Source organism: Oceanobacillus sp. FSL W7-1293, assembly GCF_037969815.1.
GTDB classification, from domain to species: Bacteria; Bacillota; Bacilli; order Bacillales; family Amphibacillaceae; genus Oceanobacillus; species Oceanobacillus oncorhynchi.
The window spans coordinates 4,544,756-4,602,426 of the sequence record NZ_CP150212.1 but is presented as its reverse complement, the minus strand read 5'-3'; the positions used below and the strand labels follow the sequence as shown (position 1 = coordinate 4,602,426).

The window sequence follows — 57,671 nt, the reverse complement described above, 5'->3', positions numbered from 1 at the left end:
TAAAGGTATTGTGTTGGTCGGCACAGAAATACAAAAACGTGTTTTATTGGAAAAACTTTTCACTTCTATTTCTGTAAAGAAGGAGGTCTACAAAGACTTTTTAACACAGAACTTCTGTGATTGGGTTCATGAAGATGTTATAGAACGTGTTTTAAACTTAGTAGAAGAAATTAATATAAAATTTGATTTAAACTTAGAGTTTTTGATGTATAAAAAGATCTCCGTTCAATTGATTATTATGATTTCACGAATAGAACGCAGCAACCATGCTGCTATTGAATTAAGTGAGGAAACAGAGTTTAAAGAATTCAAAGAATTTGAAGTGGCAAGAGCTTTTTGTAACGGTATTCTCAAATATGCCATCACTTCAGAAAATGAATGCATTTATTTAACAAATTATTTAATGTCGCTACACTTAGACTTGGAAGAGCCTAGGATAGAGAACAAAGACCTGCATACTGTAAAAAAGATTGAAAAGATATTATTCAATATAGAGCAGGTTTACCAAGTACCAACCTATTCTCAAAAGAAATTTAAAACTAATATTTTGAATCATATTTACCGAATTATTTATCCGGTATCACATAACCTGCTTATCTATAATCCGTTTGTGAAGGAAACAAAATCAGAGTATTTTTTCTCATTTAGCATCGCTTCGAATATTGCATTGGAGATTGAAAAAGAATTCAATGTTGAAATTCATGATAGTGAAATAGCCTATTTAGCTTATCATATTCAAAATATTTTCGAATCTCAAGATAAGAAAAGAATAAAGACAATTATTTTATACAACAGAAATTACGAGCGTACAAAACTTCTTTCATCAAAAATAGCAACTTATTTTAACGAATTGGAAATCTATAAAATAGAGAAATGTACTCAAGACTATGCTTTTAATGAGAACTGTTTGTATATCGGCATCGATTTAGCGTTTACTCCAAAAACTGAAAAGGAAGTTATTATGGTTCAAAACGGGCTTCAAAATGGGGAGATAAAAAAGATTCGATTTTTTCTTGAATCTCAAAATTCTATTATAGAACGTGCCAATATATATTGGATAGACGAAAATAATCTAGATCAAGTGATTCAAAAACTGCTTAAAAGCAATCAGCGAGAAGATTTTATTGAAGCTGTTATGAAAAGAGAAAAAATGTCTTATACCTCTATGGGTAATTTAGTAGCTATTCCGCATCCTTATTTTGAGATACAGGAATATAAAGAGGAGGTAATCATTGGTATAAATCAGAAAGCAATTGAATGGGGAAACGAATTTGTTCAGTTAATTATTATTTATTTACCTTCTAATGATGTAGAAAGAAATGAATATATATTTACGGAGTTCTTTCAGAAAACGAAAAACATAACTGATGTTAAGAAGCTTGTTCAAATGAAGACAAAAGAGGAATTCGTAAATTGTTGGAATCAAATTTAAAAAACTTGGAGTGATGAAAATGTTATTAAATATGAAAGATTTATTAAAAACAGCTTATGAAAATCAATTTGCAGTAGGGTCTTATAATGTAGCTAATAGTGAGTTTGTAAGAGTAGTGATAGAAGCAGCTGAGGAAAAAAAGGCACCTGCTATCATACAAATTCATCCTAACGAAATAGAATTGCTAGGAGATGAATTTACTGCTTATGTTAGGGAGATTTGTCAGCGCACCTCTATACCGATAGCTATTCATTTAGATCACGGCGCTTCCGTTCAAGATGTGATGCGAGCTATTAGAAATGGTTTTACCTCTGTAATGATAGACGCTTCTCATGCTTCTTTTGAGGATAATATAGCGATTACAAAAGAAGTGGTGCAGCTGGCACATGCTGTGGATGTATCCGTGGAGGCTGAATTAGGAACAATTGGATCGAATGATAATAGTTCAGAGGGTGGAGCAGATGAAATCTTGTATACCGATCCTCAGGATGCAAAAACATTTGTCGAGGAAACAGGAGTTGACACGTTAGCTGTGGCTATTGGAACTTCTCATGGGCAATATAAACATGCTGGAAAACCAGCATTAAAATTAGAATTGCTAGAAGAAATTTATCAGCAAGTAGCAATTCCTTTGGTTCTTCATGGGGGAAGTGACAATAAAGATGAAGAAATCTCTCAGACGTATTTACATGGGGTTTCAAAAATCAATCTTTCAACAGATATGAAAAATGCTTTTTTCCAAGAAGTGCGCAACTTCTTAACTAGTAATCAAGGTGCTTATGAACCAGATGTGATTATGCCGGGCGCTCGTAGCGCAGCAAAAGAAGTTGTAAAGAAAAAAATGGATTTATTTAATTCTACAAATCATGCGAACCTTTATTATAAATAAATAGTAGAGCGAGGGAGAGTAATGAAATTTATTGATATTCTCACGAAAGATAATATCATTTTAAATATAAATGGGAAAAATCAAAATGAAGTAATTGATGAATTGGTAGGAAGATTGGCTGACAATAACCTTACTAGTAATCCAGAAGAATTTAAACAGGCAATCTATAAAAGAGAAGGAGAAATATCTACAGCTGTTGGATACAGTGTCGCAATTCCTCATGCTAAAAGCAAAACAATTTCAAAGCCTGCTATTATATTTGGTAGAACGCTAGAAGGGATAGATTACGGAGGTCAGCATACGAATCTTATATTTATGATTGCTGCACCTGAAAATGCTTCTGATGATCATCTTGAATTGTTATCAAGGCTATCCACTTTCTTGATGGATGAAACCTTTCGGGCGAAGTTGCTGGTTGCAATATCTACAGAGGAAATCATTCAAGTTATAACAGAATATGAACAACAGAAAAAGAGTGAAAATATAGACAAAAATGATAGCGATAAATATTTAATCGGGATTACGGGATGTATGACGGGCATTGCACATACGTATATGGCAGCAGAAGCATTAAAAGAAGCAGCCCGAAAACGAGGAATGAAAGCGAAAATACAGACGAATGGCGCCAATGGACCTGAAAATAGATTAACTTTGAAGGATGTTCAAGATGCAGATGCTATTGTATTGGCGCATGATGTGAATGTGGATACTTCTATATTTAAAGAAAAGAAGTATGTAGATACGACTGTAAAAAAAGCTATTAACCGTGCAGATGAGTTAATTGATCAAGCTCTGTCATATAATATAAAAGAAATGCGTGAAAATGATGCAGAAGTTGTACAAGAAAAGGCAGAAGATTCTGATGATAAGGGTGGATTACAATTTTATAAGCATATTATGAGCGGCGTTTCCTACATGATTCCATTCGTTGTTGTTGGCGGAATATTTATAGCTATATCCTTTATGTTTGGAATTTATGCCGCAGATCCGGATAGTGAACAGTATAATGTTATTGCACATTTCTTTAGCCAAGTTGGAGGAGACGCAGCCTTTGCATTAATGGTTCCAATTTTAGCGGGATTTATAGGCTATAGTATTGCTGGTAAGCTGGGATTAGCACCTGCAATGATTGGTGGAATGATGGCAAATATAGGGGAGGCAGGATTCCTTGGAGGAATGATTGCCGGTTTTGTAGGAGGTTTCGCTGCAAAATTAATTGCTAAGTCTATGAGGAAAATACCAAAGTCATTTCAAGGGTTAATATCTATATTAGTTGTGCCTTTATTAAGTACATTAATTGTCGGAGCTTTTATGTTTTTCGTTTTAAATACACCGATGTCAGCATTAAATGAATTTTTAGAGGGTTGGTTAAGAGGATTGACTGGAGTTAATGCTGCAATTTTAGGAGCTTTATTAGCAGGAATGATGGCTTCCGACATGGGAGGACCTATCAATAAAACAGCATCAGCATTTGGTTTGGCAATGTTTGCAGCAAATATTTTTGAGCCTTCAGCTGCATTAATGGTTGGTGGAATGGTTCCTCCAATTGGAATTGCCCTGGCAACTTCAATTTTTAAGAATAGATTTACTGGTCAAGAGATAGAAGCTGGAAAAGCTAGTTATGTACTTGGAGCCAGCTTTATAACTGAAGGAGCAATACCATTTGCTGCAGCAGACCCTCTAAGAGTTATACCAGCAAATATCATTGGAGCTGCTATAGGTGGGGGGCTTTGTATGGCATTGGATATCTCTTTAAGAGCACCGCATGGAGGGATTTTTGTAATCCCGATAGCCAGTAATAAACCTCTATTATATATTGGATGTATTCTGTTAGGTTCAATTATTACCTGTTTTATTTTAGGTTTCTTGAAAAAACCTTTATCGGATGAAGACAGGAAAAAAGGGAAAGAAATGAGTTCCATTTTTTAATAGTAAATAGATGAAAAGCTAAGTAACGTTAAATCTAAATGTTACTTAGCTTTTTTAATTTTAAAAATTTCCTTCCATGTTGCAGAGGAGAAATTTGAAAAAGATATTATAAAAAATAAACAGAATTAATAAGTAGAGCACAAGGTTACTTCTTAAGTTTTAATTAATCTTTTTGAAGAAAATAGTCACCCTATCAAAATAGCAAAAGCGCTATACACAAGCAATAAGCCCATAACTATGTTAAAGACCTTCTGATAGCGGTCTAAGAAATTGTGAAGAACAGAACCAAACAGGCTCCAGGTAATAGAGCTGCAAATACCGACAATCCCTAAGAAAAGACAGAATAGGATATAACTGAAATAGGATTGGTAATAGGGCAGCAGAAATGTAGACACAACGGCAATGCCATAGAGAATCGCTTTGGGATTTATAAACTGCATCAGCGTACCAATGATAAACAGGTTTTTCTCTGCTTTGGCTGAAGATTCCTGCTTGCTTCCGGAACTGGTAAATGTTTTATAAGCTAAATAGAGCATGTAGATAACACCTGCAAATTTTAACGGTGTTTCAATAACAGGCAGGACTTCAATAAGTGCCCGATTGAAAAAGCTGCAAAGTAAAGCGATAAGAAAGAAGCCTGCTCCTACCCCTATACAAAAGGATATGGTATTTCTAAATCCGTAGCGGTTTGCGAAAGAAATGGCCATAAAATTATTTGGACCAGGGGTAAAGCTGCTGACAAAAACAAATGTAAGAAAAGGTAAAACGGGCATAGACAGAAACTCCTTTGTAAATGATTCAGAATAAAACTTATTATACATAATTAAAATCAAAAGATACAGGTTTTCTTTGCATATTTTGGCAAGGATCGTCTATGGGATGTTTCTTGAATAAACATAATCAGAGCACAGCTTCTCTTTGAAAATAATAAAAAATAAACAGCCTATTTCTCTGTTTTTCGACCATTCCTTTTTGAACTATGTTATAATGCATAACAACGCATATTTTTGCATGAAAATACATTTGTGATATAATGTTTTTTTCAGTATGAGGAGGTTTATCAGCAAATGTCATTAGAGAAAAACTATGAAGCTATCCAAGAAGAGCTGATTCAAATCAGCAATCAATTATATGAGAATCCAGAGCTGGGAGATCAAGAATTTGAATCAATGAAGTTACTGGTTAATTATTTAAAGTCTTATGATTTTGAAGTAGAGACAGGCATTGTTGACCGGCCGACTGCTTTTCGCGCGGAGTATACAAGCAGTAAGCCGGGGCCGACCATTGCTTACTTGGCAGAATATGATGCGCTTCCTGGCATCGGACATGGCTGCGGGCATAATTTAATTGCTGCGTTTGCTGTCGGAGCTGGTGTCATACTACGTCAGCATATCGAAGAAATTGGCGGGAAGGTTGTTGTCTTAGGTACACCGGCAGAGGAAACAAGCGGTGCAAAAGTGCCGATGAGCGAGCAGGGGACGTTTGATGATATTGATGTTGCGATGATGGTGCATGGCGCCGATGTATCTTCTGAAAGCGGTCCGATGCTGGCTATGGACGCCCTTCAATTTGATTTCACAGGAAAAGCAGCTCATGCAGCAGCATCCCCGGAGCAGGGAATCAATGCTCTTGATGCTGTGATTCAATTATTTAATGGGATAAACGCACTTCGTGAGCATGTGCCGGATGATGTGCGAATCCATGGCATTATCACGAAAGGCGGAGAAGCAGCAGGAATTGTACCTGCAGAAGCTACAGCACAATTTTATATTCGTGCCAATGAGCGGAAGCTGGTGGATGAGCTTGGAGAGAAGGTAAGAAATATTGCGGAAGGAGCTTGCTTGATGACAGGCGCTTCGGTAGAGATTTCCAACTATGAGCTAAGCTACGATAATATGATTACAAACCAAGCGCTGTCAGACACATTTACGAAGCATATGAAGTCGTATAGTGTGAATCCAGTGTATCCGGCTGTTCCGGCAACAGGGTCAGCAGATATGGGAAATGTCAGTCAGGTTGTTCCATCCATTCATCCATTTGCCGGTTTAAATGAGCCGGGGCTTGTTTTCCATACGAAGGAATTTGCAGAAAAAACAATCACGCCAGACGGGGAAGCAGCGATTCATGATGCAGTCCTGGCTTTGGCGCATACAGGCTACGATATTATAGTTAACAAAGATTTACTACATGCGATTAAACAAGAATTTGAAAATCGGTAAGTATAGAATGGAATAATATTTCATTGTAACAGGTAGTTTATTTCTTTATAAAAGTAGTAAACTGCCTGTTTTCTATTTAGCAACTAAGAAAAAGGAGCGCTTGTCATGAGTGAAAATGTAAATACGACAGAAGGAAACGCGCAGAATCAGAAGAAAAAATGGGAATTTCCGCATGTTTTTGCTCTCATGTTTGGGCTGATTATTATTACAGCAGTAATGACATACTTTATTCCGGCTGGAGAGTACGAACGGGAAACAACTGTCGTCAATGGGACCGAAAGAACGGTTGTTATTAATGACACATATCATGAAGCAGAAGGGAGTCCGACTGGATTCTTTGAAGTCTTCCAAACGGTACATAAAGGAATGACGCAAAGCGCAGATATTATTTTCTTTATTTTTATTGTGGGCGGTGCTTTTGGTATTTTAAATGCAACGAAAGCAATCGAAACAGGGCTTGCCAATTTATCAATGAAGATGGCGGATAAAGAAATATATCTGATTCCTGTTATCATGACGCTATTTGCTTTAGGCGGCGGGACGTTTGGGATGTCAGAGGAGACGATTCCATTTATTATGATCCTGGTGCCGTTAGCAATGAAATTAGGCTTTGATTCTTTAACCGGAGCGGCTATGGTTATTATCGGCTCTGGCGCAGGTTTTACAGCATCCTTTATGAACCCATTTACGGTTGGGGTAGCACAAGGGATTGCCGAGCTGCCGACATTCTCTGGAATGGGGATCCGTTTTGTCATGTGGATTATCTTTGTTACATTTAGTATAGCTTTTGTTATGATTTATGCGAAAAAGGTAAAGAAAAATCCAGAGAAAAGCTTAATGTACAAGATTGATAAACAAAGAAATTTGGATGTTTCTTTAGATGGGCAATATACTAAACTGACTGGCAGACAAGCTGTCATTATTGGATTATTAGTAGCGACGATTATTATTTTGGCTATTGGAGTAATTTATTTTGACTGGTTTATTCTGGAGATCGCTTCGCTGTTCTTAATTATGGGAGTGATTGCCGGTTTTGTCGGCAAGCTGCGTGTGAATCAAATTGCCGAATCCTTTATCAGCGGCTGTAAAGAGCTGATTGTCGGAGCATTAGTTGTCGGCTTTGCTTACGGGATTCTAGTTGTTTTAGAGGAAAGTAATACGATTGATACGATTCTATTTGCAGCATCTAATCTGGTAAGCCAGCTTCCTACTGCTTTTTCTGCGATAGGGATGTACGTATTCCAGAGTCTTCTAAACTTCTTAGTACCTTCTGGAAGTGGACAGGCTGCTTTAACCATGCCAATTATGACACCATTATCTGATCTTACCGGGGTAAGCAGACAGACTGCGGTAATGGCTTTCCAATTGGGAGATGGGATATCCAATTCGATTACGCCAACATCGGGAGTATTGATGGCTTCCTTGGCGATTGCTAAAATTCCATGGACCACTTGGTTCCGCTGGATTATTCCGTGGATTCTCCTGTCTTACCTTGTCGGTGGGATTATTCTTACAATCGTGCATATGTTTATTTGGACCATTTAATAAAAAAGGTTATGAGCAGAAGCATAGAATGTCTGCTCATAACCTTTTGTGATTTCTTAAGAAATAGAAGCCTCATAGATAGAATCAACCGCTTTTTTCAGAGCTGCATCAAATTCTTCCTGTGATTGATTAGCGTTTAGATCCTGACTTAAAGCTCTGGAGAAGCTGGCAATAAGCCCTTTATTGTCTTTTAGCTTCGCATTTGCATCATCTGTAGAGTAACCGCCAGATAAGGCAACGACCCGGACAACATTCGGGTGATCAATTAATTCTCTATATAAATTATTCTGTGTTGGAATGGATAACTTCAGCATAACCAATTGATCTGAATCAAGCTGATTTAAATGCTCTAAAATCTCTGCTTTCAAAATTTCTTCACTGTCTTCTTTAGAAGGACTATGAATGTCTACTTCCGGTTCAATAATCGGTACCAGTCCGGCAGCAATAATTTGTTTTCCAATTTCAAATTGCTGGTCGACCACTTTTTTAATACCTTCCCGGTTATCCTCTTTAATCACAGAGCGCATTTTTGTACCAAAAATATGACGATCGTTGGCCCGCTCTAATGTTTCTTGTAAATTATCGATTGGCTTCATCAGCTGAACGCCGTCTGCTTCGTCTGCAAGTCCTTTGTCGACTTTTAAGAATGGGACAATCCCTTTTTCCTCAGCGAGATAATCGCCGGTGTACTTTCCTTCGATTTTACGATCCATCGTTTGTTCAAAAAGAATCGCACCAATAATTTGATCGGCATTAAAAGAAGGTGATGTAATAATTCTTGTCCGCATTTCATGGACTAAGTCAAACATTTCACCCTCGCCTTGATAAGCATTTTCCGGGATTCCATAGGCAGCCAAAGCCTTTGGTGTACTTCCTCCACTTTGATCCAGTGCTGCTATAAATCCTTTGTCATTTTTCATTCTTTCTAATTGATTTTGCTGCATCACTTTCACTCCTTTTTTAGTTGAGCCAATAATCGGCTATTAAAAAATAGTCTGAAGTAACTCTCAACTTCTATTGTAGCACTAATTAATGATAGATTATAGTATTTTGCGTGAAGAGAAAGGCGTAAGAAGAGAGCTTTACGCTATCAAAAATAACATATGTTTTTTCTTGGAGGCCAGCAATGGAGTTAAAAATAGACACCTTCCAAGTCATTTAATAGGATAAAAAGAAAAGAGGTGGTAAGATGCAGGCTATCACGAAAAAAAGGTTAAAAGCTTATCTGATTGATTTAACCGTATCCACAACAGTTACTTTGGCAACAGAGAGTCTATTAAAAAAGAAAATCAAGAGCCCGGTATTCTTTAATTTAGTCAACCCGACGCTGATTATGTGGTCATTGGAATACGCACAGTTAAAATGCGGCGGGCAGACGCTGGGCCACAGGACAGCCGGGGTAAAGCTGGAGCGTATAGACGGCGGGGATTTAACTGGAAGTCAGATTATCAAACGGATGGCGTATCGTGATACGGTGGGCACATTCGGATATTGGAAGAATCGTGAACAATTTGAAGGAAAGGATGGCAGTCAATTTCCTTATGACCATTCGGCTGGAGTCAAGATGAAGGAAGTATAATTATTTGGTCCGAGTAACAAAAAAATATAGAGTGAAAGCCCGATAATAAAGCTTGAAATAAGCGGATATTATTGGGTTTTTATTTGAAAAAATACACGTTATCAGCCGATAAGCATATCTTTACTTCTCTTCTCGCATAATATACAATTTATAGTAAATAAAAAGATGAAATTTAAACAATTTTTACATATTTTGAATCGTTACCAATCAGGTTAGCAATAGAGTCATTCTGTGAAATAGCTACCTTGAAAACGGAAGGTGAATCTATGAACATTACCTATCTGCTCTTCTTTCTCTGCATTGTTATTTGCACCCTGATTATTACCTATTGGGCGGCAAGGCAAAGCAAGACGACCAATCAGTTCTATATCGCTGCCGGCAGTTTAACAGGGACGCAAAACGGGATGGCGATTGCAGGAGATTATATCAGTGCTGCTTCCTTTTTGGGCATTGTCGGAACCATAGCAATTAATGGCTTTGATGGCTTTTTGTATGCGATTGGTTTTTTAGTTTCCTATTTAATTGTTTTATTTTTTATTGCGGAGCCGGTACATCGTTTGGGGAAGTATTCATTAGGTGATGTTATTTGCGCACGTTTTCCAAGCTATAAAATGCGGGGGATTATGGCTGTTGGAGCTTTAATTATTTCCATCTTTTATATGATTCCGCAATTAGTGGCTGCCGGGCTGTTAATTCGATTATTGTTAGATATTAATTATTCTGCTTCTGTTCTGATCATCGGAATATTAATGACGATTTATGTTGTTTTCGGTGGAATGTTCGCTACGTCCTGGGTACAAATTGTTAAAACGGTGTTGCTTTTGTCCGGTACATTTTTGTTGGCGCTGATTGTATTTTCGCGGTTTAACTGGAGTATCCCCAACCTTTTAGAGCAGGTTACACTTGGATCGCCCTTAGGAGATCAATTTTCATTACCGGGGCATTTATTTAACAATCCGTTGGAAACGCTTTCTCTTCATCTCGCATTAATCTTAGGTACTGCCGGGCTTCCGCATATTTTAATCCGCTTATTTACTGTCAGAAATACCGTAGAAGTGCGGAAATCTCTTTTGACGGCAAGCTGGATTATTGGTGCATTTTATTTAATTGCGCTCATTTTGGGTCTTGGGGCTGTTGCTTTGGTTGGGTTTGAAGAATTAGTGCTGCTGGATCCATATGGGAATTTAGCTGCGCCATTATTAGCGGAGAGCTTAGGCGGAGATTTTTTAATGGCATTTATCGCAGCCATTGCGTTTACTACAATTGTTGCTGTGGTAGCTGGTTTGGTTATCTCTGCGACGACCGCGTTCTCTCATGATATTTATTTCCATATCTTAAAAAGAGGAAACACTTCGGAAAAGAAACGTCTCCGTGCTGCGCGCTGGACGGCATTTTTTATCGGTCTGCTGTCTACCCTCCTTGCACTTGGATTGCGGAATATGAATGTAACGTTTTTGGTTTCGTTAACATTTATCGTAGCAGCTTCCAGCAATTTGCCCGTCCTTTTATTCACGATTTACTGGCGGCGCTTCAATCAAACAGGAGCAATCTCGGGGATGCTCTCAGGGCTGACAGTGTCCCTGATACTCTTATTTTTAGGTCCGCATGTGATGAATCCAGATGGCGGATGGATAGCTGCTGAGGCTGTCGTCCCCCTTTATAACCCAGGGATTATTGCGATTCCTGCCGGGTTTTTAGGGGCATATTTGGGAGCCGTGTTATCACGGAATAAGGAAAATACCGTTCCATTTGCGTCCTTCTACCTGCAGGCTCAAACCGGGATAGAAGGAAGGAGAAATCGTTCATGATGGATTTGACAATTGTTTTGTTCGAACGCTTAGGTCTATTGTTGGTCATTGCCTTTGTTCTTACACGAATTCCGGGCTTCCGGTCGCTGCTTTACCGCGAATTCAGTTTTAAAATGGCAGGAATTCATGCATGTGTGTTTGGCCTGTTTGGAATTGCCGGAACATTAACAGGTGTCGTTATCGGCAGTGACTTTACGGTAACGCATGCTTTTGTCTGGGAAGTGGAAGCAGACCAAATGGTGGTAAGCTCCAGCTTAGTTGCCATTGTCATGGCGGGGCTGCTGGGGGGCCCGGCAGTTGGTCTGGGAGCAGGGATCATTGCCGGTACACATTTGTTTTTCCTGGGTGGGATTGGTGTTATGGCTAATAGTCTTGTAAATCCGCTGACTGGTCTGCTTGCTGGTTTTACCGCACGGTTTTTCTCGCAGGAGCGTGTTATATCGCCGATAAAAGCATTATTTATCGGAATATTTCCTCCTATTTTATTGATGCATTTATTGCTTATCTTTGATTCGCAGGATCGAACCATGGTAGAGCTGATCAACACGATTGGTTTACCGGTGGTTTTGTCCAACAGTATTGCCATTGCAATCTTTACTGCGATGATTGCAATTGTCCTCAGAGAGCAGGAAAATGAAGCAGCCTTTGCAACGAGGCAGGCATTAACGATTGCGGAGGAGGCGTTGCCTTTTTTAAAAGAAGAATCCTTTCAGAAGAAGGCAGAAGGGATTGCTGATTTGTTTTATGCGCGTTTGAAATTAGCTGCTGTTACAGTAACAAATGATAAGGAAGTAATGGCGCATAAAGGGCGTGGAGGCGATCATCATCAAATTGGAAATCCGTTAATCACTCAAATTTCACATCAAGCCTTAGAATCCAAAGATATATTAGTCGCTTATTCCCAAGCAGAAATTCAATGTACGCATAAAAAATGTCCATTAGAGGCTGTGATTATTATTCCAATCTGGGAAGCGCAGCAAACGATTGGGCTGATTAAATTATATTTTCGCAAACCCCAGCATATCCGCCCGGTCGAGCTGATGCTGGCAGAGGGTCTCGGTCAATTAATCGCTAACCAATTAAAAACGATTAAAGCAGAACGGCTTGAACTGCATACGCGTGATGCAGAGCTAAGCAATCTGCAAGCACAAATCAATCCGCATTTTCTTTTTAACACCCTGCATATGATAGCTGCCTTATTTCGCAAGGACCCTGAAAAAGCACGGCATATTACAGTGCAATTAGCGCACTTTATGCGATTTAACTTAAAGCTTGTATCAACACAGCTTGTCCCATTGGAAAAGGAAACAGAGCATGTAAAAGCGTATATCGAGATTATCCAGACCCGATTTACAGGGAGGATGCAAATCCATTTTATACAGCCGGAGGAAATGTCACATCTGCTGATTCCGCCGTCATCAATCCAGCCGCTTGTTGAAAATAGTGTCAGACACGGATTAGAACATGTTTCTGAGGGAGGAAGAGTGGATGTGAAGATGGAGCAGGTCGGAGAGCGGGTAAAAATAAGTGTCCGGGATAATGGCCAAGGGTTTCCGGATTCGATTTTACTGCAGGCAGGAGAGAAAGTGCTGACAGGGAAGCCGCATGGCGGGACAGGTCTATATAATGTGAATCAGCGTTTAATCAATCTGCTCGGGGAAGAATCGAGGCTGCATGTGCGGAATTTATCTAAGGGCGGGAGTGAGGTCCATTTTACCCTTCCAGCTGTGAACACTAGAAAGGAAGATGATTTATGATGAAAATTCATACGATGATTGCGGAAGATGAGCAATTGGCACGGGAAGAATTGATTTATTTATTGGAAAAGGAAAAAGACGTGAAGCTTCTGCCGAGTGCCGAGACAGGAAAACAGCTGGTTGAATTGTATAAAGAGTATGAACCGGATGTTATTTTTCTGGATGTGCATATGCCGGGAATGCGCGGTGTAGCTGCAGCCAAGAAAATAATGGAGCTTGCCTACATCAGAGCGCCGTTATTTATTTTTACTACGGCATACGAGGATTATGCTGTGGAAGCATTTGAAATAGAGGCAGTAGATTATATGCTGAAGCCATATGATACAGAAAGATTTCAAAAGGCGATGAACCGTCTCCGCAAGCGCATGCAGCAATTGGAAAGCAAAGAGGAAGGAGCGTTCAATCAAGGAATGACTTCCTCAGCAAAGCTTTTGATTGACAATGATGACCGGACGATTGTCTTATCTCCGGATGCGATTTATTATGCTATGCCGCACAATCGGGTGTTGGAAATTCATACCGAGGACAAGGTGATTTACAGCAGAATGTCATTGCAGGAGCTGGAAAAGAAACTGCAAGGTCATGCTTTTTTCAGAACACACCGCAGTTATCTGGTTAATTTAAATCATATTCAGGAGATTACACCATGGTTTAATGGCGCGAGCAATATCACATTACGTGATAAAAAGCAGACAACGATTCCTGTCAGCCGGACTGCAAGAAAGCATCTGTTTGAATTATTTGGCAGCTAGGAAAGGAAAGACTTTCCTGGCTGTATAAGTGTAACTAAGGTTTTCTTTGAAATGAACCATTCAACACAAAATTCCAACCATTCAATCATTTATTTAAACCGTTGAAGCAAATATACATACGCACATAGGAATCTTCCTTTATAATTTAGAAAGCGTTTACAAAAGGGATTAAAAAGGGCTGAAGGAGGAATGCCTGTCCAGGGAGACAATTGCAGCCGCTGAAGGAATACGAAGAAAAAGGCAGAGAAGCGGTAATTGATTCAGACAGAAAGAAGCTGGTTAACGACGACTTAAAGGAGATAAAAGGTTTCTTGGCAGTTAAGAAAGTTTATACTTCCTTCCTGCATAAGTGCAACTAAGGTTGTCACCTAATGGCTTGGTGACAACCAAGTTTTCTTTAGCAGAGAGACAGCGGTCAGAAGGCCTTTTGTTCCGATTTTTGAGGAGGATGCAGATGGGTGCAGAAAAAGAATATAAGCAGAACCCTGCAAAAGAGATTGACTATGTGCAAGTAACAGAAAGCAAGTCTTTTAAAAAGCTGATGCACGATCGAAAAAAATTTATTGTGCCACTAACAATCTTTTTCCTGGTATTTTATTTCCTACTTCCAGTTTTGACTTCGTATACAACATTTTTAAATACGCCGGCGATTGGCGATATTTCTTGGGTGTGGCTGTTTGCATTAGCCCAATTTATCATGACATGGGTATTATGTACGGTTTACGTCAAAAAAGCAGCTGCTTTTGATAAACAGGCAGATGAAATTATAAAAGAAATGGAAGAAGGAGGGGAAGAACGATGAGTGCAACGGTTGTTATCCTCTTCTTGGCGATTGTTATATTAACACTTGTTATTACGTTCTTTGCTGCCAGAAAGACGCAGACAGCAGGTGATTTTTATACTGCCGGCGGAGGACTTACAGGAATGCAGAACGGGCTGGCGATTGCCGGTGATTATTTATCAGCAGCCTCTTTTTTAGGGATTGCAGGTGCTATTGCTTTATATGGATTTGATGGATTTTTCTACAGCATCGGGTTTTTGATTGCATATTTAGTGGTCCTCTTTCTTGTAGCCGAACCGCTGCGTAATCTAGGTAAGTTTACACTGGCTGATATGATTAATTCCCGTTTTGACGCCAGTAAGGTTCGGGGAGCAGCAGCGCTGAATACGATAACAATCAGCACCTTTTATATGATAGCCCAGCTTGTAGGAGCCGGCGCTTTGATTCAGCTATTATTTGGTATTCCATATTGGGCAGCAGTTCTGATTGTTGGTGTGATGATGACAATTTACGTTTTATTCGGCGGGATGATTGCAACAAGCTGGGTACAAATTGTCAAAGCAGTTCTTCTGATGGCCGGGATGGTCGTTATGGCTTTTCTCGTCCTGTTAAAGTTTAATTTTAATATTGGCCAAATGTTTACGGATGTGAAGTCTGTGACAGCGCATGGAGAAGCATATTTAATGCCGGGATTGCAATATACCGAACCGCTCAGTACGATATCGCTTATGCTGGCGTTAGTGCTTGGAACTGCGGGGCTGCCTCATATTTTAATGCGGTTCTTTACGGTCCGGGATGCACCGACGGCTAGAAGCTCTGTTGTTATCGCTACATGGGTCATCGGCGTCTTCTATGTATTGACGCTATTCTTAGGCTTCGGAGCAGCAGCGTTTGTTGGATACGAAAACATATTAGCTGCGAATCCGGGAGGAAATATGGCTGCTCCATTACTTGCTCAAGTGATTGGAGGGGACATCCTGTTTGCCTTTATCTCAGCGGTTGCGTTTGCAACGATTTTAGCGGTAGTAGCAGGCCTTGTTCTTTCAGGAGCTTCTGCATTTGCACATGATTTATACGGACAGATTATTAAAAAGGGAAAGGCAACAGAAAGGGAGCAGGTGAGAGCAGCCCGATACGCATCCTTGGCTGTATCTGTTCTGTCTATTGTCTTAGCCTTATTTGCTCAATATTTAAATGTGGCTTTTCTTGTCTCGCTTGCCTTTTGTATTGCGGCAAGTGCCAATCTGCCGGTTATTCTGTACACCATCTATTGGAAACGATTCAATACGGCAGGAGCAGTGACGGCCATGCTGACGGGGTTATTCTCTGCATTGATCCTTGTGTCCATCAGTCCCAGCGTATTTTCACCGGTGGAAGGTGCAGCATTATTTGTAGGAGAGCCTATCTTTCCGTTGACGAATCCGGCACTTGTTTCGGTTCCGCTTGGCTTCCTGGGTGGATATCTAGGTACGATTCTGTCGAAGGAGACGGATATGAAGCGTTATGCTGAAGTGAAAGTGAAAGCAAATACGGGATATAAGCGCAGCGGTGTGAGTCACTAAAGAGTGTATTAAAAATGCCTGCAGAAATTTTTCTGCAGGCATTATTTGTGGGTTGAAAAAAAAGTAACCCATAAGTTGATTTATCGCTTTGATAGTTAACAATAACTCCATTGAACTGCTCTATGATAAAGCTATTGCATCCGAATCTTAAACATTGTCCCTTTCCCAACTTCACTCTCCATTTCCACCTTACCGCCATGCGCCTGAATGATATCTCTTGAAATAGCCAGCCCCAGACCGGTTCCGCGTGAAGTCGTATTTGTACCTCGGTAATAACGATCAAAAATTTGTGCCTGTTCTTCCTTTTTGATTCCTTTCCCATTATCACGGATGATAATACCGTCTTTCTGTACTTCTACGGTTACTTTGACGTTCTCATCATTATGGATTAAGGCATTGAAAATGAAGTTCAGTATAGCTCTTTTCATTAAATGCTGATCAATATTCCAGGTTAGCTCGGGTGCATGGCTGCTAAAGCCAATTTCGCGTGTTTGGAATTGCGGGTCATTTAGTAAATCAATAATCATTTTTTTGACAAAGCCTTCTACCCGGATTTCCTGAAGATTCAATGTCATTTCCTGATTTCTTAGCCGCATCGTTAAATTAAAATCATCCAGAAGCTCTTTCATATAAAGCGATTGTCGTTCAATGACTTCAGCATATTCTAAGCGTTCTTCTGCAGAGATATCCTCATTGCTTAGCAGCTCCGCATAACCTCGGATGGATGCGAGCGGTGTTTTAATATCATGTGAAACGTTGCTGATCCATTCATTACGCATCTGCTCCAGTTTTTGCCGTTCATTTTCATGGGCCTGCAAGGTTTCAGATACATCGTTTAAGTTAGAGAAAACGCGTTTAAATACCCCTGGACGCTTCATTTTCTTCGGTTCAAACTTTCTTTCCTTCAGCTCACTGATTCGTTCTATAATGCGTGAGACGGGTTTGGTCAGCACGGTACTGAATAGAAATCCGACAATAAAGGCGATAATTAAATCGACTATAATAATCGCACCTAGGAATTGGGAAGCGTATGTCAGAAACTGTTGCGGGTCAGCCATAATAATAGTCCGTTGCTGCTTGGAATCCGGAACACCAATGATATAGCTGAAGCCCTCATATTCTCCGATAAAGTAGGTATTCAAATCATCATCCATATATTTATATTTATGAACTAAATCAATCGGTGTATAGTGTGTAGCCGCATTATCTGGTGCGAATTCATCGGATAACACATTTCCATTTTCGTCTAATATTTGCAGCCAGGCTCCAAATCGGGTCAGTGCATCCTTTCCTTCTTCGGATACAACAGGTTCGCCGTCTTCCATAGACAAATAGTAAAAGAAGGAACGGGTAAAGTTTTCTCCTGTATCATGAATGATATCTTCTGGATCCTCATTGTGCTGAGACAATATCAACGCAAGCAGAATAACGGTATTCACAATGCTGACGATAAAAACAATACTGAGAATGGAAATAAGGTAGCGAATGGTGAGTTTCCATTTCATGGTGCACTTTCTCCTTTATCAAATAAAAATCTCTTCATCATGTAAACATAGAAGCAGTTTATGGGTTAAAGCGATAGCCGAGTCCTTTTACCGTAACAATGTAGGTGGGTTCTGAAGGATTTTCTTCAATTTTCTCCCGCAGTCTGCGGATATGCACCATCAATGTATTATCTGCTCCGTAAAAGTCTTCGCCCCATACGGTTTCGAATAAGGTTTCCTTACTTAGAATATGCTTTGGATTGCGCAGAAAGCATGCCATTAAGCCGACTTCCTTCGCTGTCAGCTCTAAAACCTCGCCATCCTTGCTTATCTCCGTTTCATCTCCATTGATTGTAAATTCGCCAATATTTTTATCCGCTTGCGCTGGAGCATGCGAGCTGGCAGCTTCCATGGAATAGATACCTGCCCGGCGCAGCTGAGCTTTCACACGGTAAGCCATTTCTTTAGGACTGAATGGCTTTGTAATATAATCATCTCCGCCAATAGCAAGTCCGAGTATTTTATCGATTTCATCTGATTTCGCGGACAAAAATAGAATCGGAATCCGTGATATTTCACGGATTTTCCGGCATAAATCATAGCCTTCGCCGTCCGGAAGCATCACATCCAATATCGCTAAATCGGGCTCGAATTTAACAAATTGCTGCCATCCTTCCCGGATAGAGCCGGCTGTTGCAATTTCGGTCATCCCCTCTTTTTGCAGAGCTGTTTTCATTAATTGACATAAGTCCTGTTCGTCATCCACGATTAAAATTTTTGGCTTTTCCATGCTGTGTTCCCGCCTTTCTTATTTATATATAAAGTGAGCTTTTCTTTTATCATTTACTAAAAAGTTGAATTATTACTATCTTAACAGGAATTCGTCAACTATGAGTGAGATTTAAACATTTTGTAAGGTTAGATTGATGGCTGTTTAAGGATGGAGGTCTATAGTAAAAATATAGAACGTTCACAGGAAATATAAAAGAGGTGTAAAAATAATGGAGCATTTATTAAAAGTAAATGGAGTTGAAAAAATATATGGAAAAGGCGCTAATACATTTCAAGCGCTGAAAGACATTTCCTTTACCATCGATCATGGTGAATTTGTTGGGGTGATGGGACCGTCTGGAGCAGGAAAATCAACGCTTCTTAATGTACTGGCCACGATTGATGCCCCGACAAAAGGGGATATTTACGTAGAGGCAGACAATATTGCCAAGATGAAAGAGGATAAATTGGCAGATTTTCGCCGGGATCATCTAGGTTTTATTTTTCAGGATTATAATTTATTAGATTCCTTAACGGTGAGGGAAAATATTCTGCTGCCGTTAGCGATTGCTAAACAGCCGGCGAAGGAAATTGAAGAGAAGGTAAATGCCATTTCCCGTTCGTTTGGCATCGAGGATTTATTGGATAAATATCCATACCAAATTTCCGGGGGACAAAAGCAGCGTACTGCTTCCTGCCGTGCACTCGTATCGAACCCGAAGCTTATTTTTGCGGATGAACCGACAGGAGCACTTGATTCTAAGTCAGCTACTGATTTGCTGGAGAGCTTAAGTAATTTGAATGAAGCGCATGAAACAACGGTGATGATGGTAACACATGATGCTTATGCAGCAAGCTTTTGCAGACGTATTCTGTTTATAAGAGATGGAGGTCTGTCGCAGGAGCTTATTCGCGGCACGCATACACGAAAGGAATTCTTCCAGATGATTTTAGATGAATTGGCAGAAGCAGGCGGTGACGGGAATGACCTTGTTTGATTTAGCATTAAAAAATATTCGCAGAAACATGAAGAGCTATGGATTATATATTGGTTCCACGATTTTCTCGATTATTATTTACTTTACCTTTGCCATGCTGAAGCATAGCGATGATATCAGCGGATTGGCAGAGACTTCGAAACAAATGCAGGCGGTGATGAGCGCTTCCGCATTTGTGCTGATGATTTTTGTAGCGATTTTTATTCTGTATTCCAATTCCTTTTTTATGAAAAAAAGGAAAAAGGAAGTTGCCCTTTATTCCTTATTAGGCGTACGTAAACGATCGATTGGTTTTTTACTATTCTTTGAAAATATCGTGATTGGACTGATTGCATTAGTTATTGGGGTGGGCTTAGGCTTCTTATTGTCGCAAGCCTTACTAGCTCTATTATTAAAATTAATGGGCTTATCATTATCTGTCGGTTTTGCTTTCTCCATGCAGGCAGTGATTGAGACAGTAGTGGTCTTCTTCCTGATCTTTTTAGTTACTTCTCTACTGGGCTATCGGGTGATTTATAAATTTAAGCTCATTGATTTATTCCATGCCGAGAAAAAAGGGGAAGCACAGCCAAAAGCACGCATCCTTTCTGCGCTGATTGGCGTACTCGCTTTAGCAGGAGCCTATTGGCTGGCGCTTCAGGATTTAATGACCTCTTCCGCCTGGCGGATTTTCGGCTTAGCGATGCCGCTTATAATCATCGGTTTAACGATTTTAGGGTCCTATCTTTTATTTAACAGTGTGCTCGTTTATGTTTTAAATCTATTGAAAAAGAGTAAGAAGTGGGCTTGGAAAGGACTTAATCTGATGACCTCCTCCCAGCTTCTTTACCGGATTCGCGGGAATGCGAAAACATTAACGATTATTGCGACGTTGAGTGCGACAACGATTACGGCAGGCGGAGCAATATTCGGGACGTATTATAATACCGAAAAAAACGTAGAGCAATTTACACCTTTCTCCTTTATGTGGGAGGGAGGCGAACAGGACATCGATTCGGGCATAGTAGAAGATGCGGTCAGCTTTGAGGCGAAGGACATTACCGTAGAAGGGGAAGTATATGATCAGTCCTATTATGTCATTGACGAAGAAACGTTTATGAAGCTGACAGAGGCCCTTGGCTGGGATGCAGAAAATGTTGATTTAGCAAAAGATGAAGTCATCATGGCTGATCCCTTTTATGATGAACGGTTGGAAGAGAAAGCAGAAACGGTAGAAGTAGGCAATGACGTGAAAGCTGTGGATCAGTTTTTTGAACAACCGCTGTTTAATATTCAAACCCTGCCAGGAATAACTTTAGTGATGGATGATGCGTCGTTTCAAGAGCTGGACGGCGAGGAAGGCACTTATCATGCCGTACAAACGACTGATTATAAGGACCATTTAGAGCTTTCCAAAGAGCTGGAAGCAAAAACAGAGCATTTCTCCAGCGCTGTCCAAAGTTATCAGGATTCCATCGAATCATCGGGAGCGATGTTATTTGTCGGCAGCTTTTTGGGACTGGTATTTTTAGTGGCTACAGGCAGCATTATCTTCTTTAAAATGATGACGGAGGCGGAAGAAGATAAGGATAAATATACCGTTCTATATAAGATTGGTGTCTCTAAAAAAGAAATGAAAAAAACCGTCCGTTATCAAGTCGGTCTTATTTTCTTAGCACCGCTGGTATTAGGTCTGATGCATGGAGCTGTTGCTTTAATGGCGTTTTCTAATTTATTAGATATGAACTTATGGGAGCCGGTTATTATATGGATGGCTGCCTACACATTGATTTATATTTTATATTACGTGGTTACGGTTCGGGGATTTAATAAAACAATCACCCAGACCGCCGCACAGGAGGGGTAAAATGAAAAAAATAATGGCTTTGGTAATTGGTGTTGTAGTCTTATTTGTTGCTGCGGTTGTAGTGTTGATGACGGTAGACTTTAATCGGACAGGGAAGGATAATGCTTACGTTCAAATCGACGAATCAGCATATACGGAAGAAGATAAGCTGGATAATGGCGAAGTAATGAAGACGTATTGGTATGAGCAGCCGGCTTATACAGAGGATGGGGAAGAAATTCAGGTTGAATTTTCCGCCCAAAAGGAATTGCGTCAGGGAGCATATCTGATGCTCTACGTAAATAAGGATAATGAAGTTTCGTCGTATGATGAAGTAAGTGAAGCGGAATTGCCGGATGAGGTGAAGGAAGCATTGTAGTTTAGCAGCTAGCAGCCTGATAATTTATATCTTATCAGGCTGTTTTTGTGCAGTTTAACACCCATTCTTTACGTTGAGACAGAAAGACTATATGATTAAGAATAGATAAATGAAAGCGGGCCAAAAGGAGAAGATTTTTATGAAACCTAAGATTCAGGATGTCGCGAAGGTTGCTGGAGTATCTCCAACAACAGTTTCTCGTGTACTGAACGATAGAGGATACATCAGCAGCAAAACGAAAGAAAAAGTGTATGCAGCGATGAAGGAAATCAATTATATACCGAATGACCTTGCACGTTCACTGTATAATAAGCGTACCTATTTGATTGGTGTTATCGTACCTTCTACCAACCATCCTTTTTTTGGTGAGCTAGTGGATAGTATTGAAAGAATATGTAATGACAAAGGATATAAAGTTTTGTTATGCAACAGTTTGCAAGAGGCAGAAAAAGAAAAAAAATATTGGGACATGCTGCAGCGTAATCAAGTAGATGGGGTAATTGTTGTCACGTATAATCGCGGATTAGTGGATAAGGAGCAGCAATTTCCTGCAGTTGTGATTGATCATTATCTATCGGAAAATATTCATGTTGTCAGCTCAGATAACTTTCAAGGCGGAGAAATGGCAACGAAAGAGTTGATAGAAGCCGGATGTGAAAATATCATTCATATTAATGGAGATGTGAACTTGGAAACACCAGCAAATGAAAGACAATACGCTTATGAAAAAGTGATGCATGATGCAGGAAGAATACCTTTAACGTATCATGTACCGAATGTTGCTTATTTAGAAAGCAATATTGATATTATAAAACAGCTTTTTAAGGAAAATCCAGATGTGGATGGTATATTTGCCAGTGATGATTTATTAGCTATTCGTACTTTACAGTATGCTGAAAGTTTGGGTTATAAAATACCTGAGGATTTAAAAATTATTGGTTATGATGGAACAGGTCTGATTCGTTCGATTTATCCTGATTTATCGACGATTATTCAGCCTACATATCAAATTGCAGAAAATGCAGTGGAAACATTGATTCAGGAGATTGATGGAAAGCCCCATGATTTGAAAGAAAAAACATTCCCGGTTTCCCTGTGGAAAGGGAAAACAACAGGTCATGTAACATGAAGAACAATATGTTTATTCCTATTTAGACGGAGAAAAAAGGATGAAATAATATCCCAATGAGAAAAATCTGCTATAATAATCAAACAATAAGAGTGATAGATAAGGAGTGTTTTCAAAATGATAGGAGCAATTGAAGCAGGTGGAACAAAGTTTGTATGTGCAGTAGGTAATCCGGACGGAACCATTTTAGATCGAACTGCTTTTCCGACAACAACACCTGAAGAAACATTAGCACGGGTGGAAGAATTTTTTTCTAAGTATTCGATTGAAAAAATGGGAGTAGGAGCTTTTGGACCAATCAATTTACGGGCTGACAGTGAAAACTATGGCGCGATTGAAAACACCCCGAAAGTTCCTTGGCGTTATTATCCTCTTTTGGAAGAATTAGAAAAACGTTTTAATATACCAGTAGCTATTAATACAGATGTTATTGCATCGAGTATGGGAGAGTATGAATACGGTATTGGAAAAGATGCCTCCAGCTGTCTTTACATAACAGTAGGTACAGGTATTGGGGCTGGACTTGTTCAAGATGGCAAACCGTTTCAAGGAAGAAACCATTCGGAAATGGGCCACGTTTTATTAAAAAAACATCCAGAAGATGATTTTGAAGGAGCATGTCCAAGCCATGGAGCCTGCTTAGAAGGATTAGCTGCGGGACCGGCAATCGAAGCGCGTTATGGGCGCAAGGGAGCGGAATTAGCTGATGAGGATCATGTTTGGGAAATAGAAGCATATTACCTTGCACAGGCCATATTGGATTATTTTGTTATCCTTTCTCCAGAAAAAATTATTCTTGGCGGAGGAGTAATGAAGCAGGAAAAGCTTTATCCGATGATTCGTGAAAAATTTATGGAATTGTTGAACGGCTATATAGAAGTAGATAATGTAGATGATTTGATTGTAGCCCCGGGATTAGATGACGATCAAGGGGTAAAAGGCTGTATTGCATTAGCGATGAAAAAATAGATGAAAAAAAGAGATGAATCGGAGGCGGTGATTAACCTGCCTGGATTCATCTTTTTTTGCTATTATAGATAAATTTAAGCGTAAGAGACTTCCCTTTAATAAGACATTAACAATATGCCATAAGCTTGTAAAATTTTAAAGATTATATGACAACCGGTTGACATATGAAACCGGTTGTCATATAATCTTTTGTAAGCAGTTACAATAAACTGAAAATGAAAAGGGGATTAGTGATGAAAAAGTTATCTGTACTTGTCGGTGTCGTGTGTGCAGTTTTGTTCTTAGCAGCTTGTGGCAGTGGAGGAAGCTCTGAAGCAAATGATAATGAGATAGTTGTTTGGTTTCATACTTCATTAGAAACGCCTGAAGGAGAAGCAATGCAAAATACAATTGACCGTTTCAATGAAGAATATGAAGGAGAATATACAGCAACAGCAGAATTTGTTCCCCGCAGCGGAAGTGGTGGAGGATATGAAGATAAAGTTAATGCAGCATTAACAACAGATACTTTACCCGATGTCTTAACATTAGATGGTCCGAATACAGCAGCATATGCAGAATCTGGAATTATTGCTCCAGTCGATGAATATCTCACCAACAAAGATGATTTACTGCCGAGCATTATTGAACAAGGCACGTACGATGACCAGATGTATGGAGTCGGCTTTTCAGAATCTGGAGTAGGTATTTTCTATAATAAGCAAATGTTTGAACAAGCAGGAATAGACTTGGAAACGTTGCCGACAGTGGACGAGCCGTGGGATTGGGATCAATTCATAGAACTGAATGAAACATTGCATAATGAATTTGACAAGCCAGTTATTGATATGGGATTCGACGATAAGAGCGAATGGTTAATGTACGCATTTACTCCTTTCTTATGGTCGCAAGGTGGAGATGTCGTTTCTGAAGACGGCACAACAGCTGAAGGCGTTTTAAATGACGAGAACGGCGTCAAAGCGTTCACATTTATCCAGGATATGGTGAAAAATGGTTACAGTACGATTACACCGGTGGAAAAAGGGTTCCATACTGGAGAATACGCAATGAAGCTTGGCGGCTCATGGACAATTGCAGAGCTTGAAGAATATCCAGATATTGAATACGGTGTGATGCCATATCCAACGTCTCCAGATACAGGTGAACTTGTATCACCATCAGGAAGCTGGCAATATGCAATGTCTGCTTCTTCTGAAAAACAGGAAGCAGCAGGAGCATTAATTGATTTTATGGTATCTACGGAATCATTATCAGAAATGTCATTAGCAAATAGTGTTCTGCCGGCATCTTACTCGGCAATTGATGAAATTACAGATGAGGTAAGTGACGAAATGAATGTTTTAATTGAACAGAACGCAGCGTCTGCACAAGCTCGTCCGCTTCTGCCTAATTACCCGCAAGTAAGCCGTATTTTTCAGGATACAATAAGTGACACAACTTATTACGAAGAAAATAGTGACATTCAAGCGTTGCTTGATGACAAGGCAGCACAAATTCAGAGTGCATTAGATTAATCTAGAAAATTACAGGAAGAACGTTAGACCGAATTATATTAAGAATATTTCAGCTTAGTATTTTACTAAGCTGAAATATTTAAAAGGGGTTTAGGAAATGAATATTAAAAAGAAGGAGAATTTAGCAGCTTATATTTTTTTAGCGCCAGCATTAATATTACTTGGGTTATTTCTAGTTTATCCATCGTTATTAGCAATCTATTATTCATTTACAGATTACTATTTATTAACACCAAATGATATTAATTTTGTTTGGCTTGAAAATTTTATAGCAATCTTTAAAGATCCTGTTTTCATACAAAGTTTAAAGAACATTGCCTTATTTGTAGTACTTGTTATTCCAATTCAAGTTGGGGCAGCACTTGGCCTGGCTTTATTGATTAACAAACAGCGTAAAGGAAATATCTTCTTTAAAGTTGCTTTCTTCTCGCCAGTTGTTTTGTCGCTCGTTGTTATTTCTGTCCTTTGGTTATATTTATTAAATCCTTCAGAAGGTTTGATTAATAATATACTTCTTAATGTAGGAATAGATCCGCAACCATTTTTAAGCAGTCCGACCCAAGCTATGGTTACTATTGTATTCGTATCTGCTTGGCAGGGGGCTGGTTATCAAATGCTTATTTTTTTAGCGGGGCTTCAGAATATTCCTGGAGAGGTATATGAAGCAGGAAAAATAGATGGAGTGAATAAATGGCAGAAATTCTACTACATTACATTGCCTTTATTAAAGCCTACATCTATATTGATTATGATTACGACATTAATATCTGCCTTTAAGCTGATTATACAGCCGATGGTCATGACACAAGGCGGACCAATGAATGCAACTATGACACCTGTTTACTATATCTATCAATCTGGTTTCTCTGATCGGATGATAGGTTACGCCAGTGCGATGACTGTTATCTTTGGGATTGTAATCGGAATTGTTACTCTTATCCAAAGCAGAGTTTCAAGGGAGGACGATAACTAATGAAAAAACCAATTAGAAGAATTATCGAATATACAGTACTTATATTAATCGCATGTATCTTTGTATTTCCTTTAATTTGGATGATTGTCTCCTCATTGAAGCCTGAAGCCAGTATCTATACAGATATGAACGGAATTAAAGCATTGCTCCCGTCGCTTAATCCATCTGATTGGCTGCAGTCTTATAAAGAACTATTTAACCGATTCGATATTGTACAATATATTTTTAACAGTGTTATTTATGCAGTAGTGATTACAGGCGGATCCATTGTTGTCAATGCTATGGCTGGATATGCTTTTGCCCGGTTCCATTTCCGGGGAAAGAAAATTCTTTTTGCATTAATGCTTGCACTGTTGATTGTACCAGTGGAAACGATTATTATTACACAGTTTACCGTAGCTCATAGTTTAGGAATTTTAAATACACGGTTAGCAGTAATCTTGCCGTTAATTGCAAATATTTTCTTTATCTACTTATTTAGGAATTTCTTTAAGGCGGTGCCTGAAGAGGTTATTGAATCGGTTAAAATTGATGGGGGAAACAACTGGACCATTTTTTGGAGAATTGTGCTTCCTATGTCCAAACCAGCTATTGCAACCGTTGGTACACTTTCTTTTATCGCCAGCTGGAATGACTATTTATGGCCATTGATGGTCTTGACGGATACGTCGAAATTCCCGTTACAAGTAGCGATAACAAATATTAATACAACCGAACCGGTTTTTACGAATCAGGTTATGTCGATTTTAACGATTTCTACAATTCCGCTAATCATTGTATATATTCTGGCGCAAAAATATATTCTACAGGGTCTTGGCGGGTCTGGAACTGGAATTAAATAATAGAAATAAATCGATTAAACGTTTGCTAATGAATCCATTCAAGCTATGTGAAATCTATTTTTTATAACTGGATTTCACATAGTTATGCCGGTTAAATTGTTCTTTTTTTAGAGATATTATACATTATAAGTTTTAAAACAAAGATATTTATGAATATAATGTCAACCGGTTGACATTATATTCAAAGTATAAGTTAATACTACATAGAACAATAAATATTATTTCAACAGTTTCATAAGAATAACATTTCTAAAGAGAGGGAGATTTACATGCTATATCAAGAAAAACATCGTCCGCAATTACATTTCACACCAAAGGAAAATTGGATGAATGACCCGAACGGCCTTGTTTATTACGAAGGAGAATATCATTTATTTTATCAGTACAATCCACATGGTAATGATCACGCAAATATGAACTGGGGACATGCAACAAGTACAGACCTGTATCATTGGGAAGAGCATGGGGTTGCGTTAGCACCAGATGAATTGGGAACGATTTTCTCAGGCTCTGCAGTCGTAGATAAAAATAATACGAGTGGTTTGTTTGAAAGCGATGCCGGCGGATTAGTCGCCATCTTCACACATGATGGTGCAAGTCAGCAGCAAAGTATCGCTTACAGTGAGGACAAGGGAAGAACGTGGATAAAGTATGAAGGGAACCCAGTTATTCCAAACACAGAAATAAAAGATTTTCGTGATCCAAAGGTTTCCTGGCATGAAGAAAGCAAGCAATGGGTCATGGTATTGGCTTGTGGGGACCATATCCAGTTTTATGGCTCGCCAAATCTAATTGATTGGACCTATCTATCTTCATTTGGAAAAGAATATCCTTCCTATATCGGTGTCTGGGAGTGTCCGGACCTGCTTTATTTACCAGTAGAGAACAGTTCTAAAAAAGAATGGATACTTATTGTAAGCATCAATGCAGACGGGCCTAACGGCGGTTCCGCAGTGTATTATTTTACTGGAAGTTTTGATGGGAAAGAATTTCACCCGAATGAAACACCGCAAGATGAACTGAAATGGGCAGATGCAGGAAAAGATTTTTATGCAGCTGTCAGCTGGGACAATACAGAGGATACTTACTGGGTCGGCTGGATGAATAACTGGCAGTATGCGGGAGTTGTCCCGGTCTCGCCATGGCGCAGTGCAATGAGTTTGGCGCGGAAGCTTTCCTTATTTGAAAAAGATGGAAGTCTCTTATTAAAGCAAGAGGCCATCACCGCAGATAATAGCAGGGAAGAGGTTTCTTATAAAGATGAAACCGTTCATCCTGGTAAGCCGGAAAGCTACGAAATTAGTGATACTGCTCAAGTAGATTTGCAGGTGTCAACAGCATCAGCCAGTACGAAGTGGAGCGTGCAATTAGTTACAGATCAAGATGAAGCGTTCCGATTAGAATTAGACTATAAAGAAGATGCTTATACATTCTATCGTACGGATGGGCTGGTTGACTTTTCAGCAGATTTTCCGAAAGAAATAAAAGGCAGTTTACATGGAATGGATGTTCAGAATCTGAAAGTAATTATTGACAGATCATCTGCAGAAGTCTTTTTAAATGATGGTTTAACTGTATCAACAAACTTGATTTATCCAGAAGGGACAGTAACAAAGCTGGAAATTTCTACAGTAAATGAAACGCTGCAATTAGACACTGTCACATGGACAAAGCTGCATTCTATTTGGAAATAAACATAACTGAATGGAGGAGTAAGAAAAGCTCCTCCTTGCTTTACAAAGAAAGGATTTAATAAATATGGATTTTTTAAAAAATAGTAAATATTGGTTCTCATCTGGCTATCTATTTTTCTTCTTTATCACATGGTCTATCTGGTGGTCTTTCTATGCGATTTGGTTGAATAACAGTCTTGGACTAACAGGAGCGCAAGTCGGAACAATCTACTCGTTTAACTCATTCTTTTCTTTATTCTTCATGATTCTTTATGGATATATGCAGGATAAACTGGGGACGAAGAAAAATCTCGTCTGGATACAAAGTGTGGTACTTGTTCTTATTGCACCATTTGTTATTTATGTCTATGAGCCATTGCTTTTAAATAATTTTTACTTAGGAGCGGCTTTGGGTGCTATCTATCTAGGCGCAGGGTTTATAGCCGGGGCAGGATTTTTGGAATCCTTTACAGAAAAACTCAGCCGTAAATACGATTTTGAATTTGGTAAAGCGCGGATGTGGGGTTCATTAGGCTACGCTGTTTCTGCTATTGGCGCAGGGGCATTAATGAGTATTAATCCACATATTAATTTCTGGATTGCATCGGGAACAGGAATTATCTTTCTTTTGATTAATGTATTTTTTAAAGTGGAGGTAACGAAAACAGAAGAAAAAAGTGTCTCCAATATATCAATGAAAGATATTCGCTTTTTAGTTTCAAATAAAGTATTTTGGTTTTTAATTATTTATCTGTTTGGAACCGTATGTATTTATACGGTATATGATCAGCAGCTTTTCCCAGTTTACTTTGTAAGCCTATTCTCCGGGGCAGGTACGGACGGGAACACCGTTTACGGAATTCTGAACTCTATACAAGTATTTGTCGAAGCGATTTTCTTATTCCTGGCACCATTTATTGTGAACAAAGTCGGAATTAAGCGCTCGCTTGTATTGGCAGGAAGTATCATGGCTTTTCGTATCATTGGTTCCGCCATGGTAACAGGCGGATTTGGTATTTCATTCATGAAAATGCTTCACGCAGTGGAATTACCGATTTTATTGATTGCGGTATTTAAATATATTGCTGCGAACTTCGATGTGCGGCTGTCTGCAACCGTTTATCTCATCGGCTTTAAGGTCTCCAGTGAAATTGGGGTTATCATTTTCTCTGCATTAGTCGGCTGGATTTATGATTTGACCAACTACGAAACGACCTTCTATATATTAGGCTCCATTGTTGTACTATTTGTTATCTTCTCGATTTTTGCGTTGAATAACAATGATAAAGAACAGAAATTAGATGAGCATGAATTTGCGATGGCAAAGGATTAAATAAAAAAGCAATGAGCTGTGTTGAAATACATACAGTTCATTGCTTTTTATGATGCCGTAAAAAATAGATAAGAAAAATGTTGTTGAAAAAGAAGGAGTTTCCAAAAAAAAGTCGAAATTAACTACTTGAAAGGGTTTTCAAAACAATAAATTAGAATCCTGCTGTTCTCTTTAAAAGAGATTTTTTTATCAAATAATACATTATAACGTTATGATTTAAAGGGAAACAGCATAGATATGAAGGGGTGATGATAAATGGAAATTTCAATTAAAGGGGATGCAGTGAGCTTACACGCAGGAATCGTAGAATTGCAGGAGGCCTATGCATTCCGTCTTGCAGAACAGGGCGGCATTGTACTGACCGGGAGGCAGGATGAGCGTATCAACGGGTTAATAATAGCTTTTGATGAAGGGGGAGGCACGGTTACCTACCAAGAGCCATGCCATTTTTTCAGAGCGCTTGGCTTGATTTTAGAACAGTGGAATAAGGGAAATAAACAAATCCATATTCAAGAGACGATGCAATTCTCCAGTGTAGGGCCTATGTTTGATTTATCGCGTAATATGACGATGAAACTGTCTACGCTAAAGGACTTCATCCGGAAATTAGCGGTGATGGGACATAATACGGCAATGCTGTACATGGAGGACACGTATGAAGTAGACGGAGAGACTTATTTTGGTTATATGCGCGGGCGTTATAGTGAACAAGAGCTGCGGGAACTGGATGATTATGCAAATCTATTTGGTATCGAGCTGATTCCTTGTATCCAGACGTTGGCGCATTTAGAGGAATTTCTGAAATGGGATGCGGCTTATACCTATAAGGATACGCGGGGTGCGCTGTTATTAGAGAGTAATGCTACGTATGATTTGCTGGACCGGATGATTGCTTCTGCAACCAGGCCCTTCCGGAGCAATCGCATTCATATTGGTATGGACGAAGCGGAAGAGGTGGGACGAGGCAGATATTTAAATATCCATGGTTTCAAGGATCGTTTTGAACTGATGAAAGCACATCTGGATAAAATCGTGGAAATAACGGATAAGTATCAGCTGCGTGTGGTAATGTGGAGCGATATGTTTTTAAAGCTGGCTTCCGAAACGGGGGACAGCTATGACAAAACCACAGATTTACCAGAGTATATCGTGAATCAGCTGCCAGATAACGTGCAGTATATGTATTGGCAGTATGCTCAAGCAGATAGGGAGCATTATCAGCGGATGCTGCAGCAATTAAAACGGTTTGGCAGTACACCGGCATTTGCAGGGGGAATGTGGGTGTGGAATACCTTTGCCCCGAATTATCAAATCTCTCTGACTGCCAGTGAGCCGGCACTTGCTGTCTGCAAGGAGGAAGGTGTAGGCGATGTATTTGTAACGCTTTGGGGAGATGATGGCTATGAGAGCAATGTGTACCATGCACTTTATGGACTGCAATTCTATGCTGAGCATGCGTATCATACCGAAATCGATATAACCCGTGTGAAGGAACGTACGTTATTTTGTACAGGCATGGATCCAGAAGCGCTTTTGGCCTTAAATAAAATGGATCAGCCGCCAGGAGTAGACGAAGGGAACACCTTACAGACGAACCCTTCTAAATTCTTGCTGTGGCAGGATGTGCTGCTTGGGTTATTTGATAAGCATGTCGAAAAAAATCAGGTTGGGGATTTCTATAAGAAGCTGGCGGAGGAAATCCAACAGTATAACCAGCAGGCGCCAGATTGCTTTTTTGATGTGCCGCAGAAGCTGTGTTGGGTCTTAGCAAAAAAAGGGGATATCGGTGTCGAACTGAAAGCAGCTTATGATGCAGGGAATCAGGAAGAGCTGCAGGAAATTGCCCGGCAGGTTATCCCGGAAGTGACAGGGCGTGTGAAGGAATTGCATGCTGCGCATCGGAAGCAGTGGCTGTCCTTGAATAAACCTTTTGGGTGGGAAGTAATAGATATTCGTTATGGAGGATTATTACAGCGTTTAGATACTGCCCGCTTACGAATCGAGGAGTATGTAAGAGGAGATTTAGAGGCAATTGATGAATTGGAGCAGGAGCGGTTATATTTCTCTCCAAATGTGGAGGAGTCCAGCGGTTTGGGCTGGTGCAGCTACTATTATCGGATGGCTTCCCCTAACGTATTCTTTCATGTATTGCCGATTTATTAAGGGGAATGCCTCATGGATAAATTGAATACAGAAGTACTTGTCGGCTGCTATGGAGAAGCGGATTCGGCATGTATTCATTGGTTGAATATACATGCTGAATCAGGTGAAGTGACACGTCTGGGAAAACAAGCTGGGATCGCTAATCCATCCTTTTTAGCGAAGCATCCGGTGAAAAACCGTGTGTATGCCATCAGTGAAGCAGCGGAAGGAGAGGTGGTTTGTTATGAACTGGACTATGAAGCCCATCGTCTAAAGGAAAGGAGGCGTTTGCCGACGCACGGCGGTCCGTGCTATGCGGAGGTGAGTGCGTGTGGGCATTATATATTTATCAGTAATTATTCGAATGCAGGTGTTGTTGTTTTTGCACTGGATGATAATGGAGATCTGCAGGAAGAAGCAGAGCATATTGCTTTCGCTTCGGAAAACAGAGAGGCTTCCCATATCCATACCGTCCGGCAAATTCCAGAAACGTCCCTTTTCCTGCTGACGGATATTGGTAAAAGCAAGATCTATCTGTATCAATGGGATGAAGAGCGGAGGAGTTTACTTCCCTTTCAAAGCTTGACAGTCCCGGAAAAAGCAGGACCAAGGCATGCGGCTTTTCATCCGGAGAAGCCGATTGTTTATGTGGTCAATGAATATCAATCCACTGTATCTGTATATCAATATGCGGTTCCATCGGACTCTTTACAGTGCATTCAAACGGTAGAAACGATACGGGAAAGAAGGAATTATGGAGCAGAAATTCAATTTTTGGATGGCAAGGTGATTACCTCTAATCGGGGATCAGATACATTGAGTCTTTTTAAAGTAACTGAAAATGGGACATTGGAAAAGGAAGGCTCTATTTCTGCAGGAGGCAAATGGCCGAGACATTTTTGTAGTAACCAAAGGGAGGATAAACAATTATTTGTTTGTCATCAGCACAGTAACAACCTGGCAATTTTTAAACAAATGAATGGTACCTTTTTCATGATGAATAATACATTTTCTATACAGTCTCCTGCTTGTATTATTGATTTGAAGCGTTTATAAACCCATTTCAAAAGAACAGATTGAATAAGGAAATAAGCCATACGACAAATAAAGACAAAAGATTTATATTAATCATTATAATGTTATGTTGACGTTTCGAAATAATAGTGGTACTATTTTGAATAAGCAAAATAATCCGTATGACATCTTAGACATTATTTGATTAAAGGGGGAAGGAGCTAAATTAAAAAAATGAAGATGGCAGCTGTCTGTTAGAAAAAGTTTGTTTTACATTTTTACCTACTTAAAAGGGGGTTCATTATGTTAAAGAAATGGTTTTTCTTCATCGCAACACTTATTTTTGTAAGCGCTTTATATGCGTGCAGCAGCGGAAATGACGGTGATAGTAAGGAAGGTGAAGCAGCGGGCGGCGATAATGTCAATGCGACAGGGTTTCCAATCGTAGAAGAGGAATTAGAGCTCACTATCTTTGCGAACAAGCCCGCACAAAATGAAGGCAATGACTGGAATGATATTTTAATTTGGAATACGTACAGAGATTTAACAAACATTAATGTGAATTGGAATTCCGTAAGCCCGGATGCTCTGGAGGAGAATAGAAACCTGGCATTGGGCAGTGGTGACCTGCCAGATGCATTCTTCCTTGCAGAGCTGTCAAATACGGATTTATTACGATACGGTTCCCAAGGGGCGTTCCTGCCATTAAATGATTTGATTGATGAATATGCACCAAATTTAAAAGCTTTAATGGAGAATGACCCAACAATTGAAAAAGCAATTACTTTCCCTGATGGTAATATCTACTCCATGCCATCGCTCATTGAAGATGATTTTCTCTCTTTACGGCTCAGTGCAAGACCTTGGGTGAATGAGGACTGGCTGAATGAGCTGGATATGGATATTCCGGAAACGACAGGAGATTTTTATGAATATTTAAAGGCAGTAAAAGAACTTGATCCAGTAGGAAATGGGGATACGATTCCTTATGGAGGTACAGACATTGCGGAGCTTGTTCAATGGCTGTCTGGATCGTTCGGCGTAATGAACCATGGTGCCTCCAACACAAACTTGGATTTAGATCCGAATGATGACTCGAAGGTGCGCTACTATGCAACCGCTGATGAATATAGAGAGATGCTGGAATACATCCATATGCTGTACGAAGAAGGATTAATTGATCAAAGCATTTTTACCATTGAATGGGGCCAGTTCCTTGCCAATGCATCGGATAATCTATATGGAAGTATGATTTTCTATGATCCAATTGAATTATTCGGGGAAGAGATTGGCTCGCAATATAATAGTTTAGCAGCTTTAGAAGGGCCAGACGGCCATCAGTCCTATAATAAACTTTCATCTTCTGTATGGACTCCGGATAACCTGGTGATTACCAGTGAAAACCCGAACCCGGCTGCAACGGTCCGCTGGATGGATCATTTCTATGGAGATGAAGGTGCAGAGCTTTACTACATGGGTGTAGAAGGAGAAACATTTGAAATAGAAGATGGAGAAGCTGTTTACAGTGACCATATCCTGAACCCAGAGGGTGATATGACATTTGAACAGGCGATTGCCCAGGATTTAACCTGGCTTGGTTCCATCAGCGGAATTATTAAAGCAGATTACTTCCAAGGAGGAGAAACCGCGCCGCAGTCGATGGAAGCAGCTGAAAAAATTGAGCCGCAAGTCATTGAGGAGGTATGGCCGAGATTTACTTTTACAGAAGAGGAAAACCGTATTCTGCAGTCAACAGGGGAGGACATTAATAAATATGTAGAAGAAATGCGCGACAAGTTTATTACAGGTGATGAAGATTTAGATAACTGGGATAGCTATATCCAAACGATCGAGCAGATGGGAATGGAAGAATTGCAGGAGGTTTACCAGGCTGCATATGACCGCTATCAATCTAATTAAAGCAGAGGTTTAAAAAGATTCATTCACATCGAGAGGGCAGTAGATCTCATGCCCTCTCTTTTTTTACAAGTGGTACATCATGAGATGGATTACATAAGAAACAAGGATGGATTTTCGCTGTTGCTGTGTTTCATTTGGCAGGGGGGATTCCATAGAAAAAAGGGGGATAACGGAAAGATGGTAAAAAATCAATCCATACAAAAGGGTAGAGGAGCCGTTATCAAAAAGAATTTTCTGCGCAACTGGCAGTTATACCTTTTCATGATGCCAGTCTTTTTGTACTTTTTTATCTTTCATTATATACCAATGTACGGTGTGCAGATTGCCTTTAAGGATTATTTTGCAACACTTGGTATTTGGGGGAGCGAATGGGTCGGGTTTGAGCATTTTGAACGTTTCTTCAGCTCCTATTATTTTTGGAGGCTGCTCAAAAATACCATTATTTTAAACCTGTATATGCTGGTCTTGTTTCCATTGCCGATTATTTTAGCGTTAGCATTTAATGAGCTCCGCAATGGTGCATTTAAAAAATGGACACAGACGCTGACCTATGCGCCGCATTTTATATCGGTTGTCGTCGTTGTCGGGATGCTGGTAGCTTTTCTCGACCCGAATACAGGCTTGATAAATCACTTATTACGTGCGCTTGGAATGGACACGATTCCGTTTTTGACCAGTCCAGACTGGTTCCGCCATATCTTTGTATGGTCCGGTCAATGGCAGACGCTGGGATGGAGCACGATTATTTACCTTGCTGCATTGGCAGGCGTGAATCCGGAATTACATGAGGCGGCTAAAGTAGATGGTGCGACACGGATGCAGCGGATTACGCGGATTAATATTCCAAGTATTATGCCGACAATCGTTATCTTGTTTATTTTGAATATCGGTAATTTCATGCAAATCGGGTTTGAAAAGGTACTCTTAATGCAGAATACGCTGAATTCAGAGACGTCGGATGTTATTCAAACCTTTGTATATGAGACGGGGATATTGGAAGGACAATACAGCTTTGCTGCCGCTGTCGGGTTATTTGAGTCAGCTATTAATATCGTGCTTTTAATTACTGTGAACCAAATTGCACGGAAAGTTAGCGAGAACAGCCTATGGTAAGGAGGGAGATGCATGATGTCCAGGTTCAGTTTGTCGGATAAAGCCTTTGACCGGCTCAATTTAATATTTGTCTTGCTTGTGACGTTAATCATTATTTATCCGCTGATATTTGTGATTAGTGCGTCCATCAGTGATCCTCATGCCGTAAACACAGGGAAGATGTGGCTCTGGCCCGTAGATGTGACGTTTGAGGGTTTCCAGCGTGTATTTCAGAATGATGCGATTTGGACAGGATACAAAAACACCATTCTATATACAGCAGTCGGCGTCATTATTCACTTGTTTGTCCTCCTGCCGGCATCGTATGCGTTATCGCGGAAAGAATTAATGGGCAAAAAAGCGTGGCTTTGGTTTATCTTATTTACGATGCTATTCAATGGCGGATTGATTCCTACGTATTTGGTCGTCCGCAACCTGCAGATGCTGGATACGATGTGGGCGATTGTGATTCCCGGAGTAGTCGGCGCCTGGTCGATTCTCGTAGCGCGGACCTTTTTTCAGCAGACGATTCCCGATCAGCTGGTGGAAGCAGCTAAAATCGATGGAGCCAGTGATATTTATTTATTTTTTAAAGTCGTCTTGCCGTTATCGATGCCAATCATTGCTGTTATGGCATTATTTCACGGCGTTGCGTTATGGAATCAATATTTCAATGCGCTGATTTATTTGCGGAGTGAAGATAAATTTCCGCTCCAGCTCATCTTACGGCAAATTCTCATCCTGAATGAAGTCAGTGCAGACAGTGCATCCAGCGCTGCCGGAAGTGCGCAGTCCTTTGCAGATCAAATAAAGACAGCTTCCCTTGTGAAATATGCGGTAATTATCGTATCTGCACTGCCGCTGCTGATTGTTTACCCGTTCCTGCAGCGTTTCTTTGTAAAAGGGGTATTGATAGGATCTGTGAAGGAATAGCAGTACACATACACAAAGGAAAGGAGAGGTAATGATGGCAGAGGTAGCTCGCGGATATTATAGCGTTGCGATTTGGATAACACGTTTTGCTTATCTGAATATATTATGGATTCTATTTACGATGGCAGGTCTTCTTTTCTTTGGAGTTATGCCTGCAACGGTCGCGATGTTCGCTGTTGTCCGCAAGTGGCAGCGGGGCGAGGAGGAAGTTCGGATGTTTGCAGTATTCTGGGAAATCTACCGGCAGGAATTTTGGAAAGCGAACGGTCTTGGTATTATATTGTTCGCGCTTGGCTACTTGTTTTCGGTACAATTTCAAATACTTGGTGCACAAAGCGCCTTAGTCTATCAAATGGCCCAATTTTCCGTTGTAATCGCCTTTGCGCTGCTGGCTGTATTCTTGGTTTATTTATTTCCGGTCTATGTCCATTTTAAGCTGCGAACCATACAGTACTTAAAATGGCCGCTAATTATTGCGATTGTTCATCCGATACTCACGGTATTTTTACTGGTTTGTATTGGTGCAGGCGGTTATTTAATATTTCAAGCATTTCCGGCAGTGCTTTTCTTTTTTGGAGGCAGCCTTTCCGCTTACTTGATTACGTGGGGGGCGTCTAAAACATTTGCCAAGTATGAAGCGGCAGTCTAGAAATAATAAAATAGATAAAACGAAGCGTCATGAAGCGGGAGTTTTACAGGCGGTTTTCCGTGATAAAAGAAAAGCATGGACAGAGGGGGACGGGCGATGGTACAGGTGATTAAAAATGCATTACTTACGAATGGGCAAAAGGCAGATATTTTAATTGAGAATGGGCGAATCAAGGATGTCGTCGCAGATGCAGGCAGCTTTTATCCAGTTCTGGCAGATGCAGAAGGGATGTATGTTTCGCCCGGGTGGATTGATCTACATACACATGCTTTTCCAAAATATAAGCCTTATAGCGCTGTCCCTGATAAAATTGGTTATCAAACAGGAGTAACCACTGTAGTCGATGCGGGAAGCAGCGGTGCAGATACGATAGAGGAATTCCACCAGATTGCAAAAGCGGCAAAAACCAGAGTGCTTGCTTTTCTGAATATCTCAAGGACTGGTTTAAAACAAATGGATGAATTAGCAGATATCAATAATATTTCCTGGAACGCAATACAAAATACGGCCGCTGATTATCCTTTTTTCATTATTGGGTTAAAAGCAAGGATGAGTGCCAGCGTGGTGGGGGATAATGGATTAAAACCGCTGCAATTGGCAGTTAAGTACAGCAAAGCGCTCAGGAAGCCGCTTATGGTCCATGTAGGCAGTGCCCCGCCCATGCTGGAGGAGATACTCCCTTTGTTAAATAAAGGGGATATTCTCACACACTGTTATCATGGAAAATACCCTAATCATATTCTAAAGCCGGCAGGGGAAGTTGCCCCGGCTTTGGCGGAGACTGTCCAAAGAGGTATCTACCTTGATGTAGGGCATGGGAAATCAAGCTTTTCCTTTCCTATAGCCAAAAAAGCAAAAGAAGCGGGAATACTTTTTGATACAATCAGTACGGATATTTATGAGGAGAATCAAATAAATGGCCCTGTGTACAGCATGGCAGCAACATTGACAAAATTCCTGGCATTGGGTTATTCATTGGAAGCGGTTATCCGTGCGGTAACAGAAACCCCGGCACAGGTTTTAAAGCAGCCGAGGCTGGGTAATTTTCGCCGCGGCTCTTATGCAGAATTTACATTTTTTACTGTCGAGCATCAACCCCAAACGCTGACTGATTCGATGGGAAATGAAATTATCACGAACCAAGTGATTAAACCGCAGGCTGTTTATCTCGGTAATGAATATATTGAATTGGAAAAGCATTATTCCTATGAATAGCAGGGGAAAGAACCCCCTTTCCGGTTGACTACAAATTTTAGTATGAGCAGGATTCTTGGTATAATAAGAGAGTAGAAAAAGATATATTAATAGAATAGCAGTGCAAGCATGGGCATGCGTTCATCAGGAGATAAAATGTGAAAGTCAGGGGAATGACGGGTACGCATACAGTGGATTTGGATATAGAAAGGTAGAGATGGCAATGAAGCTAAATTTAAGACAGGGATCCTTATACCTACAGGTGAAGGAGATATTGAAGGAACGAATAATCAACGGACAATATCCTAAAAACAGCTTAATTCCTTCTGAACCGGAATTAGAAAAGGAATTCGAAGTGAGTAAAATTACGATTCGCCGGGCGGTGGAACAATTAGCTCAGGAAGGATATGTGGAGAAAAAAAGCGGCATTGGGACGACAGTACTGGCGAACCAGGCTGTTTCGAAGCTTTCCAAAGGACAGCGTTTTTCCGAATATCTGATTGGGGAAGGTCATCAATTAGGTAAAAAGCTGATCGAGGTGGAAAAAGTAGACGCTATCCTGCCTGCTATCCATGATTTACCTGGAGAAGGAGCTTATTGTGTAGAACGTCTCTATACATTAGACGATAAGCCCTATATTCACTTCAGACATTATGTTCCATCGTCGATTTCCCTGCCAAATGATCCTGATGTATTTGTCAATTCATTATACGATATGCTCTATCAGGAGGGAATCCGCTTCTTCCGGTTCAAGGATGAATTCAGCGTGGCTATCCCGGAGCCGGCTGTTGCAGAGATGCTGGAAATGGAGCTGCAGCCGTTACTGCAGCGCGAACGATTTTCGTATGACGAGCGTGACAGGCTGGTAGAATATTCGGTTGCTTATTACCGTACAGACATCCATAAGTATATTGTTAATTTTAATGTATAGCGAAAAGCGTACCTGAATCAATACAAGGTACGCTTTTGCAGTTTATATAGCATTATTTTGGCAGTTTACTTTCCAGTACTTCCTTTAATACAAGGGCATGATTGTGTTCTTTATCTTTGGCAGCATACAATAAAATAAGTGTCTGCTGCTTTTGCAGTTTCTGGAGTTCAGCTAATTTCTTTAATTTTTCATCATCATTTAGCAGTTCTTTTTTATATGCTGATTTAAAATCTGCAAATTTTTCAGGGTCATGGTTAAACCATTTTCGTAATTCTGGCGTAGGTGTTACTTCTTTTGCCCAATCATCGAGCTCTGCGTCTTTTTTTGAAACACCCCGCGGCCAGACTAAGTCAACCAACACACGATACCCAGAGTCGTTCGATTTTTCATAGATACGTTGCAGTTTGATAGACATGGATTATTCCGCCTTTCCAACCAGTTGTTTTCTCTTTCAGTTTATCATTTATGCGGTTTGGTTTCTATGGATTGGTTCAGGCTGGAATAATTATATCTCAACTTTCGCACCTAAGAATAAGCATATATATCTTGCTATTCCAGGATGGACATGTTCTCCATTACTATGCTTGCATTTTGGTGAAATATCCGGCCATTTTGGAATTGATGATGGTGCATAGCTCCGCTTCGGCCAACCACTCCGCTTTCCGACGTACAAATGTTTTCGATGGGACGAGTAATCGCAGCAATGTTGTCAGGTTAACTGACCGCTACGGAAAAACACTACGCTTTCCGTGGGCTTGAGCTCAGCCTCCTCGAAAAAAGAAGTTCGCTTTTTTCTGCGGGGTCTTCACACTGCGCATTCCCACAGGAGTCTACGTGTTTTTCCTCCGCTAGATAGTCTTATTACTATCTACTTATAATTTTTATAAAATTAATTAACCTGACAACATTGGTAATCGCAACCCCAGGAGTCACGGGTTTAGCCTGCAAACCACTTAGGAGTCTGCGTGGTTGGCCTGCGCTCTGATAGGGTTCTACAGCGAATGAAAGAAATAACAATTTAATGAGCTGGACGAAATAGCAACTTTCGCCTGAATAACCAATCATGACAGCATGAATATGAACTACAGGGAATAGCTTTTATGCACAGAAAGTAATCTTGACGGAACATTTTACCATACAGCATGAAAAAGATGTTCTATCTGATTAAACATCTATTTGGTGAGTTGTTTTTTCACGCATAGAACATCTTACTAGCGGAGGCGGACCGTTTTGACTCCTGAGGGATCAGCACCATCTGAAGATCCACTTTTGCCAAGTGCTCTTCTTGGCAAAAGTTAGCTGAAGAGCGTGCCCCTAGGAAAGCAAAACGGTCCGCCGCAGCGGTGCTTTACACTTCACCTCCTATTCTTTGTCAAGGGTGTTATCGAAGGAATAATCAACTCCTGTTTCTATGAAAATGAAGTTACTTTTTTAATGTGCAAATGTTGATTAATATTTATACGGTTTGCTTGCGCCTTTTTGCTAAAAACAGCAGTAATCCGCCTGCTGCAATAAATGCGAGCCCCCAGATTCCTTTTTCTGCATAATTAGAAGCAGTATCAGGCAGCTTTTCCTTCTTATCCTTATCGCTTTCAGCTGGTGAAGCTGCTTCAATAGTTACTTCAGCTGCAGCTGTTTTTGGAGATTCCTTCACATAAGAAGTCTCCTCTGTTGCCGGAGGTTCTTTGTCCGGGCTTGTGATGACGGCCGGCGCTGTTTTCTTGTCTGCTTCTTTTTGAATTGCATTTCCAGTATCTACAATCGTATCAGCGTCAACTATTTCCCCGGAAATAATCAAGTCAGCAAGAAAGTCTCCTTGCAAGTTATAAATATTCGCCTTCAAGTCCGCATTTTCGAGCTTTGTTAAGCTGAATAGTGTCTGCAGAGTGATAGGCTCTTCTCCTTCGCCTGTAACAAGAACAAATTCTACATGGAACTGAAAGATATCAATCAATTCATGGAAAATAGATAATAACTCCGTAGCTTGTCCAGGCGTTAATTCTGTCGCTTTCTCAAAATCAGAAAAAGCCATCATGCGTTCTGCTACATTGAGCATTCTAGCAATTGTTTCATCACTGGTGATGTCTGGAATACTTCGAATATGCTCTTCCAAACGAAGCAGTTCATCCTCTGTTAAATCGAACTCCTCCATGAAAAAGCTTGAATCAAAGAAATCCTCCTCCCAAATAATTTCGCCGTCTAAATCGTTGTATAAATCATCTAAGAAAACATAGCTATGGATGTCTAGCCCGTTATCAGAGATAAGCTGCAGAACAACTTCTGTGGCCATTTCAAAATAAGGACCGACATTGCTCAAATCTTTATGGATGATTTCTCCTAAAAAGTCGGACAGCTCGTCGACCGTCTTAAAATCATTTAACTCAGATCCGTAAAGAGCTAATGCATTTTCAACATGGTCAGAAGTGACTTGAAAGCCCCGGATTGCTGATGCTTCCGCCAGATAATCTGCAAGCTTTTGGTCAAAATCAGGCTCTCTGGGTGTTAAAATGTATAAGTAATAGTCCGTGTTCATATAAAGATCATCTAAAAAAATATAATCCTCTAAGGTTTCGCCAAACTCAGCCAGGGTTGCCTGGAGGGTACTCTGGTCAATATTATATTCACTATAAATTTGTTTTAAATTGTTACCATCTTGATGAATGACCTCTCCTAAGAAGTCTTTTAAATCTGTGACTGTATCAAAGTCCTCTAGATAGAAATCATAAAGCGACAACGAAAACGCGATATCCTCTTTTGTAACTGTAAAGCCGCGTACTTCACTAATTTCCGTTAAATAATTCTCAAAATCTTTTTGGAAGCTGTTTGATTGTGCATCTGCAGCTCCAGGTAAAACGACAAACAAAAATAAGAATAATGCAAAAATTTGTGTCGATTTCCTCATTTCTTCTCCTCTTTTCGATTAAAATAACTAGCTTAATGAGAAAATTATAGCCTTGAATTCCCGTTCTGGCAATCCATTTTTTTGAAATATTTTTCAAATTTAAAAAGTATAGAGATTTCACACTGTCAAAAGAGGCTTTGCATCAGGAAACGTTTACAAAACAGAAAGGTTATGTCACTATATTAGTATACAAGTATTCATCGATTGATAAAGGAGATATGCCGCATGAAGACATTTTATCCGAAGAAGCAGCTGAGTAAGGAATCTAAGGGTGAGCAAGTGCTTGCAGAATTAAGAATGAGGATTATTTCCCGCGAAGTCAAGGCAGGAACGGTACTATCAGAAAATCAACTGGGGGCTTTATTTGATGTCAGCCGCTCTCCGGTGCGAGAAGCACTGCGTGTGCTGGCCAGTGAAAATCTTGTGCGATCCGAGCGGATGGGCGCAGTTGTTGTCGGTATCTCTGAGAAAAATATTGAAGAAATTTATGATGTCCGCTTAATGGTGGAATCCTTTACGTTTGAACGTCTATTGATGATGCAGACAGATGCACTGGTTCAAGAATTGAGGAAAACGTTAGAGATGATGGAAATTGCAATCAAATACAAAGATGTAGATCAATTTTCTTTTCTAGATCTGGAATTTCACGAAACGGTTATTAAATATATTGACCATCACCATATTATGATGCTGTGGACGAATTTAAGGCCTGTTTTGGAATGCCTGATTATTTTATCGATGCGCTACCGGATGATAACGGATGAAAAAGATTTTGAACGTGTTCTTTATAACCATGAGCTTATCGTGGAAGCCATTGATAAAAAGGAAAAGAATTTAGTGGACCTGGCTTTTGAGAGAAACTTTCATGATGTGCACAATCAAGTGGAACCTATCTGGGCAGAGGAAGAGATGATGAAGACGGTAAGAGAATATAGTGCAAAAGAATAGGCAGCAAGCTATTTTAATATAAAATAGCTTGCTGCCATTATCTTCAAATTGTTTTATCTTGGACGATTTTTCCATCTTGCATTTCAATGACATGATCGGCAAAGGTCAGCATGTCCATATCATGTGTAACCATTAAAACCGTAATATTTCGTTCCTTTGCGAGCCTTTGAATAAGCGTCATTACCTCTTTAGAGCGTTTGGAATCAAGGCTGGCAGTAGGCTCATCGGCAAAAAGCACCTTAGGGCTGTGAATAATCGCTCTTGCTACAGCGACGCGCTGCTTTTCTCCTCCAGATAAAGAGGCCGGATAAGCATCTTTTCGTTTCCACATATCGACCAGCTCTAAAATCTCTCTGATTTCCTTTTTCTGTGTTTGCTTGGAAAGAGGGGTTTCCGCAGTCTCCAGCATCAGAGACAGCTGTTCCTGGACGGTTAAAAAGGGAACCAGATGCGCAAATTGAAAAATAAACCCAAACTGTTTCGCTCGAATTTGACGGAGCTCTTCCCTTCGCATCGATGTCAGCTTTTGCTGCTCGAAGGATATCTGCCCATCAGATGCTGTCTGCAATCCTGCTGCAATGGTCAGCAGGGTACTCTTGCCTGAACCGGAAGCACCGGTTAAGGCAGTAATTTTTCCTTCTGGCAGGGTAACATCAATCCCTTTTAGTATCTCTTCTTTCACCTCTCCGTGAGTGAATGTTTTTTGCACGTTTTTCATCGTAAATAAACTCATTTTACATCTCTCCTTGCTGTATAGCCTGCATGGGCTCGACACGTTTGATTTGAATCCCGGACAACGTAGCTCCGATAAATCCAATGATGATAAAAACGAGAGAGAGAAGTATTGTTGCCTGCCATGTTAAATGAAAAGGCATCCCGCTCGGCGCCAGCACTTGGAAAGCCTGACTAATGACAATAGATAAAATCAGCGACACCACAGAAATAATAAGCATCTGTGCCCACATCATTTGAAACAGCTTTCCTGTCTTAACACCTAATGCCTTTAATATGCCGTAAATACCCAGCTTTTGCACGTTGATCATATAGAAAAAGATGGCAAACAACATCCCGCTGATAACGAGCAGGAAGATGACAATCATATTCAGTGACATCTGTTCGGCACTGTAGCTCGGGATCGTATTTAAAAATTCACTATTTGAAAAAGACTGCAGGTCTTCAAAGGCTGGTGCCTCCCCCGTGATAAATGCGAGCTGCATTGAGTCGGTATGGAAAAACGCTTGGAAATCATCCGGGTTGATAAATGCCGCCGGCGAGTGACTGTATTTTTCATGTTCTACAAATCCTGCTACCGTCAATGTCTGCCCCCACTGTTCATTCGTTATCTCATCACCGACTGCAATTCCCTCTTCTTCCAGCGATGCATCTAAAATAACATCACCAGTGTTGACCTCCGGGAAATGGGTGCTGTCCGTTGCTGCTACATAAGCAACGCTGCGCTGTTTATCGGCGGTGTCGATAAAATTCCCCATCTGAATCGAGAGAAATGTGGTCTCAGGCTGTTCTTCCGTTATTTCCTGCTGCTGCTCTTCTGACAGACTGGAGAAGCTGTAGGTTTCGTCTGCTTCCTCCTCCATATAAAATGTTCCGTCCGGCAAATTTTTAATCAGTGAAGCATTGTCCTGCGAGAGCCCATTTGCCAGGCCAGATATAATAAAAGTTAATAAGCTGATTAGAAAAACAATCGAGCCCAGGATGGTATAACGTAATTTATTTTTCTTCATTTCTTTCCATGCCATTTTCATCTTGCTCTAACCTCCTGAATGTTTCGTATATCCAGAAGTATATAGGGAGAATATGAACGCAATATGAACGGGGAATTTCAACTGAAGTGTTGCAAGTATTTTAGGAGGGAAATAAAAAGCCGATTTCTGTCACTTAAGTTTGAATGGAAAGATTCAAAATAAATGAAAGAATATCGACTATGTTTCATAATCTATGGAACTAATTCATAAGCTGCGAAACGATTTATATAAACAATCAGCTGGTCTGGCCCTGCATAAATCTAACAGGTAATTGATAAAGACTATCCAGCTCCACATCTGCATTATTTATCCGTTTCATCAGTAAATCAATCAAGAGATCAACAAATTGATCAATCGGCTGTAAGATGGTCGACAGCTGCGGGAAATAGTTTTGGACAAACTCCGTCCCGTCATAACCAATTACTTTTAAATCTCCCGGGATATCAATCCCTAATTCCTGCGCTTTGTTAAGAACCAAAATGGCTGTTAAATCATCCGTACAAAAAATACTGTCTATATCCTCTTTGGATAATATTTGGCGAATTTCCGTAGCTTTTAAAAATGGAGAATGCTCCAAGGGAAAGTGGTAAACCATTGGCTCTAGCTGACGCTCCTTTAATACAGATAAGTAGCCTTCCAGACGCTTGTTTGTCGGTGAATCGGATTCATTCGTCCCTGTGAGGATGGCAATTTTTCTGCCGCCTCTTTGATAGAGCTGCTCCGTTGCCAGACGTCCGCCTTGATAGCTGTCGCTGGAGACAATAGGAATACCTTCTGCCAGATGACGGTCAAATGAAATAATAGGCAGCCCCACATTTTCATACTCCGGAATTCCCAAATTATGCGCTCCTGCAATAATACCATCTACTTTGTTTGCAGCGAGCATTTTTAAGTAGTCCCGTTCTTTCTCCTTGTTATTGGCGCTGTCACAAAGAATCGTTTTATATCCTTTTTCAAATAGCTTTGTCTCCATTTTGGATGCTAATTCGCCAAAAAAAGGGTGAGATACAGTAGGGAAGATCAGACCAATCAATTGTGTATCTTTTCCCTGCAGCGAGCGGGCCATCGAGTTCGGCTGGTAATTTAATTCTTCCATCGCTTTGTGTACTTTATCAATGGTTTTCTGGCTTAGGTAGCCATAATGATTAATTACCCGTGAAACGGTTGTTGCTGAAACGCCTGCCCTTTTCGCTACATCTGTCAATTTAACTCCCATGATGCTCTCACCCTTTACTTATTACTCATTCATTTCGCGTAAGGTCCAGAAATCTCCCGTGTAATCTCCTTCAAACCCTTGAAGGAAGATATGCGTCTGCTGCGGGTTTTTCACAAAGACACGGCTCGTGATGACGCGATAGCCATCATTAACAAAAACCTCGCAGATAGAACGATCTGCAAAAATATGCAATGTCAGCTTATCCTGTCTTTTGAGTGCAGCAGTTCTAGTAGAACCATAGGACTCTCCAAAAGGGATACCTGCCTTACTGCGGTCCATGCTTATTGTATCACGTTTTGCATCGAAAGAAATCTTCAAACCTTCTTTATTCTGCTTATCTGCAAATAAATATAAAGAGCCGGATGTGCTTGCATTTAGTTCGAGCTTTAATTCATAAACATTGCTGTCAGGTGAGCTTAATAACGTATCGGATGCTTGTACAGAACCTTGCAATTCCTGATGATTCTGCCGTAATTCCTGCATTTCTGCAACTGGTTTTTGGTATAGATGATTTTCCTTAATGAACAATTCTTTCACGATACTGAGGCAATGCGCCCAGCCTTCTTCAAAGGTAGGATAATCAATTTCCGGGAGTCCAACCCAGCCGACGCTCAATACACGGCCGTCTGGTGCATGGAATGCTTGTGTTGCATAGACATCAAAGCCTTCATCGAGATTGACTAAATCCGACGTGTTTTCGATCGATACCGTCTCTTTATTAAACGAGGAGCCGATGACGTACATATTTGGATAGATATTTTGATAAGAGGAAATGTCCTTGTCTAAACCCTGTGGGCAGAACAGCAGCACAGGCTGACCGTCTACCAAAACGAAATTAGGGCATTCCACCATAAAGCCCATTTCTTCTGTTGTATAATCTAATTCACCAAGTAACTCCCAATCTGTCAGATTGCTGCTTTGGTAAGCTAATACCGTACCTTTTTCATTTTCTGTTTGGGCACCAATCATCATCAGGTAATGATCCTGATAACGAAATACCTGCGGGTCCCGAAATTCATGTGTATAGCCTGCCGGAGGGCTATCAATCAATGGTTCCGTTATTTTTTCTACTTCCATTTCCGCATTCATCCAAGCTCCCAGCTGATAAGAATGACGCTCCCACTCCTCGTTACGTACATTTCCTGTGTACATTAAAAAAAGCTTGTCTTCTACAGTCATTGCTGAGCCTGAATAAACCCCATGACTGTCATAAGGAGAATCGGGTAATAAAGCGTAATCATGCTGCTCCCAATCAACTAAATTGTCCGATACCATATGATACCAGGACTTCACGCCGTGCACAGGTCCAAATGGATAAGCCTGATAAAATAAATGCCACTTCCCATTGTAGAATGAGAAACCGTTCGGATCATTTAAGAGGCCGGTTTTCGGTTGAATATGAAATGCCAGCTTCCAATCTGATTTTTGAATGATTGAAGAAAGCATATCCTGATAGCTTTTCGACCATTGATGATAAGGTTTATAACGCAAAGGTGTCGTCCATTCTGTTATTAATTCCATACTTTTTCAACTCCTTATATCTATTAAACTTCTTATATAGAACATATGCAATAATCATCAATATGTCAAACGTATAACATAATATTATCTAAATCAAAAGCATTTATATGAATGATTAGTGAAATATATGATAAACGATTGACATATTGGTTTTTTGTTTGTATGATAAAAAAAACGGTTACAGGGAGGAAGAAATCATGAATCATAAGCAGGTTGCAGAAGATATCCTGAAAATGCTTGGCGAAGATAATATACAAGCTGCCGCTCATTGTGCAACTCGTTTACGTTTAGTCTTAAAAGATGATGAAAATATTGACCAGCAAGGATTAGATAATCATCCAGATATTAAAGGAACGTTTAAACAAAATGGTCAGTTCCAGATTATTATCGGTCCTGGTGATGTAAATAAAGTGTATAAAGAATTAACAGATGCAACAGGCATTCAAGAAGTATCCAAAGACGATTTGAAAGCAATATCGGAGGAAGAGAAAAAACCGAATCCAATCATGTCATTTATTAAATTACTGTCTGACATCTTCGTGCCGATTATTCCGGCCTTAGTAGCGGGCGGTTTATTGATGGCTTTAAATAATGTGCTGACATCTCCGGATTTATTCGGCCCGCAGTCGGTTGTAGAAATGTTTCCTGCCATTGAAGATGTAGCCAGTATTATTAATCTGCTTTCTTCTGCACCATTTGCCTTTTTACCAATTCTGATTGGTTACTCCGCCACGAAGCGATTTGGCGGTAATCCGTACTTAGGTGCTGCAATGGCGATGGCCATGGTTATGCCGGATTTAGTCAATGGCTATGCGGTAGCAAATGCGATTGAGGACGGAACAATGAGCTACTGGAACATTTTTGGTCTGGACGTAGCACAAGCTGGGTATCAAGGGTCTGTATTGCCAGTCTTGGCAGTGTCATGGATTTTGGCTAACATTGAGAAGTTCTTCCATAAACGGCTGGCGAATGCATTTGATTTTACCTTTACACCAATGTTTGCGGTAATTATTACTGGATTTTTAACGTTTATTTTTGTAGGACCAATGATGCGTTCCTTGTCTGACGGATTAACGGACGGTCTTGTGTGGTTATACCAGACCACAGGAGGATTTGGCTTAGGGATCTTCGGAACGTTCTATTCTGCAATTGTTATCACGGGGCTGCACCAAAGCTTCCCGACGATTGAAACGATGCTGCTTGCGGATGTAGCAAACACTGGCGGTTCCTTTATTTTCCCGGTTGCTTCCATGGCAAACGTAGCCCAGGGAGCGGCTTGTCTGGCAATCTTCTTTGTTACGAAGAATAAAAAGCAAAAAGGCCTGGCGTCTTCAGCAAGTGTATCTGCGATGCTGGGTATTACAGAACCGGCGATTTTCGGGGTGAACTTAAAACTGAAGTTTCCATTTATCTGTGGAATGATTGGGGCAGGCATTGCTTCTGCATTTATCGGCTTTTTCCATGTGCTTGCCGTAGCAATGGGGCCGGCGAGTGTGATTGGTTTCATTTCCATTGCACCTAATTCGATTTCAATGTTTCTGATTGGTATTGTCATCAGCATGGTAGTTGCTTTTACGTTAACCTTTATCTATGGAAAGCGAAAATTAGCTGCCCCAGAAAATGATAAAAGCCCGGAAGAACCGGCAAATGAAACGAATACGGAAGCCACTTCTGTTCAAGCAGATGAAGTAACAATCAGCTCCCCGCTTACTGGAAAGCTTATTCCGTTACAGGAAGTGAATGATCAGGTGTTTTCATCAGAGATGATGGGGAAAGGGATAGCTATTTATCCGGAAAAACAGCAAATTGTAGCTCCGGCAGACGGGACGATTACCGTCACTTATGATTCTGGGCACGCTTTTGGAATTCGTACGGATCGAGGGGCGGAAATCCTGATCCATATAGGTATTGATACTGTAAATCTGAATGGAGAAGGCTTTGATTGCAAAGTAAGCCAGGAGCAGCAAGTGAAAAAAGGCGATATTTTAGGGACATTCAACATTGATGGAATAAAAAGTGCCGGTTATGATCCCACGGTAATGATCATTATCACCAATACGGGTGATTATGCGGAAGTATCTCCTGTAGAGGAGAAGGAAATTGCAGAAGGTGACGATATACTGCAATTGAATTCACGCTAGCCGCTGCAACCTGCTTTTATGCATGAATAGTTTGCTGGAAAAAGCATCTGCCTCTTTCAAGGGGCAGATGCTTTATTCATGCAACTTTATTTTCCATATCGAGGTAATTTGACCGTGAAAATCGTTCCGGTATCATTCTCATTAGCCCGGACAGTAACAGCTCCTTCATGCAATTCTACAATCGTAGCGACAATGGATAAGCCTAGCCCCGTTCCTTTAACACTTCTGGTACGGGAAGCATCTGCCCGATAAAAACGGTCAAAAATACGTTCAGCTTCCTTATCGGATATGCCGATTCCTGTATCCGTAAAGGAAATGGAACAGTGCTCTTCCGTATAAGTGAGCTGGATATCAATACTGCCGCCCTGCTGATTATATTTTAGGGCATTGGACAGCAGATTATCCCAAACCGTATTTAATAAAGAGGGGTCAGCGTAAATCTCTAAGTCGGGAAGGGAATAGCTCAGCATGATTTCCTTCTCCTGCACCAGCCATTGATAACTCTGTAACAGGTTTTTCAACTGGTTACTGACATCAAAGTGTTTCTTTTTCACGATATGCTGGTCCCGGTCCAGTGAAGAAAGAAGCAGAAGCTGTTCTGTCAGGTTAGAGAGTCTGCTGATCTCTTCATTAATAATGAAAATATATTGCTGTTTATCCTCTTCCAGTGTTTCCTTATCGCCTATTAAATTGGTATATCCTTTAATATTTGATAGAGGAGATTGGATATCATGGGAGATATTTGAGATAAATTCTTTGCGCATCTGGTCATTTTCCACAATCTGCTGTGCCATCTGTGTAAAACTTGTGGATAACTCTCCCAATTCATCTTTTCGCTTTGTGTTTAATGTTTTCGCTTGAAAATCTCCTTTTGCCAGTTGTTTGGTAGCACGGCTGAGCCGGGAAATAGGCTTGACCAGGTAATTGGTGCTGAAAAGTACAAATAAGATACTTAGGATAATCGTCAGGCCAAATAATACGCCAAGCAATAAATGGAGTTCATTGAATAGCAGCTTGATATCCGGACGGATAAATAGAGCGTAAGATTCACCTTCGTAGGTTACAGGAACACCAATCGAATTTTTTGATTCATTCGCAAAGAAGCCTGTGACAAAGGTCTGTTTGGGGAAATGGACCATCCCATGAAATATTTCTCCATTCAGTACGCTCTGTATATCGCTGTCTGTTAAGTTATTTTCCCGGAATGCTGCTCCGAAAAATTGTTCTTGTCCATGGTTATCCACAAGGTACAGTTGATAACCTACATCTGCCATATTGGATAAATAATCATGGATGGCGATTTCCGGATTATTTTCAATAAAAGCAGCCATCTCCAAAGCAATTTTGGTGTTCTTTTCATCGTTTTGAGGCTTCAGGGAATGTTGATAATAGGTGTTTGATACGATAAAGGCAATCACACCGCTGAGGAGCATAATACCTATGGTGACAACAGCGAATTTAACATAGAGAGAGCGCATCATTCTGCCGGCTCCAGACAATATCCGACGCCGCGGACCGTTTTAATACTAAAGGCAGCAGTCAAAGAAGAAAAACGCTGCCGCAGCCGTTTAATATGCACATCCACTGTGCGCTCCTCGCCTTCATAATCCATTCCCCAAATTTTTTCGATCAGCTGTGCCCGGGTAAAGACATGCTGTGGATAAGTTGCTAATAGTGCGAGCAATTCAAACTCCTTAAGGGGAAGAAGGAGTGTTTTACCCCCAACCTTTACTTCATAGCTATTCAAATTAATTTCTGCCTCTCCCAATCGTATCGTGTGTGAATCACTCTCCTGCTGATAGCGGCGCAGCAATGCATGGATACGAAAGCTGAGTTCACGAGGTTCAAAAGGTTTTACTAAATAATCGTCTGTTCCCGCCAGAAAGCCTTCTTCCTTATCCTCAATTTGTCCTTTGGCTGTGAGTAAAATGATTGGAAGATCAAATTGTTTGCGAATTTCCTTTGTCAGCTGAAAGCCGTCCATAAAGGGCATCATGACATCGATAACAGCTAAATCATAATCTGTCTTTTTTAACATAGCTAAGGCCTCTGTCCCGTCTTTCGCCTCGGAAACAAGGAAGCCTTCCTTCTCCAGCTGAATACGGACAAGCTGGAGGATATGAGCATCATCATCAACAATTAATATGCGTTGCATGTGGGTAATCTCCATTCACAATAAATAGTACTTGACCTAAGCTTACAGCAGCTGACAGGGAGCTGCCAAATTATTCGGCTGTTATCTTATTAACCGGAACATAACGAATATGCCAATAAATCAGCCCTATTCCCAGGAATACACTGATAACAGGAAAAACCAGCATTCCCAAAAAACCAAATTTTAAGTAGCCGAAAAGGAGTCCGATAACGAATAGAATAGGTGAACTCAGCCGTCGCACGCTGGTCTCCAAGGACCCTCGCAGCATGGATTCCTTCCATGGGAAAAGCTCAATAAAAGAATTAAATCGAAAGCCGAGCCAGCCTGTTTTGGTAATATCCACAATGATATAGATCGAAGCCAGCCAAAATAGATAGCCAGTCCAATGCGGTGCAGATACGATCAGCACAGTAATTAGAAGACCAGTAAGCTGAACAAGCGGCATCAGTACCGGTAAATTGCGGAAGAAGGATTTAAAATAGGCATCGGTGAATATCATGTCATTGCTTTGCTTTTGAAACATAACCTGTGATTCCTTCCAGAGCCTGATTGGTTTTGCAGAAGGCGGTTTGTACCCTTGCTGCCGGACATTGGTAAATAAAAGACCCACCCATTTTCCTCTTGCCTGTTCATCCATTTCAGCGATTTTTAAAAAATGGGTTCCATGATAAGCAAGCTTGTCAGATACAAAAGTAATAGCGATAACACTTAATGTTACCCACATTATCCACAGGGGTAAATGTGATAAGATAGCCTGAGATAAACTTATCCACAATATAAGGATTAGAATAATGGATATGGAACGAATAATAAAAGAGGAGATATGAATCTGTGCATATTTTCTCCATAGGGTTATCAAACATACGCCTGAGAGATAGTAAAGCCATAGATATCCCAAAGAAAGCAGAGATAAAGAGAATAGTTTGCTTAGAAAGGGTGCAGCAATGATAAAAAACAGCGTTGCGGTAAGTAGCATCATACTAGTTGAATAGACGATTCCATATTGGGAGATGCGCCGCAGCAAGGGAATATTTCTGCTTAGGAAAAGCTGGTCCGCCAGATAGGTGAATAATTTGATATGATGGAAGAAAAAGCTTATTACCAATATCATCATCCAGCCATACCAGCCAATGAAATTTAATAGAAAGGGGATACCCTGCAGCCATTCCATGTAGAAAAAAGCACCAATAGCAATCCCGGGAATCAAGATATAGATAAATAAGGTCCAATCCAGTATCAGCTTGCTGGCTTCCCATAGATTTTTATAATCGGACTGGAGCCGTTTGAGGAACAGCGTGCGTGCAGTTCCATTCATGATACGCCCTCCTCTAATAATTCATAAAAACAATCTAAAAGAGAAGTGCCGGCGGACTGATTTGTTTCTTCCTGTAATGCTTGTAAATCTCCTTGGAAAATTGTATTTCCTTCGTTTAAAAGAATGAACCGGTCACAGAGTTTCTCTGCGGAATCGAGGACATGTGTAGACATCAACAAAGCGGCTCCGCGTTCTTTTTCCTGATACAGCAGGTTAATCAAATGCTTTGTTGCGATTGGATCTAATCCAATAAAAGGTTCATCAATGATATAAATGTCCGCTTCTGTCATAAAACTGAGACAAATCAATGTTTTTTGCCGCATTCCTTTGGAAAAATGAATAGGCAGTTCATGTTCTTTACCAGTAAGCGAAAATTTCTTGAGAAGATCCTTTGCGCGGGGCTCCCAAATAGTTTGGGGCATTTCATAAGACGTCGCAGCAAGCCGTAAATGCTCCCAGAGCGTAAGGCGATCATAGAGAATCGGCTCTTCGGGGATGTATGCCAGCTGTTTGTCTTCTTCTAATTCAATATTTCCATGTACATGCTCCATGGTGCCGATGATTGATTTGATTGTTGTACTTTTCCCGGCGCCATTTGCCCCGATTAAACCGACAATTTCACCGGGACAGATGGTGAAATGAATGTCTTGCAGATAAAGTTTTTTTTGCTGGTATCCTGCTGAATCGATATGTACCTGCAGCACGGAATCTCCTCCCTGAGTTATAGAGTGTGTTTCTATTTAAGTAAATGAATTATTCTATAATAGAAATACGGTAAACCAGGAAAAAGGTTTCGTTATAATAAGAAACAGCGGCTTTCCATAGCTATATTCATTTTATCTGTTTGCTTTCATGTATGCCTTTCCATTAAGATAGATATAATAGAAATAATTTGAAAATTTGTTCGCAGGAGGAAGATAGAATGGCAACGTTTGAAGAGTTTATGAAGATCGATTTACGTGTAGGCACGGTATTGCATGCAGAACCGCTTGAAAAGGCGCGTGTTCCGGCGATTAAATTACGGATTGATTTTGGCGAGGAGCTTGGTGAAAAGCAATCATCGGCACAAATTACAAAGCGCTATACACCAGAGGATTTGATAGGGCGTCAGGTTGTTGCGGTCGTTAATTTTCCGCCACGTCGAATTGCCGGCTTTAAATCAGAGGTGCTTGTCGTTGGCGGAGTAGAAGAAGAGGGAGATGTCGTTTTGCTTCGTCCGGATGAGCAAGTAACAAACGGGACAAAAATTTCGTGAAGCGCTAAGTTTAAAATCAAAAAAGAACTGTCCAGCTATCTTGAACGGACCTTTACAACGGTTTGTTCAAAGATGCGTGGAAAGTTCTTTTTTTCGCAGTAAACTGGCTGTGCGGATTCCACTGAATAAAGATTTATTTTATTCTTGCACCGGCTGTTCGATACTTCCCATAAATAAAATACTATCCTCTTCTGTATTGGTGATCGTGAATAGAAATGGACGGTTGATATCCATGGTAAACGTATCTTCCAATACAGCAGAAGTTTCTTCTACCTCCACTGAAGTAGCGCCGGCAGCTTCTGTTCCTTCTTCATCGACGTCGATAAATGTTTTATGAAAAATTCTGCTGATATAAGCTTCTGAAGCATCCGTTCCCTCAAACATGTTGGATAAATCAGCCTGATCCGGGTCGAAAGCCTGCTCCATGCCAAGATGGATGAAAAAGTCATTGAGCTCTGATTCATATTCCAGCGTGAAGGATGGAAGTAATACCGTTCCTGTTTGCTGCTCCAACGCATCCATGCTTTCTTGCCATTTTTCCAAAGAAAAGTCTTCTCGGAAATTAGAAAAGCTCGTGTCCTCACTTGGCAGGAAAATCTGCATTTGTATGGTTTCATCCTCCTCATAAGGCAAGGAAACAACCTGGACATTCTCATCTTCCCAATAACGTAAGTCTTTCTTGTACAAAGTCATCATCGGTGTATCTATAGTGGAACCATCTTCTAAAGAAAATTCCTGTTCCTCTGTTAAGGTTTCATCGAAGGGATGCGTCCAATCTCCCTGAAAGTAAACGGCATTAAGCAAGAATAAAATTAAATCAGGAGAAATATCATCTGCCATATGATCAATCCGGTCATTGGTCTGTTCAGCAACCCAGTCATTGATGGCATCGGCTGTTGTTAAGGGCTCTGCCTTTGCCTGATAATATGTTTCCAGCGTCTCTTGATAAGCCGTATCTATTTCCATGTCTTCCCTGAACCATACAGCATTGGCGAGATGCAGTTCTACCTCCTGATTATCTGCTGCTTGCTTCATTAACAAATCGTGGTTGGCAGAAAGCAAGGCATCCGCATCGATGTTTTCCAGGCCAAGCACTTCTTCCATTTCTGCTTTTGTTTCCCCATCTGCGCCGTGATAGGTCATGTTCAGTGCTGTCCAAATACTGATAGGTGAAATAAATACATTACCATCCTCGTTCTTGTCTAATCCGGAGAGTGCTTCAAACCCAAGCTGGTTCAATCCTGACTGAACGGTTTCTTTGGAAGCATCGTCTGGCGAATCTATATCGGCAGGCGATGGATTTTCTTCAGAATCAGAGGAACTGCAAGCGGTTAAAAAAAGGACGATACAAAGACAAAGTAATTTTTTCATCATTTCATCAGCATCCCCTTATGTGGTTTTGTTAAACATATCATACATGAAAGGGAGGAACAACTATGCCTGAACCCCCCGCCAAAATACCTTCCACATCGACTCCCCATGACTTTCAATAACATCCATCTCATAATAGTTTGTTTCATACGATAGACCGTCCAATAAACCATAAAAAGCGCGAGCAGCTTCTTCTGGAGAAACTTCTTCTGTAACAGCACCATCTGCCTGTGCTTTTTTTATCTCTTCTTTAAAGGACGCCCGTGCCTGCTCCTCGCTGTCACGCAATATTTCTAAAACTTTGTCTTTTAAACCTTTAGGAGGATAAGAGGAAAAACGATTATAAAATTCAATACTGCTGTCGTGATTTGCCATGTCCTTCACATGTGCCTGGAAAGAAAGATACAATTTTTCCTGCGCTGTTTTCCCCTCATTTTTAAAGGCGGACTTCACAAAATCCACGTAATCCGCAGCGATTTTTGTGGTTACATCGAAAAATAATTCTTCTTTACTGTTGTAATGTGCGTAGAGAGAAGATTTCTGCAGGCCAACGCGATCGGCGATTTTTGTCATGGAGGTCCCATTATAGCCAAGCGTTGCAAAAAGCTCCATTCCTTCGAGTAAAATTTTTTCTTTTGTATGCATGATGATTCTCCTTTGACAAAGTAATGATGGTAAGGTAAAATTTCTCTAGAAACGAACGGTCGGTAGGTTATGTTATTTCTTATTATAAAGCATATATCCCTGCCTGTCATGTGAAAATAAACAAAACGCTTTGTTTCATCAATAAAAAAAGCCGGAGGAAAGATAGTATGGAAGCACAGCCTTTATTTAAAAATCGTACGTTTGTGTTGTTGTTTGTTGCTGGGATCTTTGGTGTTGTCAGCTTCAGTATGTTTTTGACAACAACGACATGGTTTGTTATCAGTGATAGCGGATCAGCCAGCTCGTTAGGACTTGTATTAATTGCTGCAACCGTCCCGAGAATTTCGATGATGATTTTCGGAGGAGTGGTAGCGGACCGTTACAAGAAGACGACGATTATGTTTTTAGCGAATTTTGTGCA

General features: G+C 40.4%; 49 protein-coding genes (2 of these 49 running past the window's edge). 33 read left to right on the top strand and 16 right to left on the bottom strand.

Annotated features, from left to right (window positions below; translation table 11 throughout):
* The 3 genes in view from MKY65_RS22065 to MKY65_RS22055 are tightly spaced (at most 21 nt apart) and all read left to right on the top strand, a layout consistent with a single transcriptional unit that may run on beyond the window.
* Positions 1-1,432: the 3' portion of a PRD domain-containing protein gene (locus tag MKY65_RS22065; protein ID WP_339180816.1), read on the top strand. 410 nt of this gene lie to the left of the window's left edge; 1,432 of the gene's 1,842 nt are visible here — the last part of the coding sequence; its start codon lies beyond the left edge, outside the window; its stop codon occupies positions 1,430-1,432.
* A 19-nt stretch (positions 1,433-1,451) separates the two neighbouring features.
* Positions 1,452-2,321 carry a ketose-bisphosphate aldolase gene (locus MKY65_RS22060; RefSeq protein WP_339180814.1) on the top strand — a complete coding sequence of 290 codons (870 nt, stop codon included), beginning with the start codon at positions 1,452-1,454 and terminating at the stop codon, positions 2,319-2,321.
* A gap of 21 nt (positions 2,322-2,342) precedes the next feature.
* Positions 2,343-4,250, top strand: coding sequence for a fructose-specific PTS transporter subunit EIIC (locus MKY65_RS22055; RefSeq protein ID WP_339180811.1), 1,908 nt, complete (start codon positions 2,343-2,345; stop codon positions 4,248-4,250).
* A 185-nt stretch (positions 4,251-4,435) separates the two neighbouring features.
* Here MKY65_RS22055 and MKY65_RS22050 read toward each other — a convergent pair whose 3' ends face one another.
* Positions 4,436-5,023: a LysE family transporter gene (locus MKY65_RS22050; RefSeq protein ID WP_339180808.1), complete on the bottom strand. Its 588-nt coding sequence runs from the start codon at positions 5,021-5,023 to the stop codon at positions 4,436-4,438.
* A gap of 294 nt (positions 5,024-5,317) precedes the next feature.
* Between MKY65_RS22050 and MKY65_RS22045 the strand changes: the two genes are divergently transcribed.
* Positions 5,318-6,469 carry a M20 family metallopeptidase gene (locus MKY65_RS22045; RefSeq protein WP_339180805.1) on the top strand — a complete coding sequence of 384 codons (1,152 nt, stop codon included), beginning with the start codon at positions 5,318-5,320 and terminating at the stop codon, positions 6,467-6,469.
* 105 nt (positions 6,470-6,574) lie between these two features.
* Positions 6,575-8,014 carry a YfcC family protein gene (locus MKY65_RS22040; protein WP_339180802.1) on the top strand — a complete coding sequence of 480 codons (1,440 nt, stop codon included), beginning with the start codon at positions 6,575-6,577 and terminating at the stop codon, positions 8,012-8,014.
* A 56-nt stretch (positions 8,015-8,070) separates the two neighbouring features.
* Here MKY65_RS22040 and MKY65_RS22035 read toward each other — a convergent pair whose 3' ends face one another.
* Complete coding sequence (locus MKY65_RS22035) at positions 8,071-8,958, bottom strand: fructose bisphosphate aldolase (RefSeq protein ID WP_339180800.1); 888 nt, start codon at positions 8,956-8,958, stop codon at positions 8,071-8,073.
* Positions 8,959-9,203: 245 nt separating this feature from the next.
* Here MKY65_RS22035 and MKY65_RS22030 point away from each other — a divergent pair, with 245 nt between their 5' ends.
* The 6 genes from MKY65_RS22030 (at position 9,204) to MKY65_RS22005 (ending at position 16,253) form a co-directional block, all read left to right on the top strand.
* Positions 9,204-9,593: an RDD family protein gene (locus MKY65_RS22030; RefSeq protein WP_339180797.1), complete on the top strand. Its 390-nt coding sequence runs from the start codon at positions 9,204-9,206 to the stop codon at positions 9,591-9,593.
* Between the two features lie 266 nt (positions 9,594-9,859).
* Positions 9,860-11,401: a cation acetate symporter gene (locus MKY65_RS22025; RefSeq protein WP_339180795.1), complete on the top strand. Its 1,542-nt coding sequence runs from the start codon at positions 9,860-9,862 to the stop codon at positions 11,399-11,401.
* Complete coding sequence (locus MKY65_RS22020) at positions 11,398-13,158, top strand: LytS/YhcK type 5TM receptor domain-containing protein (protein ID WP_339180793.1); 1,761 nt, start codon at positions 11,398-11,400, stop codon at positions 13,156-13,158. Before MKY65_RS22025 ends, MKY65_RS22020 begins: the two co-directional genes overlap by 4 nt.
* Entirely contained in the window at positions 13,155-13,910 is a 756-nt protein-coding gene (locus MKY65_RS22015) for a LytTR family DNA-binding domain-containing protein (RefSeq protein WP_339180791.1), read from the top strand. Before MKY65_RS22020 ends, MKY65_RS22015 begins: the two co-directional genes overlap by 4 nt.
* A 454-nt stretch (positions 13,911-14,364) precedes the next feature.
* The gene (locus MKY65_RS22010) at positions 14,365-14,712 is read left to right on the top strand and encodes a DUF485 domain-containing protein (RefSeq protein WP_339180790.1); all 348 of its coding nucleotides are present in this window, start codon (positions 14,365-14,367) and stop codon (positions 14,710-14,712) included.
* Positions 14,709-16,253, top strand: a complete 1,545-nt coding sequence (locus tag MKY65_RS22005; RefSeq protein ID WP_339180787.1) for a sodium/solute symporter — start codon at positions 14,709-14,711, stop codon at positions 16,251-16,253. The genes MKY65_RS22010 and MKY65_RS22005 overlap by 4 nt, the downstream gene beginning before the upstream one ends.
* A 131-nt stretch (positions 16,254-16,384) precedes the next feature.
* On the opposite strand, the gene MKY65_RS22000 is transcribed toward MKY65_RS22005, so the two are convergent.
* Entirely contained in the window at positions 16,385-17,758 is a 1,374-nt protein-coding gene (locus MKY65_RS22000) for a HAMP domain-containing sensor histidine kinase (protein WP_339180785.1), read from the bottom strand.
* Positions 17,759-17,816: 58 nt separating this feature from the next.
* On the bottom strand, positions 17,817-18,527 hold the full coding sequence (locus MKY65_RS21995) for a response regulator transcription factor (protein ID WP_339180783.1): 711 nt from the start codon (positions 18,525-18,527) through the stop codon (positions 17,817-17,819).
* 211 nt (positions 18,528-18,738) lie between these two features.
* On the opposite strand from MKY65_RS21995, the gene MKY65_RS21990 reads away from it, so the two are divergent.
* The 18 genes from MKY65_RS21990 (at position 18,739) to MKY65_RS21905 (ending at position 40,018) form a co-directional block, all read left to right on the top strand.
* Positions 18,739-19,506, top strand: coding sequence for an ABC transporter ATP-binding protein (locus MKY65_RS21990; RefSeq protein WP_339180780.1), 768 nt, complete (start codon positions 18,739-18,741; stop codon positions 19,504-19,506).
* On the top strand, positions 19,463-21,352 hold the full coding sequence (locus MKY65_RS21985; protein WP_339180777.1) for an ABC transporter permease: 1,890 nt from the start codon (positions 19,463-19,465) through the stop codon (positions 21,350-21,352). Before MKY65_RS21990 ends, MKY65_RS21985 begins: the two co-directional genes overlap by 44 nt.
* Before the next feature lies 1 nt (position 21,353).
* Complete coding sequence (locus MKY65_RS21980) at positions 21,354-21,710, top strand: YxeA family protein (protein WP_193064471.1); 357 nt, start codon at positions 21,354-21,356, stop codon at positions 21,708-21,710.
* A gap of 139 nt (positions 21,711-21,849) precedes the next feature.
* Positions 21,850-22,839, top strand: coding sequence for a LacI family DNA-binding transcriptional regulator (locus MKY65_RS21975; RefSeq protein WP_339180773.1), 990 nt, complete (start codon positions 21,850-21,852; stop codon positions 22,837-22,839).
* 117 nt (positions 22,840-22,956) lie between these two features.
* The gene (locus MKY65_RS21970; RefSeq protein ID WP_339180771.1) at positions 22,957-23,808 is read left to right on the top strand and encodes an ROK family protein; all 852 of its coding nucleotides are present in this window, start codon (positions 22,957-22,959) and stop codon (positions 23,806-23,808) included.
* A 233-nt stretch (positions 23,809-24,041) separates the two neighbouring features.
* Positions 24,042-25,322, top strand: a complete 1,281-nt coding sequence (locus MKY65_RS21965) for an ABC transporter substrate-binding protein (RefSeq protein ID WP_339180769.1) — start codon at positions 24,042-24,044, stop codon at positions 25,320-25,322.
* A 97-nt stretch (positions 25,323-25,419) separates the two neighbouring features.
* Positions 25,420-26,295, top strand: a complete 876-nt coding sequence (locus tag MKY65_RS21960) for a sugar ABC transporter permease (RefSeq protein WP_193064474.1) — start codon at positions 25,420-25,422, stop codon at positions 26,293-26,295.
* Positions 26,295-27,137 carry a carbohydrate ABC transporter permease gene (locus tag MKY65_RS21955; protein ID WP_042529088.1) on the top strand — a complete coding sequence of 281 codons (843 nt, stop codon included), beginning with the start codon at positions 26,295-26,297 and terminating at the stop codon, positions 27,135-27,137. The genes MKY65_RS21960 and MKY65_RS21955 overlap by 1 nt, the downstream gene beginning before the upstream one ends.
* 269 nt (positions 27,138-27,406) lie before the next feature.
* Entirely contained in the window at positions 27,407-28,831 is a 1,425-nt protein-coding gene (locus tag MKY65_RS21950; protein ID WP_339180765.1) for a glycoside hydrolase family 32 protein, read from the top strand.
* A gap of 64 nt (positions 28,832-28,895) precedes the next feature.
* The gene (locus MKY65_RS21945) at positions 28,896-30,143 is read left to right on the top strand and encodes an oligosaccharide MFS transporter (protein WP_339180763.1); all 1,248 of its coding nucleotides are present in this window, start codon (positions 28,896-28,898) and stop codon (positions 30,141-30,143) included.
* 255 nt (positions 30,144-30,398) lie between these two features.
* Entirely contained in the window at positions 30,399-32,306 is a 1,908-nt protein-coding gene (locus MKY65_RS21940; protein WP_339180761.1) for a beta-N-acetylhexosaminidase, read from the top strand.
* Positions 32,307-32,318: 12 nt separating this feature from the next.
* Positions 32,319-33,341: a beta-propeller fold lactonase family protein gene (locus MKY65_RS21935; RefSeq protein WP_339180759.1), complete on the top strand. Its 1,023-nt coding sequence runs from the start codon at positions 32,319-32,321 to the stop codon at positions 33,339-33,341.
* A gap of 261 nt (positions 33,342-33,602) precedes the next feature.
* Entirely contained in the window at positions 33,603-35,219 is a 1,617-nt protein-coding gene (locus MKY65_RS21930; protein ID WP_339180757.1) for an extracellular solute-binding protein, read from the top strand.
* Between the two features lie 177 nt (positions 35,220-35,396).
* Positions 35,397-36,332: an ABC transporter permease subunit gene (locus MKY65_RS21925; protein ID WP_339180755.1), complete on the top strand. Its 936-nt coding sequence runs from the start codon at positions 35,397-35,399 to the stop codon at positions 36,330-36,332.
* Positions 36,333-36,347: 15 nt separating this feature from the next.
* On the top strand, positions 36,348-37,244 hold the full coding sequence (locus MKY65_RS21920) for a carbohydrate ABC transporter permease (protein WP_339185343.1): 897 nt from the start codon (positions 36,348-36,350) through the stop codon (positions 37,242-37,244).
* Positions 37,245-37,275: 31 nt separating this feature from the next.
* A complete protein-coding gene (locus MKY65_RS21915; protein WP_339180753.1) occupies positions 37,276-37,893 on the top strand; it encodes a DUF624 domain-containing protein in 618 nt (205 codons plus the stop codon).
* A 96-nt stretch (positions 37,894-37,989) separates the two neighbouring features.
* Positions 37,990-39,108 carry an amidohydrolase/deacetylase family metallohydrolase gene (locus MKY65_RS21910; RefSeq protein WP_339180751.1) on the top strand — a complete coding sequence of 373 codons (1,119 nt, stop codon included), beginning with the start codon at positions 37,990-37,992 and terminating at the stop codon, positions 39,106-39,108.
* 196 nt (positions 39,109-39,304) lie between these two features.
* Positions 39,305-40,018, top strand: a complete 714-nt coding sequence (locus MKY65_RS21905; protein WP_339180748.1) for a GntR family transcriptional regulator — start codon at positions 39,305-39,307, stop codon at positions 40,016-40,018.
* A 52-nt stretch (positions 40,019-40,070) separates the two neighbouring features.
* Here MKY65_RS21905 and MKY65_RS21900 read toward each other — a convergent pair whose 3' ends face one another.
* Together MKY65_RS21900 and MKY65_RS21895 are read right to left on the bottom strand one after the other, a co-directional pair.
* Positions 40,071-40,433, bottom strand: a complete 363-nt coding sequence (locus tag MKY65_RS21900; protein WP_339180746.1) for a DUF488 family protein — start codon at positions 40,431-40,433, stop codon at positions 40,071-40,073.
* Positions 40,434-41,474: 1,041 nt separating this feature from the next.
* The gene (locus tag MKY65_RS21895; RefSeq protein WP_339180744.1) at positions 41,475-42,920 is read right to left on the bottom strand and encodes a processed acidic surface protein; all 1,446 of its coding nucleotides are present in this window, start codon (positions 42,918-42,920) and stop codon (positions 41,475-41,477) included.
* A 225-nt stretch (positions 42,921-43,145) separates the two neighbouring features.
* On the opposite strand from MKY65_RS21895, the gene MKY65_RS21890 reads away from it, so the two are divergent.
* Positions 43,146-43,868: a GntR family transcriptional regulator gene (locus tag MKY65_RS21890; RefSeq protein ID WP_339180741.1), complete on the top strand. Its 723-nt coding sequence runs from the start codon at positions 43,146-43,148 to the stop codon at positions 43,866-43,868.
* Between the two features lie 43 nt (positions 43,869-43,911).
* Here MKY65_RS21890 and MKY65_RS21885 read toward each other — a convergent pair whose 3' ends face one another.
* The 4 genes from MKY65_RS21885 to MKY65_RS21870 form a co-directional block, all read right to left on the bottom strand.
* Positions 43,912-44,601: an ABC transporter ATP-binding protein gene (locus tag MKY65_RS21885; protein WP_339180738.1), complete on the bottom strand. Its 690-nt coding sequence runs from the start codon at positions 44,599-44,601 to the stop codon at positions 43,912-43,914.
* 1 nt (position 44,602) lies between these two features.
* Entirely contained in the window at positions 44,603-45,631 is a 1,029-nt protein-coding gene (locus MKY65_RS21880) for an ABC transporter permease (protein ID WP_339180735.1), read from the bottom strand.
* A 235-nt stretch (positions 45,632-45,866) separates the two neighbouring features.
* Entirely contained in the window at positions 45,867-46,847 is a 981-nt protein-coding gene (locus MKY65_RS21875; protein WP_339180733.1) for a LacI family DNA-binding transcriptional regulator, read from the bottom strand.
* A 21-nt stretch (positions 46,848-46,868) separates the two neighbouring features.
* Positions 46,869-48,368: a sucrose-6-phosphate hydrolase gene (locus MKY65_RS21870; protein ID WP_339180731.1), complete on the bottom strand. Its 1,500-nt coding sequence runs from the start codon at positions 48,366-48,368 to the stop codon at positions 46,869-46,871.
* A gap of 197 nt (positions 48,369-48,565) precedes the next feature.
* On the opposite strand from MKY65_RS21870, the gene MKY65_RS21865 reads away from it, so the two are divergent.
* Positions 48,566-50,509 (top strand): sucrose-specific PTS transporter subunit IIBC, encoded by a 1,944-nt coding sequence (locus tag MKY65_RS21865; RefSeq protein WP_339180729.1) that lies wholly within the window; start codon positions 48,566-48,568, stop codon positions 50,507-50,509.
* Positions 50,510-50,595: 86 nt separating this feature from the next.
* On the opposite strand, the gene MKY65_RS21860 is transcribed toward MKY65_RS21865, so the two are convergent.
* From MKY65_RS21860 to MKY65_RS21845, 4 genes are all read right to left on the bottom strand, one after another.
* Positions 50,596-51,990, bottom strand: a complete 1,395-nt coding sequence (locus tag MKY65_RS21860) for a HAMP domain-containing sensor histidine kinase (protein ID WP_339180725.1) — start codon at positions 51,988-51,990, stop codon at positions 50,596-50,598.
* On the bottom strand, positions 51,987-52,664 hold the full coding sequence (locus tag MKY65_RS21855; protein ID WP_339180722.1) for a response regulator transcription factor: 678 nt from the start codon (positions 52,662-52,664) through the stop codon (positions 51,987-51,989). Before MKY65_RS21855 ends, MKY65_RS21860 begins: the two co-directional genes overlap by 4 nt.
* 70 nt (positions 52,665-52,734) lie before the next feature.
* Positions 52,735-53,979, bottom strand: coding sequence for an ABC transporter permease (locus MKY65_RS21850; RefSeq protein WP_339180720.1), 1,245 nt, complete (start codon positions 53,977-53,979; stop codon positions 52,735-52,737).
* Positions 53,976-54,683: an ABC transporter ATP-binding protein gene (locus tag MKY65_RS21845; RefSeq protein WP_339180718.1), complete on the bottom strand. Its 708-nt coding sequence runs from the start codon at positions 54,681-54,683 to the stop codon at positions 53,976-53,978. The genes MKY65_RS21850 and MKY65_RS21845 overlap by 4 nt, the downstream gene beginning before the upstream one ends.
* A 218-nt stretch (positions 54,684-54,901) precedes the next feature.
* Here MKY65_RS21845 and csaA point away from each other — a divergent pair, with 218 nt between their 5' ends.
* Positions 54,902-55,234, top strand: a complete 333-nt coding sequence (csaA, locus tag MKY65_RS21840) for a chaperone CsaA (protein WP_042529133.1) — start codon at positions 54,902-54,904, stop codon at positions 55,232-55,234.
* Between the two features lie 138 nt (positions 55,235-55,372).
* Here the strand turns inward: csaA and MKY65_RS21835 are convergent, their stop codons facing one another.
* Together MKY65_RS21835 and MKY65_RS21830 are read right to left on the bottom strand one after the other, a co-directional pair.
* Positions 55,373-56,608, bottom strand: a complete 1,236-nt coding sequence (locus MKY65_RS21835) for a serpin family protein (RefSeq protein WP_339180716.1) — start codon at positions 56,606-56,608, stop codon at positions 55,373-55,375.
* A gap of 60 nt (positions 56,609-56,668) precedes the next feature.
* On the bottom strand, positions 56,669-57,250 hold the full coding sequence (locus MKY65_RS21830) for a TetR/AcrR family transcriptional regulator (protein ID WP_042529135.1): 582 nt from the start codon (positions 57,248-57,250) through the stop codon (positions 56,669-56,671).
* 167 nt (positions 57,251-57,417) lie between these two features.
* On the opposite strand from MKY65_RS21830, the gene MKY65_RS21825 reads away from it, so the two are divergent.
* Positions 57,418-57,671, top strand: partial view of an MFS transporter gene (locus MKY65_RS21825; RefSeq protein WP_339180713.1) — the 5' portion only. 952 nt of this gene lie beyond the right edge of the window; 254 of the gene's 1,206 nt are visible here — the first part of the coding sequence; its start codon is at positions 57,418-57,420; its stop codon lies beyond the right edge, outside the window.

Bases quoted from the DNA above. Each gene is read 5' to 3' on its own strand.
- MKY65_RS22060 (WP_339180814.1), top strand. From the start codon at position 1,452: ATGTTATTAAATATGAAAGATTTATTAAAAACAGCTTATGAAAATCAA.
- MKY65_RS22055 (WP_339180811.1), top strand. From the start codon at position 2,343: ATGAAATTTATTGATATTCTCACGAAAGATAATATCATTTTAAATATA.
- MKY65_RS22050 (WP_339180808.1), bottom strand. From the start codon at position 5,023: ATGCCCGTTTTACCTTTTCTTACATTTGTTTTTGTCAGCAGCTTTACC.
- MKY65_RS22045 (WP_339180805.1), top strand. From the start codon at position 5,318: ATGTCATTAGAGAAAAACTATGAAGCTATCCAAGAAGAGCTGATTCAA.
- MKY65_RS22040 (WP_339180802.1), top strand. From the start codon at position 6,575: ATGAGTGAAAATGTAAATACGACAGAAGGAAACGCGCAGAATCAGAAG.
- MKY65_RS22035 (WP_339180800.1), bottom strand. From the start codon at position 8,958: ATGCAGCAAAATCAATTAGAAAGAATGAAAAATGACAAAGGATTTATA.
- MKY65_RS22030 (WP_339180797.1), top strand. From the start codon at position 9,204: ATGCAGGCTATCACGAAAAAAAGGTTAAAAGCTTATCTGATTGATTTA.
- MKY65_RS22025 (WP_339180795.1), top strand. From the start codon at position 9,860: ATGAACATTACCTATCTGCTCTTCTTTCTCTGCATTGTTATTTGCACC.
- MKY65_RS22020 (WP_339180793.1), top strand. From the start codon at position 11,398: ATGATGGATTTGACAATTGTTTTGTTCGAACGCTTAGGTCTATTGTTG.
- MKY65_RS22015 (WP_339180791.1), top strand. From the start codon at position 13,155: ATGATGAAAATTCATACGATGATTGCGGAAGATGAGCAATTGGCACGG.
- MKY65_RS22010 (WP_339180790.1), top strand. From the start codon at position 14,365: ATGGGTGCAGAAAAAGAATATAAGCAGAACCCTGCAAAAGAGATTGAC.
- MKY65_RS22005 (WP_339180787.1), top strand. From the start codon at position 14,709: ATGAGTGCAACGGTTGTTATCCTCTTCTTGGCGATTGTTATATTAACA.
- MKY65_RS22000 (WP_339180785.1), bottom strand. From the start codon at position 17,758: ATGAAATGGAAACTCACCATTCGCTACCTTATTTCCATTCTCAGTATT.
- MKY65_RS21995 (WP_339180783.1), bottom strand. From the start codon at position 18,527: ATGGAAAAGCCAAAAATTTTAATCGTGGATGACGAACAGGACTTATGT.
- MKY65_RS21990 (WP_339180780.1), top strand. From the start codon at position 18,739: ATGGAGCATTTATTAAAAGTAAATGGAGTTGAAAAAATATATGGAAAA.
- MKY65_RS21985 (WP_339180777.1), top strand. From the start codon at position 19,463: ATGAATTGGCAGAAGCAGGCGGTGACGGGAATGACCTTGTTTGATTTA.
- MKY65_RS21980 (WP_193064471.1), top strand. From the start codon at position 21,354: ATGAAAAAAATAATGGCTTTGGTAATTGGTGTTGTAGTCTTATTTGTT.
- MKY65_RS21975 (WP_339180773.1), top strand. From the start codon at position 21,850: ATGAAACCTAAGATTCAGGATGTCGCGAAGGTTGCTGGAGTATCTCCA.
- MKY65_RS21970 (WP_339180771.1), top strand. From the start codon at position 22,957: ATGATAGGAGCAATTGAAGCAGGTGGAACAAAGTTTGTATGTGCAGTA.
- MKY65_RS21965 (WP_339180769.1), top strand. From the start codon at position 24,042: ATGAAAAAGTTATCTGTACTTGTCGGTGTCGTGTGTGCAGTTTTGTTC.
- MKY65_RS21960 (WP_193064474.1), top strand. From the start codon at position 25,420: ATGAATATTAAAAAGAAGGAGAATTTAGCAGCTTATATTTTTTTAGCG.
- MKY65_RS21955 (WP_042529088.1), top strand. From the start codon at position 26,295: ATGAAAAAACCAATTAGAAGAATTATCGAATATACAGTACTTATATTA.
- MKY65_RS21950 (WP_339180765.1), top strand. From the start codon at position 27,407: ATGCTATATCAAGAAAAACATCGTCCGCAATTACATTTCACACCAAAG.
- MKY65_RS21945 (WP_339180763.1), top strand. From the start codon at position 28,896: ATGGATTTTTTAAAAAATAGTAAATATTGGTTCTCATCTGGCTATCTA.
- MKY65_RS21940 (WP_339180761.1), top strand. From the start codon at position 30,399: ATGGAAATTTCAATTAAAGGGGATGCAGTGAGCTTACACGCAGGAATC.
- MKY65_RS21935 (WP_339180759.1), top strand. From the start codon at position 32,319: ATGGATAAATTGAATACAGAAGTACTTGTCGGCTGCTATGGAGAAGCG.
- MKY65_RS21930 (WP_339180757.1), top strand. From the start codon at position 33,603: ATGTTAAAGAAATGGTTTTTCTTCATCGCAACACTTATTTTTGTAAGC.
- MKY65_RS21925 (WP_339180755.1), top strand. From the start codon at position 35,397: ATGGTAAAAAATCAATCCATACAAAAGGGTAGAGGAGCCGTTATCAAA.
- MKY65_RS21920 (WP_339185343.1), top strand. From the start codon at position 36,348: ATGTCCAGGTTCAGTTTGTCGGATAAAGCCTTTGACCGGCTCAATTTA.
- MKY65_RS21915 (WP_339180753.1), top strand. From the start codon at position 37,276: ATGATGGCAGAGGTAGCTCGCGGATATTATAGCGTTGCGATTTGGATA.
- MKY65_RS21910 (WP_339180751.1), top strand. From the start codon at position 37,990: ATGGTACAGGTGATTAAAAATGCATTACTTACGAATGGGCAAAAGGCA.
- MKY65_RS21905 (WP_339180748.1), top strand. From the start codon at position 39,305: ATGGCAATGAAGCTAAATTTAAGACAGGGATCCTTATACCTACAGGTG.
- MKY65_RS21900 (WP_339180746.1), bottom strand. From the start codon at position 40,433: ATGTCTATCAAACTGCAACGTATCTATGAAAAATCGAACGACTCTGGG.
- MKY65_RS21895 (WP_339180744.1), bottom strand. From the start codon at position 42,920: ATGAGGAAATCGACACAAATTTTTGCATTATTCTTATTTTTGTTTGTC.
- MKY65_RS21890 (WP_339180741.1), top strand. From the start codon at position 43,146: ATGAAGACATTTTATCCGAAGAAGCAGCTGAGTAAGGAATCTAAGGGT.
- MKY65_RS21885 (WP_339180738.1), bottom strand. From the start codon at position 44,601: ATGAGTTTATTTACGATGAAAAACGTGCAAAAAACATTCACTCACGGA.
- MKY65_RS21880 (WP_339180735.1), bottom strand. From the start codon at position 45,631: ATGAAAATGGCATGGAAAGAAATGAAGAAAAATAAATTACGTTATACC.
- MKY65_RS21875 (WP_339180733.1), bottom strand. From the start codon at position 46,847: ATGGGAGTTAAATTGACAGATGTAGCGAAAAGGGCAGGCGTTTCAGCA.
- MKY65_RS21870 (WP_339180731.1), bottom strand. From the start codon at position 48,368: ATGGAATTAATAACAGAATGGACGACACCTTTGCGTTATAAACCTTAT.
- MKY65_RS21865 (WP_339180729.1), top strand. From the start codon at position 48,566: ATGAATCATAAGCAGGTTGCAGAAGATATCCTGAAAATGCTTGGCGAA.
- MKY65_RS21860 (WP_339180725.1), bottom strand. From the start codon at position 51,990: ATGATGCGCTCTCTCTATGTTAAATTCGCTGTTGTCACCATAGGTATT.
- MKY65_RS21855 (WP_339180722.1), bottom strand. From the start codon at position 52,664: ATGCAACGCATATTAATTGTTGATGATGATGCTCATATCCTCCAGCTT.
- MKY65_RS21850 (WP_339180720.1), bottom strand. From the start codon at position 53,979: ATGAATGGAACTGCACGCACGCTGTTCCTCAAACGGCTCCAGTCCGAT.
- csaA (WP_042529133.1), top strand. From the start codon at position 54,902: ATGGCAACGTTTGAAGAGTTTATGAAGATCGATTTACGTGTAGGCACG.
- MKY65_RS21835 (WP_339180716.1), bottom strand. From the start codon at position 56,608: ATGATGAAAAAATTACTTTGTCTTTGTATCGTCCTTTTTTTAACCGCT.
- MKY65_RS21830 (WP_042529135.1), bottom strand. From the start codon at position 57,250: ATGCATACAAAAGAAAAAATTTTACTCGAAGGAATGGAGCTTTTTGCA.